The organism is Aeromicrobium sp. EU05-FHT14F07, assembly GCF_058790455.1.
The window spans coordinates 1-57,671 of the sequence record NZ_JBYTCR010000017.1; the positions used below are offsets into that span (position 1 = coordinate 1).

42 protein-coding genes (1 of these 42 running past the window's edge) are annotated in these 57,671 nt (G+C 70.1%); 17 read left to right on the top strand and 25 right to left on the bottom strand.

All coding sequences use genetic code 11. The features are described 5' to 3' along the window. Nucleotides 1-568 precede the first annotated feature (568 nt). The 4 genes from AC3WRM_RS14370 to AC3WRM_RS14385 are packed head-to-tail and all read right to left on the bottom strand — an operon-like array spanning nt 569 to nt 10,586. On the bottom strand, nt 569-1,033 hold the full coding sequence (locus AC3WRM_RS14370; protein ID WP_492249282.1) for a hypothetical protein: 465 nt from the start codon (nt 1,031-1,033) through the stop codon (nt 569-571). Between the two features lie 35 nt (nt 1,034-1,068). Then, the gene (locus tag AC3WRM_RS14375; protein ID WP_492249281.1) at nt 1,069-2,025 is read right to left on the bottom strand and encodes a polymorphic toxin-type HINT domain-containing protein; all 957 of its coding nucleotides are present in this window, start codon (nt 2,023-2,025) and stop codon (nt 1,069-1,071) included. Next, nucleotides 1,994-7,741, bottom strand: a complete 5,748-nt coding sequence (locus tag AC3WRM_RS14380) for an RHS repeat domain-containing protein (protein ID WP_492249280.1) — start codon at nt 7,739-7,741, stop codon at nt 1,994-1,996. Before AC3WRM_RS14380 ends, AC3WRM_RS14375 begins: the two co-directional genes overlap by 32 nt. Nucleotides 7,742-7,775: 34 nt before the next feature. Continuing rightward, complete coding sequence (locus AC3WRM_RS14385; RefSeq protein ID WP_492249279.1) at nt 7,776-10,586, bottom strand: DNRLRE domain-containing protein; 2,811 nt, start codon at nt 10,584-10,586, stop codon at nt 7,776-7,778. A 315-nt stretch (nt 10,587-10,901) separates the two neighbouring features. Between AC3WRM_RS14385 and AC3WRM_RS14390 the strand changes: the two genes are divergently transcribed. The 4 genes from AC3WRM_RS14390 to AC3WRM_RS14405 all read left to right on the top strand — a co-directional run bounded on the left by AC3WRM_RS14390 (nt 10,902) and on the right by AC3WRM_RS14405 (nt 15,242). Then, complete coding sequence (locus AC3WRM_RS14390; protein WP_492249278.1) at nt 10,902-11,699, top strand: hypothetical protein; 798 nt, start codon at nt 10,902-10,904, stop codon at nt 11,697-11,699. 35 nt (nt 11,700-11,734) lie between these two features. After that, nucleotides 11,735-13,702 carry an acetoacetate--CoA ligase gene (locus AC3WRM_RS14395; protein ID WP_492249277.1) on the top strand — a complete coding sequence of 656 codons (1,968 nt, stop codon included), beginning with the start codon at nt 11,735-11,737 and terminating at the stop codon, nt 13,700-13,702. A 4-nt stretch (nt 13,703-13,706) separates the two neighbouring features. Continuing rightward, nucleotides 13,707-14,345, top strand: coding sequence for a hypothetical protein (locus tag AC3WRM_RS14400; RefSeq protein WP_492249276.1), 639 nt, complete (start codon nt 13,707-13,709; stop codon nt 14,343-14,345). A 114-nt stretch (nt 14,346-14,459) separates the two neighbouring features. Then, nucleotides 14,460-15,242, top strand: a complete 783-nt coding sequence (locus AC3WRM_RS14405; RefSeq protein ID WP_492249275.1) for a hypothetical protein — start codon at nt 14,460-14,462, stop codon at nt 15,240-15,242. Between the two features lie 49 nt (nt 15,243-15,291). Here AC3WRM_RS14405 and AC3WRM_RS14410 read toward each other — a convergent pair whose 3' ends face one another. The 6 genes from AC3WRM_RS14410 to AC3WRM_RS14435 all read right to left on the bottom strand — a co-directional run bounded on the left by AC3WRM_RS14410 (nt 15,292) and on the right by AC3WRM_RS14435 (nt 22,723). Continuing rightward, the gene (locus tag AC3WRM_RS14410) at nt 15,292-15,759 is read right to left on the bottom strand and encodes a GNAT family N-acetyltransferase (protein WP_492249274.1); all 468 of its coding nucleotides are present in this window, start codon (nt 15,757-15,759) and stop codon (nt 15,292-15,294) included. Between the two features lie 7 nt (nt 15,760-15,766). Continuing rightward, a complete protein-coding gene (locus AC3WRM_RS14415) occupies nt 15,767-16,813 on the bottom strand; it encodes an aspartate-semialdehyde dehydrogenase (protein ID WP_492249273.1) in 1,047 nt (348 codons plus the stop codon). Next, nucleotides 16,810-18,087 (bottom strand): aspartate kinase, encoded by a 1,278-nt coding sequence (locus tag AC3WRM_RS14420; RefSeq protein ID WP_067853748.1) that lies wholly within the window; start codon nt 18,085-18,087, stop codon nt 16,810-16,812. Before AC3WRM_RS14420 ends, AC3WRM_RS14415 begins: the two co-directional genes overlap by 4 nt. A gap of 212 nt (nt 18,088-18,299) precedes the next feature. Next, nucleotides 18,300-19,409, bottom strand: a complete 1,110-nt coding sequence (locus AC3WRM_RS14425) for a S1 family peptidase (RefSeq protein ID WP_492249272.1) — start codon at nt 19,407-19,409, stop codon at nt 18,300-18,302. Nucleotides 19,410-19,589: 180 nt separating this feature from the next. Beyond that, complete coding sequence (locus AC3WRM_RS14430; protein WP_492249271.1) at nt 19,590-20,579, bottom strand: LysR family transcriptional regulator; 990 nt, start codon at nt 20,577-20,579, stop codon at nt 19,590-19,592. 56 nt (nt 20,580-20,635) lie between these two features. Then, entirely contained in the window at nt 20,636-22,723 is a 2,088-nt protein-coding gene (locus AC3WRM_RS14435) for a bifunctional lysylphosphatidylglycerol flippase/synthetase MprF (RefSeq protein WP_492249270.1), read from the bottom strand. A gap of 155 nt (nt 22,724-22,878) precedes the next feature. On the opposite strand from AC3WRM_RS14435, the gene AC3WRM_RS14440 reads away from it, so the two are divergent. Further along, a complete protein-coding gene (locus AC3WRM_RS14440; RefSeq protein ID WP_492249269.1) occupies nt 22,879-23,625 on the top strand; it encodes a DUF4328 domain-containing protein in 747 nt (248 codons plus the stop codon). Between the two features lie 7 nt (nt 23,626-23,632). On the opposite strand, the gene recR is transcribed toward AC3WRM_RS14440, so the two are convergent. Beyond that, nucleotides 23,633-24,232: a recombination mediator RecR gene (gene recR / locus AC3WRM_RS14445; RefSeq protein ID WP_492249268.1), complete on the bottom strand. Its 600-nt coding sequence runs from the start codon at nt 24,230-24,232 to the stop codon at nt 23,633-23,635. Between the two features lie 204 nt (nt 24,233-24,436). On the opposite strand from recR, the gene AC3WRM_RS14450 reads away from it, so the two are divergent. The 10 genes from AC3WRM_RS14450 (at nt 24,437) to AC3WRM_RS14495 (ending at nt 32,991) form a co-directional block, all read left to right on the top strand. After that, the gene (locus tag AC3WRM_RS14450) at nt 24,437-24,733 is read left to right on the top strand and encodes a WXG100 family type VII secretion target (RefSeq protein ID WP_492249267.1); all 297 of its coding nucleotides are present in this window, start codon (nt 24,437-24,439) and stop codon (nt 24,731-24,733) included. Nucleotides 24,734-24,809: 76 nt separating this feature from the next. Next, the gene (locus AC3WRM_RS14455) at nt 24,810-25,112 is read left to right on the top strand and encodes a hypothetical protein (RefSeq protein WP_492249266.1); all 303 of its coding nucleotides are present in this window, start codon (nt 24,810-24,812) and stop codon (nt 25,110-25,112) included. Continuing rightward, a complete protein-coding gene (locus tag AC3WRM_RS14460) occupies nt 25,109-26,479 on the top strand; it encodes a WXG100 family type VII secretion target (RefSeq protein WP_492249265.1) in 1,371 nt (456 codons plus the stop codon). Before AC3WRM_RS14455 ends, AC3WRM_RS14460 begins: the two co-directional genes overlap by 4 nt. Further along, nucleotides 26,476-27,090: a hypothetical protein gene (locus AC3WRM_RS14465; protein WP_492249264.1), complete on the top strand. Its 615-nt coding sequence runs from the start codon at nt 26,476-26,478 to the stop codon at nt 27,088-27,090. Before AC3WRM_RS14460 ends, AC3WRM_RS14465 begins: the two co-directional genes overlap by 4 nt. Nucleotides 27,091-27,188: 98 nt before the next feature. Beyond that, nucleotides 27,189-28,394: a hypothetical protein gene (locus tag AC3WRM_RS14470; RefSeq protein ID WP_492249263.1), complete on the top strand. Its 1,206-nt coding sequence runs from the start codon at nt 27,189-27,191 to the stop codon at nt 28,392-28,394. After that, entirely contained in the window at nt 28,391-29,128 is a 738-nt protein-coding gene (locus AC3WRM_RS14475) for a hypothetical protein (RefSeq protein WP_492249262.1), read from the top strand. The genes AC3WRM_RS14470 and AC3WRM_RS14475 overlap by 4 nt, the downstream gene beginning before the upstream one ends. Further along, the gene (locus AC3WRM_RS14480) at nt 29,125-30,513 is read left to right on the top strand and encodes a putative T7SS-secreted protein (RefSeq protein WP_492249261.1); all 1,389 of its coding nucleotides are present in this window, start codon (nt 29,125-29,127) and stop codon (nt 30,511-30,513) included. The genes AC3WRM_RS14475 and AC3WRM_RS14480 overlap by 4 nt, the downstream gene beginning before the upstream one ends. Further along, complete coding sequence (locus tag AC3WRM_RS14485; protein ID WP_492249260.1) at nt 30,510-31,127, top strand: hypothetical protein; 618 nt, start codon at nt 30,510-30,512, stop codon at nt 31,125-31,127. The genes AC3WRM_RS14480 and AC3WRM_RS14485 overlap by 4 nt, the downstream gene beginning before the upstream one ends. 254 nt (nt 31,128-31,381) lie before the next feature. Continuing rightward, nucleotides 31,382-32,326, top strand: coding sequence for a hypothetical protein (locus tag AC3WRM_RS14490; protein ID WP_492249259.1), 945 nt, complete (start codon nt 31,382-31,384; stop codon nt 32,324-32,326). Beyond that, nucleotides 32,326-32,991: a hypothetical protein gene (locus AC3WRM_RS14495; protein WP_492249258.1), complete on the top strand. Its 666-nt coding sequence runs from the start codon at nt 32,326-32,328 to the stop codon at nt 32,989-32,991. The genes AC3WRM_RS14490 and AC3WRM_RS14495 overlap by 1 nt, the downstream gene beginning before the upstream one ends. Before the next feature lie 317 nt (nt 32,992-33,308). On the opposite strand, the gene AC3WRM_RS14500 is transcribed toward AC3WRM_RS14495, so the two are convergent. From AC3WRM_RS14500 to AC3WRM_RS14565, 14 genes are all read right to left on the bottom strand, one after another. Then, nucleotides 33,309-37,613 carry a type VII secretion EssC family protein gene (locus tag AC3WRM_RS14500; RefSeq protein ID WP_492249257.1) on the bottom strand — a complete coding sequence of 1,435 codons (4,305 nt, stop codon included), beginning with the start codon at nt 37,611-37,613 and terminating at the stop codon, nt 33,309-33,311. A 26-nt stretch (nt 37,614-37,639) separates the two neighbouring features. Beyond that, complete coding sequence (locus AC3WRM_RS14505; protein ID WP_492249256.1) at nt 37,640-39,655, bottom strand: serine/threonine-protein kinase; 2,016 nt, start codon at nt 39,653-39,655, stop codon at nt 37,640-37,642. A 12-nt stretch (nt 39,656-39,667) separates the two neighbouring features. Next, a complete protein-coding gene (locus tag AC3WRM_RS14510; protein WP_492249255.1) occupies nt 39,668-40,924 on the bottom strand; it encodes an ABC transporter substrate-binding protein in 1,257 nt (418 codons plus the stop codon). A gap of 2 nt (nt 40,925-40,926) precedes the next feature. Continuing rightward, entirely contained in the window at nt 40,927-43,644 is a 2,718-nt protein-coding gene (locus tag AC3WRM_RS14515; RefSeq protein WP_492249254.1) for a hypothetical protein, read from the bottom strand. 173 nt (nt 43,645-43,817) lie between these two features. Next, a complete protein-coding gene (locus AC3WRM_RS14520) occupies nt 43,818-45,029 on the bottom strand; it encodes an acyl-CoA dehydrogenase family protein (RefSeq protein ID WP_492249253.1) in 1,212 nt (403 codons plus the stop codon). Next, nucleotides 45,013-45,222, bottom strand: coding sequence for a hypothetical protein (locus tag AC3WRM_RS14525; RefSeq protein ID WP_492249252.1), 210 nt, complete (start codon nt 45,220-45,222; stop codon nt 45,013-45,015). Before AC3WRM_RS14525 ends, AC3WRM_RS14520 begins: the two co-directional genes overlap by 17 nt. A 167-nt stretch (nt 45,223-45,389) precedes the next feature. Next, on the bottom strand, nt 45,390-46,349 hold the full coding sequence (locus tag AC3WRM_RS14530; protein WP_492249251.1) for a hypothetical protein: 960 nt from the start codon (nt 46,347-46,349) through the stop codon (nt 45,390-45,392). 54 nt (nt 46,350-46,403) lie between these two features. Further along, entirely contained in the window at nt 46,404-47,570 is a 1,167-nt protein-coding gene (locus AC3WRM_RS14535) for an HNH endonuclease family protein (protein ID WP_492249250.1), read from the bottom strand. Next, nucleotides 47,570-48,742 (bottom strand): adenine-specific methyltransferase EcoRI family protein, encoded by a 1,173-nt coding sequence (locus tag AC3WRM_RS14540; protein ID WP_492249249.1) that lies wholly within the window; start codon nt 48,740-48,742, stop codon nt 47,570-47,572. The genes AC3WRM_RS14535 and AC3WRM_RS14540 overlap by 1 nt, the downstream gene beginning before the upstream one ends. Nucleotides 48,743-49,090: 348 nt before the next feature. Beyond that, a complete protein-coding gene (locus tag AC3WRM_RS14545; RefSeq protein WP_492249248.1) occupies nt 49,091-49,588 on the bottom strand; it encodes an ATP-binding protein in 498 nt (165 codons plus the stop codon). A gap of 63 nt (nt 49,589-49,651) precedes the next feature. Beyond that, a complete protein-coding gene (locus AC3WRM_RS14550; protein ID WP_492249247.1) occupies nt 49,652-52,465 on the bottom strand; it encodes a chorismate-binding protein in 2,814 nt (937 codons plus the stop codon). Nucleotides 52,466-52,550: 85 nt separating this feature from the next. Further along, nucleotides 52,551-54,689: a DNA polymerase III subunit gamma and tau gene (locus tag AC3WRM_RS14555; protein ID WP_492249246.1), complete on the bottom strand. Its 2,139-nt coding sequence runs from the start codon at nt 54,687-54,689 to the stop codon at nt 52,551-52,553. A gap of 46 nt (nt 54,690-54,735) precedes the next feature. Continuing rightward, on the bottom strand, nt 54,736-55,323 hold the full coding sequence (locus tag AC3WRM_RS14560) for an LON peptidase substrate-binding domain-containing protein (RefSeq protein WP_492249284.1): 588 nt from the start codon (nt 55,321-55,323) through the stop codon (nt 54,736-54,738). A 45-nt stretch (nt 55,324-55,368) separates the two neighbouring features. Beyond that, a complete protein-coding gene (locus AC3WRM_RS14565) occupies nt 55,369-56,355 on the bottom strand; it encodes an alpha/beta hydrolase (RefSeq protein ID WP_492249245.1) in 987 nt (328 codons plus the stop codon). A gap of 276 nt (nt 56,356-56,631) precedes the next feature. Here AC3WRM_RS14565 and AC3WRM_RS14570 point away from each other — a divergent pair, with 276 nt between their 5' ends. Together AC3WRM_RS14570 and AC3WRM_RS14575 are read left to right on the top strand one after the other, a co-directional pair. Then, nucleotides 56,632-57,564: an iron-containing redox enzyme family protein gene (locus AC3WRM_RS14570; RefSeq protein WP_492249244.1), complete on the top strand. Its 933-nt coding sequence runs from the start codon at nt 56,632-56,634 to the stop codon at nt 57,562-57,564. Beyond that, a protein-coding gene (locus AC3WRM_RS14575) for a CDGSH iron-sulfur domain-containing protein (protein WP_492249243.1) crosses the window boundary here: on the top strand, nt 57,561-57,671 show its 5' portion. 96 nt of this gene lie beyond the right edge of the window; only the first 111 of its 207 coding nucleotides appear in the window; it begins with the start codon at nt 57,561-57,563; its stop codon lies off the right edge, out of view. The genes AC3WRM_RS14570 and AC3WRM_RS14575 overlap by 4 nt, the downstream gene beginning before the upstream one ends.

The following is a 57,671-nucleotide window of genomic DNA, read 5'->3' on the forward strand; positions in this document are numbered from 1 at the left end:
TGGAGGGCCTCGACCCCATTCACCCCGACCGCGTCATGCCAAGTCGCTCACTGCCCCCACCGCAGGTACGAAGGGCCGCTTTCTCGCAATAGCGGGTGAGGGGAACCCGAAGACCCACCCTTGGATACTCCGTAAGCATGGGCGACGTCCGGCTGCGAGCGTCCCTCGATGACGACGGCAGTGATGACCGGCTTCGCTTTGGACACCCCGAGCAGCGCGACCGCTGAAGTTTCCTATTTTTTGGGACATCGGTTTCGACTGTTCTGAGCCAGCACACTTTCAGCCTGACCATCATTTCGATGCGAGAACCTTGAACCTCATCACGAGATTCGAAGCTTTTCGTCTCTCAGGGCATGGGCCCGTCGGGACGGTCGCGGGGCGTCCGCCAAGCCGGTGTTCCGCTTTTGACGGCCGTGAGCGCCCGCGACGCCAGCCCTGGGCGCACACGCCGACGTGACTGGCGGGTCAACGTCGGGCGTCGACGCGAGGCCCCCGCGAGGTAGTCGCTCGACGTCTCCCGCTTACCTGCTGCGTCCGGATCGTGAAAGCGTCGCCGCAAGCATGCAGGTCATGTGTCATCGTCGTCCCACTGCCGGAGAGGAAAGTCCGGTGTGAGCCACAAGCCGTCCTCTTCGGCACCGGCAACTGCTGTCTCGCAAGGATCGTCGGCCGCGACGTACATGTACAGGTCATATCCGAATTCGATCTGCAGCCGGCCGTTGACAGCTTCGAGAACGCAGTCGAGTTCACCTCGGAGATTGCCCCGCACGATAGGTCCCACGTCCGACCGGACGACAATCTGACCAGGCGTCAGCGCAAAATTTGCACTCTGGTTCCCCAGATAAAGGATTCGAAACAACGAGGCCGAGGTCGCAACGGCGAAACGAACCGCCGCGGCGATATAGGTGTCCTCGACCCGGCGATATTCCTGATCAGACAGGACGACGCCGTTGAACCTTCCACCGACATCGGAAATGTCCGTCCAGGACTCCCAACCTGGATACCCTCGCAGCCATTCTTCGTACCTACACACACGCCAGGAATGCGACAGCGGACTCAGAGGTATCATCACAGCCCAACTTGGACGAGTTCGCCATTGGAGTCAAGGCCAAACGTCCCCTCGCGAGTAGTTTTCGAGTCCAGATCCTTGGCCCGCCTTGCCACCTTCCACACTCCTACCCGGGAATGCCCATCAAGGTCACGGGAGATCACGCGCCCGTCAGGCAACTTGTAGATCGGCTCGCCCTTCCTGTTGGTGCCGACCTTGCGTCGCGTGTCTACGCCCAGCCGCTTAAGAGCCTGCCGGGACTGGGCCGACGTGAGCCGGCTACAGGCGTTGTGGACCACGATGGCATCCGCACCCACGTGGTAGGTGTGGATGTCGGCGACCGCCAGGTTGTAGGCCGTGCCCACACGAGCTGTGGACGCCGCCAAACCGCTTACGGTGAGTGTTTGGCCTTCAGCGGTCAGTACCTTCTCGCCTCGGGCTAGTTCATCGGCGCGTTCGAACTTGCGATCGGTGACCGACCAGAATGGATGGTCCTCGGTCGTGGTCAACACTCGGCCACCCACTACAAGATCCGTCAGCGTGTCCTGATGTTTCCACACCGCCTCAACGGTCTTGGCCGCTTGTTCACCGGTCTCCGGATCGCTCGCGATGACCTTGTCGCCGACCTTGACCTTCTTGATAGGTTTCTTGGAGCCGTCACCCATCAACACGGTCGTCGTACCGGAGAACGAGCACATCTTCGCCCCGGTTTCACCGAGGTCCACCAGGTGCTTGAGCTTCTTGTTGGCGGCGATCATGTCACCGATCGCGTCAACGCCCTCGTCGCCGAGCTTGACCAAGGTCTTGCCGAGGGCATAGCCCTTCTTCCATTTCCACGGCGCGCCATACTTCGCGATCAGCTTGCCCGCCATGCCGGTAGCGGCCGACATCAAGGCATTGACCGCAGCTTCACCGCACGCCCCGAGGTCGCCCTTCGTGAGGCAGTCAAGTCCCGCCTTGATGCCGAGCTCTTCCATCACGATCTTGCCGAACTTCTTGACGATCTTGATGACCTTCGCCTTGGCCTTTTGATACTGCTGCGTGGCGGTCTGGACCTGGTTCGCATACGACGTAGCGGTCGCGCCAGACTGCTGTCCCCCCCCTTCCGGCCTTGCCTGAACCGCCAGACTTCGAGCCTCCGCCCGACGCGAGGTCGCCGAGCTCTTTGCCGAAAGAAGCCAAACCCTCCAGGAACTCACCCGACGGGTCAGAGAACGTCACCGGCGAGTGGTTGCTGTACGCGTACCCGTTCAACTGCGCCGGGTCCGTGAGATCCATGATCGGGTCGACGCTGATGAATCGACCGTTCTGTGGGTCGTACTCACGAGCACCCATGTGTTGCAGCTTCGTCGCCGAGTCACTCACCGACCCAACGAACCCGCGCTCACCCAGATACCCGGCGTCCGAACCACGCCCCGCGCCGAACGGCGTCTGGCGACGTTTGACGAGCGACAGATCCGTGCCGTCGATCTGGACCGTGGTCGTGCCCTGCAGATCCGACGCCAGGAACATGACCTTGCCCGTGACCCGCATCGCCACGACTTGGCCGGCATGCTCGTAGTACCGAGTCGAGGTGGCGGTCGTCGAACCCTTCGGCAGCCGCACCTCCGCACCATCCACGTACAGGGTGGTCGCGTCCGGCTCACGCTTGATCAGCCGTTCGCCGTCCGCGTCATACACGTACGTCGACTTCGCTCCACCGATGCTGGTGAACGACTTCAGCTTGCCCTCGACGTCCCACTCGAACTTCTCTGCCGCCGCCGAACCGTCCTTGCGAGTCAGAAGGTTGCCTGAATCGTCGTAGGTGAAGGTCTGCGACTGATCCGCTCCCGCAGTGCTTGTCACCGACTCCAGGGCGTGCGGCTTGTTCGTCGCGTACGCGTAGGTACGGGTGGTGTCGGTGCCCGATGCAGCATGCTGGACATCGGTCTTGCGGTTGCCGTCAGCGTCGTAGGCGTAGCTACTCCAGTAGGCCGAGGGGTCAGCGCCCATCAAGCTTGCGGAGGGAGTCGTGCACGAGGAGCCCGTCGTCGTCCATGCCTCGGTCAACCGACGCTGCCAGTCGTAGTCGAAGCACTGACGATCGGCCGCGCCGCCGCCCGCTACATCGGCTATCGATGTGACATTTCCGGCGTCGTCGTAGGAGTAGTTGGCATCGACATCGTCGGTCGTCTGCGACTGACGTCGCACTGTCTGGCGAGTTACCCGTCGCGTGCCGGTCTCGTACTCAGTCGTGCGCCAGACCGTGCTGTTGAGGACGATCGCGCTCGACATCCGCGACACCTCGCCGTACGGCGTGTAGTCGGTCCCGTTGACGTACGAGCCCTGCCCCGCGAGGGTCTTCTCGTTGCCGAAAGCGTCGTACCCGTATCGGAGCGTCTCGGTCGGCAGCCCCGGCACGTCCGGAAGTGCCAGAGTCTTCGGACTTCCATCGATGTTGAACGTCGCGGCGGTCGAGTACGACCCGGCCAAGGCACCTTCCGACGCCGGGATCGTCGTCTTGGTCCCGGTGGGCCGGCCTGCCACGTCGTAACCCGTGATCTCCTGGACGTAGGCGTTGCCGTTGTCGTAACGGGTGGCGGACGTCAGCTGGCCCTTCTGGACCGTGTCGTAGACCCACTTGGCTCGCAGCGCGCCACTCGCGTTGGTGTCACGCAGTTCTGTCTGGCGGCCGAGCACGTCGTAGGCCGAGAAGGTCACCTTGCCGTTGGCGTCGGTCTCGGTCACGGGGTGGCCGAGCTTGTCGTAGGTCGTCTGGCTCGTCCCGGCATCTGGGTCGATGCTCTTCACCTTGTTCCCCGCCAGGTCGTACTGATAGCTCCAGGTACGGTTGGCCGGGTCGGTTGCGGAGCTCATGTTGCCGCGGCTGTCGTAGCCGTACTTCATCGACTCGAACGCACCCGTCGGTGTCGCGCCCTTGTAGCGGCGCAACTCGACAACCCGGCCCTTGGCGTCACTGATCTGCGTGGTCGGGATGGCACCCTCGACTGGCGTCACGCTGACCTGTCCAGCTCCGTCGTAGCTCGTCAGCACGGACCATCTCGTGACGTCCTCGACCACGAAGTCAGACCTGGTCTCTCGACCGGCACCGTCGAAAGTCGACTTCGTGAGGCCCGGAAGCTCTGTCTCGAGCGGCGTGAACAAGGTTCCGGATACCGCACTGCTGTTGAAGTACGGATCGATCGATATGGTCGCCAAGCCACGGGAGTCGTACTTGGTCTCGGTGATGACACGTCCACCGTCGGCTCCCGCGGCGGGGACCTGCGTCTGACGAGGCCGGAGCAGGCCGTCGTAGATCTGGTAGCTGGACAGATAGCTTCCCGTTGCCATCAGCCGCTGTGTTCTTGCGTACGAGGGCTCCGTCTGGGAGATGCTGTAGCTGAACTTCGCGTTGGCACTCCTGCCATCGGCCTTGCTCCGGCCAGGGAACCACGCCTCGCTCAGTCGACCCAACGCGTCGTACGTCAGGTCTGTGCGTCCGCCGGCCGGGTCGACCTCGGCTGTGGCTGTTCCCCAGTACCGATTCAGCGTCGACGTGCTGGCCTGGTTCAGCTGGTTGGTGACAGTGACACTGGTCGGTAGGCCTGTCGTGGGGCTGTAGGCCGTGGTCGAGCTGTGCCCTTCAGCGTCGGTGACCTTCGTGACTCGACCGTAGCCGTCGTACGCGTTCTGCTGGGACGCGACATAGCTGATCCCCGTGCCGTCAGCGGATTCGACGGCCCGATCGACCTTCGTCAGCGTGCCCTTCGTCGGTGCCGTCGTCGTCGATGTCGCGCCGTCGTAGTACATCCGAGCTCCGCTGACGAGATCGGTCGGCAACGTCGCGGACGCGCCACACGGCACCGAAACGGTTTGTTCGTCCTTGACGGAATCCAGGATCCACGAACCTGTGTTCCTGATGTAGCTGGTCGTGGTGCACTCGTCGTCGGCGGTGGTGGACAGATCGGCCCGGTCCCACTCCTGCTCTGGCATCCCGTAGCCGTCGAAGCTCGTACGCACCTCGGTGACGCGATTCCCGCCGCCCGCCTTGGGCTCCGTGGTGGTCGCGACGGCCGTGTTGTGGATCCGCGCTTCGTCGGGTCCCTCGGTGGCCGTCACCGGGCTGAGCCAAGGCGTGTTGAGGGTCTTGCTGATCAGAGCGCCGTCGACGCCGTTGCGCGTGATCACTTCTCGGGCGTAGCCGTTGAAGGGGTCTCGATCGACAATCGTCCCGCCGCTGGAGTCGGCTACCTCGACGCTTCGCGTCCCGCCATTGGCGAGCTTGTCTCCGTCCATGCCGCGGAGGAACAACGTCTCCTGGTAGGTGCGCGTCGCGCCTGACTTGCCGCGGATCACAGCCACTCGACCAAAGCCTCGGAAGTCACTCCACGTCTTTTCCTTCGGCGGCGTGATCTCGTCGTCGTCGTAGTGCCAGGCCGGCGCGTCCAGGTACTGGTAGCTCGTCTCGACCGCGTCGGAGTTCCCGATGTTGTCGCTCTCGACGATGCCGGTCACTCGATACTTGTGGAACCAATTGATCGTCGGTGAGTCTGCGCCGTCCTTCGTGTAGTAGACCGGATAACACATGCGGGTGTTGTTGTCCTTGGACGCAGGCAGGCTGCTCGGCGAGCAGTCTTTTCCTGAGTAGTTGACCGCGAGCGTTCCACCGGACTCCGACTTGATCGAGCTGACGCGATACTTCACCATCGCTGGCGCGCCGTCACCGAGCGCGTCGACGCGGTTCGGCATGTCGATTCCGTTGAACTCGACCTTCGGCATCGAGATCGAACCGCCCACCTTGCCCGTGTGCTGGATCGATTTGAGCCAGAGGTCGCGGTTGTTCGTGTCGGATTCGGGGAACGTCTGCTCGAACGCCCAGCCGTCGACCGCGGTGTAGGCATCGGCTTCGAGCACCTGCGTCGTCACGCCGACAAGTCGCTTGCGAGTGAAGAACGCCGGGCTTTGGTTGTCCGGGCAGCTCGTTGTGCTCGAGCACAAGAGGTCGGACGGTGTATCCGGCCAATAGGTTGCATTTGCACTCGTGAGCTTGCTCGCTGCGCAGTCGAAGCTGGACGTCGGGATGCATCGTTCTGCGACCTGGAACGTCACCTGGGCTGGAGCCTTGGTGGTGGCCTCGCTCCCGGCACGCTGTCCGTAGTCGATGCGACTCAGATATCCTGCGCGGTCGTAGGACGAGACGGCAGTGTTCAAGTTGCGGCCGTAGTTGTTGCTCTCCTTGGTGTAGTAGTACGTCATCGTGTTGCCACGCGGGTCGACGACGTAGTCGAGGTTCCAGCGCCACGCCTGTTTGCACGATGCGTTCGCGAAGGTGCTGTTGTAGCACGGTTCGCCGCTCTGGTTACCGAACACCGGCACCGTCAACGTCGAGCTCGGCGCGGCAGTGTCGTCGGCGTAGCGCTTTCCGCGGCCGAAGAAGTACTGCGTTCCGTCGGGGGTGGTCAGCTTCCAGTACTCACCGTCGTTGTCACCGTTCGTGGCTCCCGTGAGGCGTTCGAGACGTGAGCCGTCGTCGGTCTTCAGACGCCAGATCCCCTTGGCCGTGTCATGAACGACCTCACCGGAGTGTCCACCGAAGGACATGGATGCGTTGTCCGACCGCCAACACAGGTCACCCGTCTTGCGGGCGCTGTTGGTGCCGTTCGTCCGGTCATCGCTACACGCCACGTAGCGTCGCTCGATGAAGCCAGTCGTCAGGTCTTGACCCTCACCGAGCCAGGACGTCTGGTTGTTGCTGCCTGCCGTACGTCCATCGACCGAACCCGATGAGTAGTTGACGCCGAGTTCGGGCTTCGGACCGGCAACCGACGGCGGGACGCGCAGTGGGTAGGCCCAGCTGAACGCGCCCGTCTGCTCGCCGACGTCCCACGAGGACGACGGCGCGAGGGGGCTGGCGGCATAGTTCCCTGTCGAGCCCGAGGCGCCAGCGCTGACGGCGTAGACGGTCGTGCCACTCGCGCTTGCTGCTGACTTCGACCGCGGGGAAGCGGCCGACGAGGGTGCGGACTTTCGTGACGAGCCGACGAGCTCACTTCGGTCGTCGCGAGCGGCGATCTTCTTGGAGTCGAGTGAGGCCGTCACCGTTCCTCGCTCGAGGTTCACGACCGAACCGAGCGGCGCTCCTTCGGAGCACGTGGGCTTCTTCGGTGTCGTCAATGCACAGTCCGGCAGCTGGACGATGCGCAGTCGATCGGCCCAGTGACCGCCGTGCGCCTCGGCAAAAGCCTTCACGTCCACGACGACCTCAGCGTTGCCCGACCATCCCGTGACAGAGCCGTCGGGAGTCGCGGGGGAGGTGAGCGTGAACATGAAGCCGTCGATAGCCGCGTCGGTAGCCGCCGAGTGATCGAGCACCTTGACGTCCACCATGCCCTTGGCGCGACCCTTGCCGATGACTTTCACAGCCTGGGCGATCTTGTCGGACGAGACACCCGGGCGCAGTGTCACACGCCCTGAGGCCGCACGCGGCCAGCTCGGACGTACAGGCCCCGACGACGCACCCGCAGTTGCATCGTCGAGCTTCGCCTTCCTGATTTTCGCCTTCTGCTCGCCCACCGAGTGCTCGGCTTCAACCCTCGGCGCAGAAAACTTCGCGCCCAGCGCCGGCAAGTCCATCGCCGGGAGAAGCGAAACGACAAGAGCAAGCGACACTGCGCGACTGACGAAGGCCGCGCTGCGGCCGAAAGGTCTAGACATGGCTTTTCGTTTCTCGAGAAGGTGGTGGGCGGCGTCAGTCGACGTTGCCGAGATAGTTCGTGTCGCCGGCGTCGTCGACCAGCGTGTGTACCGCCGTGGAAGCGTCGTCTAGCGAGTAGTCGCCGACCGAGGTGATGACGTCGTCAACCGTGCCGATGAAGTTCGATCCCGATTGCGGGCCGCCGAGCCGGAGGTTGCCGTTGTTCGCGGCGGGGTCGTCGTTCGTTCCTGGCGCGAATCCCCCGGCCCTGACCGCCACCTCGCCGTTGATCCACAGGATGAGCTCCTGGGAGTCGTACGAGTAGCTCAGCGAAACTGGGGCCTCTCCGATCTCAGAGGCCGCCGAGTTCGATGTCAGGACGACGTACCCCCTGTCGCACCGAACGGCGAAGGTGGGCTCGGCGCAGAAGCCTGGCGCCGCACCGACGTAGCGCATACGGCCGACGTAGAATGGCGCCGTATTTTCTTCCTCGTCCGTATCGCGAAGGACTTGGAGCTTGGCAATCGAGTCCGAAGCATCGGGATCGTCGACACTGACTGCCGTCATGTCCGTCGTCACAGCGCCTACCTCAAGCCAAGCGCTCATCAAGAAGGATTTCTGGGTATCCAGGAGACCAACCGCGTTGGACTTCGCGGCGGCCGTGCCATTGAACTTCAGCTTCCAGTCGCCCATGACCTTCGACCACGTGATGCCCGAACCGGTCCATGCGATGTCGGACTGAGAACCGGTCACGCTGCTGGTCTTTTGATCTTCGCCCTCCCGAATGCGGAAACGGCTCGCGATGTAGAGATCTTGACAAGTGATCGTGAAGGGCACCCGCACCACTGTCGCGGAGACATTCCCGGCTGCGTCGATGGACTGGACCACGAGCATGCGCGGACCACACCCACCGAGCGTGAGCGTGATGGGCGTCGAGAGTGATCGGGCGGTTCCGTAGCCGCCCCCGTCGATCGCCATCCGATACGACGCGATGTCGCTGTCCGGGGGTTTGCTCACGGTGAACGTCCGTGTCTCACCAGCGGGCCACGGGTCTGTGCTGCTCGTCGCGGTCACGATGGGCGGCAGCGGCTTGGTCGTATCGACGACGAACCGGCAGAAGCCACTCCATGCTCCGGCTGCACCCGACGACCCGTTGATGTTGTCCTCGGCCCGAATCCGCCACGCGATGTCGCGGCCGTTGCCGACGTCTCCGGACGGGAAGTCCACATCGAACACGCTGCCGGAGGCTCTGTACGACGTGGTGATCGTCCGGAACGGAGCCTCGCCGGAACCGATCGGGTAGTTGTAGAGCTCGACCCGCGCTCGGATGTTCTGGCCGTCTCTGTCGCTGAGCTTCGCGCGGGCCTTGACGCCACTCGTGCCAGGAGAGATCCGGTCCGGGGCATTCGTCGGACTGCACCCCTGGTTCGCGCCGTTGGCCATGGTGGCGACGGCGCTCGGCGAGTAAGGCTTGTAGTTGTACCGCCCCGTGAAGACGGCGTTGTTCTTGAACCGCTTCCACGTCAGCGAGTCGGACTCGTTCGTCACCTGCAACGCGAGGCCCATCGCGTTCAAGTTGTGATCTGCAGCCGTTTGCGCAGCCGTCGTAGCGTCCCACTCGACCCAGGCACCACCCGGAGAGCAACCGTCGCGACCGTATGCCACGTTCCGCTCGGAGATGTACTGCTTGCCCGTCGGCTGATTGTTCCAGTTCACGTTGGAACCCACAGTTCCGCTTCGATAGAGACGGATGGCTCGAGGCGTACAAGAAGCCGCATAGACCTCGTAGGCCTTGAACTGCGCGTCGATGATGTCGGCGCCCTTGATGCCGCTGGTGGGAAAATTCCAGAACAGGCGCTTCGTGCTCGTCGGTTCGTACTGCTGATACCCAACGCCCTGGCCGTTGCTGTCGGTCCACTTCCAGAACGATGTGTTCGGGTTCTGCTTGAACACCATCGCCCAACCCGTTTCGTTCGGGCCGAAGGTCGGATCGACGTAGAGCGGATACTCCGTCTTCGAGCCCGTCAGCAGACCCGCGTCGGGTGTCAACGTCACTCCGCTGGCGTCGACTTCCGAGTCCACATGCGCAACCGTGTCACCCTCTTGAGGACCGAGAACTCGATCGTCAGCCTCCACCTGAGTACCCGTTCCCGACGAATCCCACATCAACGGCGCAGCAGACTCGAACATCACCCCGCCATCAGCATTCGAGACGACCACGCCATTGCCGGATGACTCCACGGACGCATTCGGGGCTGACACCGGGAAGGTCAGTTCCTTCAACGCCGGATTGTGCGCAGCTTCCGCGGTCTTGACGACGAAGACTTGTCGAACCTGAGTGTTCTCGACTGTCATCACGAGGTCTACATCTGGCAGGACGTCCGAGTACGTGGCCTGGTTTCCCTCGACCGTGGGGCTTGGAAGCTTCATCGGGGCCTTGACCCCGAAGGACCCGTCAAGAGCGTCCAGATTGAGCAGCGGTTGTCCGGTGCCGCCGCCGGACAGTTCGACGTCCATCGTGCTGGCTTCCGGGACGAGCGTGCCGTCCGCCTGCTGACGCAGCGTGGTGTCGATGGCGGCCCATTCGTCGTCTTTGCGAACCCGAATGGGGTCGGGGTGGATCTCGAAAGTCTGCGTGCCGTCAGGGTTTGCGTAGAACGTTGCCCTCTCCTGGCGCTCCGACTCGATCTCTACCCGCTCACCGGACTCCTCCGCCTCGACCTGCGCCTGGATCGCATTGGTGGGGACATCACTTGGTTCCTGCACGGCTCCGTTGGCGGGCAGTTCGGCAGGTGCCAGGACAGCGACCAGCAGAGCGCAGGCGATCAAGAAGGCGCGCGACGAGAGGGAAAGAGCAGCAGACATGAACTCATCCGGATACGGATCGCCACCGACGATCGAACAGTAAGGACCGGCGAGATCGGTTCACATTCACTTTCGCCATGCGCAACCTAAGACCAACCTGAGAAACCGTCAACCTCGATCCACTCAAACTGTTCAGGACTCACACGACGTCACCAGAACGCTTCGAGAGTGGGGCCGAACCAACCCACTCGGCGAGGAGCACCGGCATCACCTGAGGAGCGAGCATCGTGAGGGAGGATCGGCGACCGCGGCTCCCCGATCTCGTGCGCGCGGACGTCGGACCGACGTGGAGGTGTCCTGTGACACACTGGCGCCATGGTCGAGGAGGGCACGACCCCGGCGGACGAGGCGCGCAGCAGCAGCCAGCCGCGCGTGGTCAAGAAGGTCGTCAAGAAGACGGTCGTACGGCCCGTGGCGCCGTCCACGCCGACGCCGCGCGAGACCCGGCCGGCCCCGCCCCGCGCGACCGCCGTCTCGCGCCTGAAGGGCAAGGACGCGAAGGCGGCCGCCCCGGCCGACGCCCCCGCTCCCTCGACCCCCGCGGCACCGCGCGGCCCTCGCACCACGGTCGACGTCGGCGCGGGGCTCGCCCGCGCCCGCGACCGGGTGGGCGACGCCGTGCATAGCACCAGCGAGCGCGCCCGTCGGCTCGGCTTCGCCGTCCGCGACCGCGGTGAGGACGCCGTCTGGGCCGTCCGCGACTACCGCGTCCCCACCGTCCCGCCGCTCGGGGCGTCCGTCGTCACCGGGCTGGTGGCCGGTCTGCTGGTGACCGCCGGCGGCTGGCTGTGCCTCGAGCTGTTCAGCGCCGTCCGCGGCACGTCGGCGGGCGGCGCGTTCTGGGGCCTGCTCGCCGTCCTCGTCGTCGTCGGCGTCGCCGGCGAGCTCGGCGCCCGTCTGCTGCAGGCGTTCGGCGTGCAGCAGGCACGTCCTGTCCTGGCACTGTCGGTGCTGCTCGTGGCGATCGTGGTCATGCTCGCGTTCCTCGAGCCCGTCGACGGGCCCTGGGCGTGGCTGATCGTCCCAGGCCTGATGGTCGTCACCGTGCCTCTCGTGCAGCGGCTGCTCGTGTGGGCCGCCACCGACGTGCCGCCCGACGACGCCCACCGCTGACCCGCCCCGTCCGCCGTCCAGGAGGCCGCGCCGCCATGCCCGAGACCCCCGAGGTGCTCTGGAGCCCCGACCCCACCGCCACGCCGCGCATCGCGTCGTTCGCCACGTCGGTGGGGGTCGACCCGCACGACTACGACGCCCTCTGGCGCTGGTCCGTCGACGAGCCCGACGCGTTCTGGCAGGCCGTCTGGCGGTTCTTCGACGTCCCCGGCGACGGGTCCCCGTCGCCCGCGCTCGCCGACGCGTCGATGCCCGGGGCCGTGTGGTTCCCCGACGTCCGGCTCAACTACGCCGAGGCCGCCCTGCGACTGCCCGGTCGCGCCGACGACGACGTGGTCGTCGTGGGGCGGTCGCAGTCGCGCGACGACGTGCGGCTGACCGCCGCCCAGCTGCGCGACCAGGTGGCGCGGGCGCGGGCCGGGCTCGTGCGGGCGGGGGTCGGACGAGGCGACCGGGTCGCGGCGTACGCGCCCAACGTGCCCGAGACGTTGGTGCTGCTGCTCGCCACGGCCAGCCTCGGCGCCGTCTTCAGCTCGTGCGCGCCGGAGTTCGGCGTGCAGAGCGTCGTCGACCGCTGGCAGCAGACGGAGCCCGTGCTCGTGCTCGCCGTCGACGGCTACCGCTACGGCGCCAAGACCGTGGAGCGACGGGCCGAGGTCGATCGGATCGTCGAGGCGCTGCCCAGCGTGCACACCCTCGTCTGGCTCCCCTACCTCGACCCCGACGCCCCCGCGCCCGCCGGCGCGACCACGTGGGACGCGCTGCTCTCCGAGCCGGGCGAGCTCGCGTTCGAGCGCCTGCCGTTCGACGCCCCGCTCTACGTGCTCTACTCCTCGGGCACCACCGGACTGCCGAAGCCGATCGTCCACGGCCACGGCGGCATCACCGTGGAGCACCTCAAGGCCCTCGGGCTGCAGCACGACCTCGGCCCCGACGACGTCTTCCTCTGGTTCTCCACCACCGGCTGGATGATGTGGAACCTCCTGGTCTCGGGGCTGCTCACGGGGTCGACGGTCCTGCTGTGGGACGGCAACCCCGCGTACCCGGGCCTCGACCGGCTCTGGCGCGACGCCGCGGAGCTGGGCGTCACCTACTTCGGCACCTCCGCTCCGTACCTCCTGCAGTGCCGCAAGAACGGCATCCGGCCCCGCGACATTGTCGACACGTCGACACTGCGCGCCGTCGGCTCGACCGGTGCCCCGTTGCCGGCGGAGGGGTTCCGCTGGGTGTACGACGCCGTGGGAGACCACGTCCACCTGCAGTCGGTCTCCGGCGGGACCGACGTCTGCTCGGCGTTCGTCGGCGCCGCCCCCACCGTCCCCGTGTACGCCGGCGAGATCTCGTGCCGCAGCCTCGGCGCCGCGGTCGAGGCCTACGACGAGCAGGGACGGCCGGTCGTCGGCTCCCTGGGCGAGCTGGTCATCACCGCCCCGCTGCCGTCGATGCCCGTCGGCTTCTGGGGCGACGACGACGGCACGCGGTACCGGGCCGCCTACTTCGAGGACATCCCCGGCGTGTGGCGGCACGGCGACTGGATCACCATCACCGAGCGCGGCACGTGCACCATCACGGGGCGCAGCGACGCGACCCTCAACCGCGGTGGCGTGCGGCTCGGCACCAGCGAGTTCTACACCGTCGTCGAGAGCCTGCCCGAGGTCGCGGACAGCCTCGTGGTGCACCTCGAGGACACCGCGGACGACGACCGTGGCGACGGTGCCGGCACGTTGCTCCTCTTCGTCACCCTGACCGACCCCGACGGGACCGACGTCGAGGACCTGCGGCGCACGGTGGCACGCGAGCTGCGCGAGCGGCTGTCGCCGCGTCACGTGCCCGACGAGCTGCACGTCGTGCGGGCCCTCCCGCGCACGCTGTCGGGCAAGAAGCTGGAGGTGCCGGTCAAGAAGATCCTGCGCGGCGCGCCCGCCGACGAGGCCGCCACCCGCGGTGCCCTCGAGGACCCCACGGCGCTGGACGAGGTGGCGGCGATCGCCCGGGAGCGGTGAGACCGTGGTCCGCGGTCTCGTCTCCTGCGTGCTGCTCGCCGGCTTCCTCCTGCCCGTCGGCACCGCGATGGCGCTCACCGACGCCGACCCCGGTGTCCGGCTGCTCGGCGTCACCCTCCTCCTCGGCGGTCTGCTCGCCCTGCTGCCCCTCCCGCTCCTCCGCCCGGCGACGCGACCGCCGACGATCTCCCGCGACGGCGACACGACGACGGTCCACGGCAGCCCGCTGATCCAGTGGCTCGCCGTCGGGGCGGCGGTGCTGCTCACCCTCGCCGCGACGACCATGACGGGGGCGTTGTCGAGCCCCGCCGTGCTCGACGGCGGCACGAGCCGCCGTCCGACACCTCTGCTCTTCCTCGTGCTCTGGGCCGGTGCGGCATGGGCCTGGTTCGTCGTCGTCCGCGGCCGGAACCGGCAGAGCCTGCGGGTCGGCGACGACGTCGTCACGTGGCGGCGCGGGCGGGAGGAGCTCGTGTGCAGCACGACGCGTGAGCAGGTGCGGGTGGGACAGGGGACCCCGGCCGCCCGGAACACGGTTCTCATCGGGTCCGGTGAGGAGCCGGGGCTCACCGTCGGCTCACGTCACTTCGGCACGTCCGCGCCGCAGCTCGCGGACGCGGTCCGCGACGCGCTGCGCCGCTGAGCCCGTCCCGGACCATTGGCAAACCTTTCCGAAACGTGCTCAGGGGCACAGCACCGCCCCTAGGCTGTGCACGCCTGCGGTCACTCCCGACCGCACTCGTGAACGGACATCCCCTTGCGCAAGCTCACCCCGCTCCTGCTGGCCGCCGCCGTCGGCGTCGGCTCGACCCTCAGCCTGGTCGCCCCGGCCCAGGCCGCGACCGTCGTCTCGGTCAAGAAGATCGCCAACCCCGCCCCCGGCGAGATCGGCACCACCGTCACCATCAAGCCGTCGGTGTCCGTGTCGAAGAACGTCCGCGTCTCGTCGTCGCTGCTGAACGTCAGCCTCGACGGCAAGGCCGTCGTCCGCAACCAGAAGTCCGCCACGCTCAAGCGCACCGCACTCAGCGTGACCTACAACGTGTCCACCGTGGTCAAGTACCGCGTGCGCGACAGCAAGGGCAAGCTCGGCCCCACGCGCCAGAAGAGCCTGCGCCAGACGCTGACCGTCAAGCCCGTCTACAGCACCAAGTGCGCCACCCCGGCCGGCTTCGAGTCGGTCGTCCTCGGCGACGCGCCCGCCACGGGCGACACCATCGGCACCGTCGCGAAGAAGCTCGGCGAGCCCCAGGGCCTCTTCGGCGGCACGCTCAAGCAGCTGCGCGCCGACGCGGTGCGCGAGAACGACCAGGAGACGATCACCTCCGTCGACAGCCTCTACGAGCGCGGCTACGTCCCGGCGACCGAGTACTCGGTCTACGCCTTCCAGGGCTGCGAGGAGAACCAGGTCTACGGCGTGTTCTTCCTGACCACGAAGGGCACGGCCCGCGCGTTCGACAAGGCCGACCTCAGCAACACCGAGCAGCCGCCGACCGACAACCCGGAGCGCTCGCGCTTCAGCGTCCGGTCGTTCCGCTGACCGACCGGTCTCGAGACCCCCGCGCCCTCGGGTGCGGGGGTCTCGTGCGTCAGCGAGCGGGCCGGCGGTAGTCGTGGGCGAGCGGCCACGGACCGGCGCCACCGAGCCACGCGGCCGGCACGCTCCCGACGTGCTGCCAGCCACGCCGCGCGTAGAGCCGCCGGGCGGCGACGTTGTGGTCGAGCACGTCGAGGCGCAGGTCGCGGCCGTGCCGGTCTGCCCAGCCCTCGACGGTGTCGAGCAGCGCTGCGCCGGCTCCGCTGCGGCGTGCCGCGACAGCCACGAAGAACCGGGCGAGGAAGAGCCCGTCGCGCTCAGGCACGAGGCACACGTGGCCGACGACCTGTCCGTCGAGCACGGCCACCCACGCGTCCTGGACGCCGTCGGCGAGCCAGGACCAGGCGACCCGCGACGCCCGCACCGGATAGCCGTCGCGCTCGTGGGTCTCCGCGAGCAGCGCCACGAGGGCCGTGGCGTCGTCGTCCCGGCGCTCCCGGACCGTGACGCCGGCCTCCACGCCCACCTCAGCCGAGGAGGAGCTCGGCGATCTGGACCGTGTTGAGCGCCGCACCCTTGCGCAGGTTGTCGCCGCTGACGAAGAGCACGAGGCCCTTGCCCTCGGGGGCGGACTGGTCGGCGCGGATGCGTCCGACGAGGCTCGGGTCGGTGCCGGCGGCCTGGAGGGGCGTGGGCACGTCGACGAGCTGCACGCCGGGGGCAGCCGCGAGGATCTCGGTGGCGCGCTCGGGGGTGAGGTCGCGGTCGAACTCGGCGTGGATGCTGAGCGAGTGACCCGTGAAGACGGGCACGCGCACGCAGGTGCCGGCGACGCGCAGGTCGGGGACCTCGAGGATCTTGCGCGACTCGTTGCGCAGCTTCTGCTCCTCGTCGGTCTCGTTGCTGCCGTCGTCGACGACGCTGCCCGCCATGGGCAGCACGTTGAACGCGATGGGCGCGACGTAGACGTCGGGATCGGGGAAGGCCACGGCGCGGCCGTCGTACGCGAGCGCGTCGGCCTTGTCGACGACGGCCTGCGCCTGGCCGTGCAGCTCGCGGACGCCGGCGACGCCGGAGCCCGAGACGGCCTGGTAGGACGCGACGACGAGTCGGACGAGGCCGGCCTCGTCGTGCAGGGGCTTCAGCACCGGCATGGCGGCCATGGTCGTGCAGTTGGGGTTGGCGATGATGCCGCGTCCCCCCGGCCCGTCGCCGGCGGGGATGGCGTGCGGGTTCACCTCGCTCACGACGAGCGGGATGGCCGGGTCCTTGCGGAACGCGGAGCTGTTGTCGACGACGGTCACGCCGGCGTCGGCGAAGCGCTGCGCGTGCGCCCGCGAGGTGGTGGCACCGGCGGAGAACAACGCGATGTCGAGCCCGGTGGGGTCGGCGGTCGCCGCGTCCTCGACGGTGATCTCACGTCCCGCGAACGGCAGGACCGTGCCGGCGGAGCGCGCGGAGGCGAAGAAGCGGACCTCGTCGGCCGGGAAGCTGCGCTCCTCGAGAATCTGGCGCATCGCGACGCCCACCTGGCCGGTGGCCCCGACGATGCCGATACTGGCGGTGCGGCTCATCGTCCGGTCCCTCCGTACACGACCGCCTCGACCTCGTCGGTGCCGAGGTCGAAGGCCGAGTGGGCGGCGCGGACCGCGTTCTCGACCTGGCTCTCGGCCACCACGACGGAGATGCGGATCTCGGAGGTGGAGATCATCGCGATGTTGACGTTCGCGTCGGCCAGCGCCTGGAAGAACCGGGCGGTGATGCCGGGAGCGGAGCGCATGCCGGCACCGATGATGGACACCTTGCCGACGCTGTCGTCGTACTGGAGCCGCTCGAACCCGACCTGGTCCTTGAGCCGCGCCAGCGCGGTCATCGCCGTCTGGCCGTCGGCGCGCGGCAGGGTGAAGGAGATGTCGGTGAGCGCCGTGGCGGCGGCCGACACGTTCTGCACGATCATGTCGATGTTGATCTGCGCGTCGCCGAGCGCCTTGAGGATGGCGGCGGCGTAGCCGACCTGGTCGGGGACGCCGACGACGGTGATCTTCGCCTCGGAGCGGTCGTGGGCGACGCCGGAGATGATGGCTTGTTCCATGGTGGGATCCTTCGTGACGTCCTCGGCCTTGAGGACCCACGTGCCGGGCTTGTCGGAGAACGACGAGCGGACGTGGATGGGCATGTCGTTGCGGCGCGCGTACTCGACGCAGCGCAGGTGCAGGATCTTGGCTCCGTTCGCCGCCATCTCGAGCGTCTCCTCGTAGGAGATCTGCGGGATCTGGCGCGCGTCGGGGACGATCCGCGGGTCGGCGGTGAAGATGCCGTCGACGTCGGAGTAGATCTCGCAGACGTCGGCGTGCAGGGCGGCGGCGAGCGCGACGGCCGTCGTGTCGGAGCCACCGCGGCCGAGCGTCGTGATGTCCTTCGTCGTCTGGGAGACGCCCTGGAAGCCGGCGACGATCGCGATCGCACCCTCGGCGATCGCCTTCTCGATCCGCCCGGGCGTGACGTCGATGATCTTGGCCTTGCCGTGCTCGGCGTCGGTGATGACCCCGGCCTGGGAGCCGGTGAACGAGCGGGCCTCCTGGCCGAGGTTGCCGATGGCCATGGCGAGGACCGCCATGGAGATGCGCTCGCCGGCGGTCAGCAGCATGTCGAGCTCGCGGGCGGGAGGCAGCGGGGAGACCTCGTTGGCGAGGTCGATCAGCTCGTCGGTCGTGTCACCCATGGCCGAGACGACCACGACGACGTCGTGGCCCGCCTTCTTCGTGGCGACGATGCGCTGGGCGACCCTCTTGACGCTCGTGGCGTCGGCGACGGAGGAGCCACCGTACTTCTGGACGACAATGCCCACGACGGATGTCCTTGCGGTGCGGGGGTGTGCTGGGACCGTGCCAGGGCGACGCTGACCGGGCAACGTCCCCATCCTATAGGTCGGCCCGCGCGGCCCTCCACCGTCGTTCCTGTCCCGGGACGAGGAGATCGGCCGGACACACCGACGCGGCACGGACCCGGCACCGTCCCGAGAGACCGGTACCGGGCCCGCGCCGCGCGCGGTGTCCTCGATCAGGAGGTCGTGAGCGTCAGGCCGTAGGCGCTGAGGATCTCGTTGACCGGCTGGAAGTAGGTCGTGCCGCCCGAGGAGCAGTTGCCGGAGCCACCGGAGGTGACGCCCTGCGCCTGGTCGCCGGTGATGGCCGATCCGCCCGAGTCGCCCGGCTCCGCGCACACGCTGGTGCGGATGAGGCCGTAGACCGAGCCCTGCGCGTAGTTCACCGTGGAGTTGCGGGCCTGGATGGTGCCGCAGTGCCAACCGGTGGTCGAGCCGGAACGGCAGATCGACGAGCCGACCGCCGCGTCCTGCGAGCCGCGGACGGGGACGCTGCCGCCGCTGTAGTTGTTCACGGTGCCGTAGATCGTGGTCGACGTGCGGACGAAGGCGTAGTCGTTGCCCGGGAAGCTGGACCCGGCGAACGTGCCGCTCGGGTTCTGGGTCGCGGCGCCCTGCGAGCCGCAGTGGCCCGCCGTCACGAAGCCGCCGCTGACGGCGAAGCCGATCGAGCAGCGCGAGTTGGTGATGTAGTACGCGTCGCCACCCTGGTAGAGCGGCTTCGGCTGCTCGGCCGAGCGCTCGACCTCGATCGCGGACGTCGGGACGCCGGCCTTCTTGGCGAACGACGTGGCGGCGGCGGTGTCACCCGCGGGGATGACCACCTTGTTGGCGGCGGGGTCCACGTACCAGCCGGCGACGGTGCTCGGCGCGGAGGCCTGCTTCGCGTTGAGGTCCTTCATGTAGCCGTCGAGCTCGGAGGCCGAGCGCTCGACGGTGCGCACCTGGGCGCCCTGCGCCTTCACGGCACCGGCCTGGGAGGCGTCGGTGACGGCGACGACGAGCGTGCCGGCCTTCGCGTCGTACCAGGAACCGGCGTAGTCGGCGCCGAGGCTCTTCTCGAGCGCCTTGTCGGCCTTGGCGGCCTTCGCCTCGGAGGCGAGACGGTCGGTGGCCTGGGTCTTGGTCAGGCCGAGGTCGCGCTGCATGGCGCCGAGCATGCTGTCCTTCGGGGCAGCGGTGCCGTCGTCCTGCGACGGAGCGGCCATGGCCTGCGAGCCGAAGGCTGTGGCGAGCACGGCGGCAGCGGCCAGCGAGCCGAAGAGAGTTCGCTTGGGAGTGTTCACGGTTGGATCTCCTTTGTCGTGGCGGACCGGGGATCACCCGGGCCGCCGTTCCTGCGGAACGGACGGCTCACCGCCACGCCCCACGCTGTCGTCCGGAGGCGGTCCTGCCTCCGCAGCCCCCCCGAGGGGTTGTGCAGAAACCTACTGGCGGATCAGGCCTGGAGGGTCATACCGGAAGAGTCATACCGCGGGCGTGATGCCTGGGTCGTGCTGCTCGCCGAAGCCCGGATTCTGCTCCAACCACGCGGCGTAGACGGGGCTGCGCGACACCAGGTCGTTGTGCGCCATACGCACCGTCAGGAGCAGCTCGTCGGCGAACTCGGCGGCCACGGAGTCGGTCCGCCAGCCCACGAGGTGGCGCCAGCGCAGCGGGGCGTCGGCGACCGGCTTGGTGACGAGACCGGGCAGCACCCGCGTGGGCTGGCAGAGCGCCACGGCCGTGCCCGAGGAGACCAGCTCGATGCAGCTGGTCGCGTCGGCCACGTACAGGCTGCGCGGCGCGAAGCCCTCACGCGCGCAGGCCGCCGCGAAGCACTCCTGGAAGCAGCCGTCGCCCGGCGTGGCCGCCCACGCCTCGCCGGCCAGGGCACCGAGGGGCACCTCGGCGGCGGCGGCCGCACCGTGGTCCTCGGGCAGCATGACGAAGACCGGGTCGACGGAGAAGGTGCGCCAGGTGATCGCGCGGTCGTCGGGTGCGGCGTCCCCGCCGCAGATGCCGATCACGGCGTAGTCGAGGCGACCGTCGGCGAGCGCCCGACCGAGCTCGTCGGCCGACCAGGACGCCGTCGTCGAGACGCTCAGGTCGGGGTGGCGCTGCTCGAGGCGCTGGATCAGCGGCGCCAGGACCGCCGGTGACGACGAGCCGATGGAGAGGTGGTCCGGGGTGCTGGCGCCGCGGTCGGGGTCGGCCAGGCGGGTCGCGTCGTCGAGCAGACCGGTCATGGCCGGCAGCAGCATCCGGGCGCGGGCGATGACCAGCTCGCCGAGCGACGTGGGCCGCACGCCCCGGTGGTCACGGTCGAACAGCGGCCCGCCGAGGGCCCGCTCGATGCGGCTCAGCTGGGCGGTCAGCGCCGGTTGGGCGACGCCCAGCTCAGCAGCGGCCTTCGTGACGCTCCCGGCGTCAGCGATGGCACACACGACTCGAAGGTGCCGCAGCTCCAGCTCCACTCGTTGAGTCTACCGGCGTTTCGGCCACTGCACGTGTCGTCCGGTGCCCGTGCCGATCAGTGGCCGCGGGTGAGCGCCAGCAGCTGTCCGAGCGTCGCGTCCGCGAGGTAGGCCCGTCCGACCGCGATCCCCACCCGGGGCAGCGCGGCCTCGTCGGCGACGACGAGGAACAGCGGCTCGTACCGTGGCTGGAACTTGGCCTTGAAGGCCTGCAACGACTGGAACCCGTAGTACGGCTCGAGCACGTCGCCGGCGCGCGTGAGCACGTCATCGATGACGGAGCGGTCGACGACGCTGTCGCCCGCCCCCGCGTGCGCGAGCGGCGCGCCGGACAGGGAGACCACCTCGTAGCCCTGTTCCTTGAACTCCCGGCAGGCCGAGGCGATGAGCAGCTCCATCGTGTAGCGGAACCCGCCGGGGAGGCGACGCATCAGGTCGAGCGTCCAGCCGCGGACCTGCCCGTCCGGGCCCGGGATCGGCATCCAGCTCGTGACGCCGTGCACGGTCATGTCGGCGTCGACGGCGACGTTGATCCACACGTCCGGGTCCTCGGCCTCCTCCAGGCCGCCGAGGGTGAAGCCCATCTCCGGGAGCCCCTTGTCGCGCACCCACTCGTCGGAGATCGCCCGGAGCTGGGTGCGGATGCCGCGCGGCGCCTCGGCGAGCCGCATCATCCGGGTCTCGACGTCGTGCTTCCCGGCCTGGTTGAAGGCCGAGCGGACGTCCTGCCACTTCTTGCCGACGAACTCGAGCTCCGGCAGGTCGACGATCGCCTCCTCGGCGACCTGCACCGCGATCCAGCCCTCGTCCTGCGCCCAGCGCGCCACGGTGCTGCTGCAGCTGAACAGGCACGGGAGCGTGCCGGCGTCGCGCGCGGCACCGATGAACCGCTCGGCCACGTGCAACGGATCGGGTCCCACCGGGTCGCACAGGCCGATCGTGACCCCCATCGACTGCTGGTAGGCGACCACGGCGTCGTCGCTGAACCACCAGCGGTTCTCCGGCCAGGTCGTCATCCAGGCCAGCCGGTTCGACGACCCGTGCCGCCGCAGCAGCTCACGGGCCCGCTCGCGGTCGGCGTCGGTGGGCAGCGCACCGACCCGGTCGGCTCCGACCCGGCGCAGCCCGCGGCGGCCGGGGTTGCGGAAGGCGCTGCGGCCGAGCACGAGGGCCGCCAGCTGGGCGGTGTCGAAGAGGACGGAGATCCAGACGAGGCCGGAGTTCGAGGTGCCGCCGGAGACGATCACGGCAGCCGTGGCCGCACCGAGCAGCCAGCTGACGGAGGTCAGGACGAGGGCGAGCATCCACCACGTGCGGCGGCCGCGGACGAGGCCCCACGCGATGAGCAGGTCGACCGCGACCACCGCGAGGACCCACCACCACGACTCGGGGTCGCCGCCGATCGGGCCGAACGGTCCGTCGCGGTCGGCGACCTGGCCGATCACGGCGATGATCGCGCCCCAGAGGAACGAGCCGCCGGTGAGCATCCGCAGGTCGCGCCGCGTGAAGCCCGGCCGCAGCCACTCCGCCACCGTCCGCGACGGACGACGGCCGACGATCCACGGCCCCACCCAGAGGCCGAGCAGCACGGCCACGAGGTGCTCCACGTCGTACAGGTAGCCGAGGAAGGTCAGCGAGGTGAGCACGTAGCCGAGGACGGCGAGCCGGATCCGTCCGCGCCAGGGTCGGCGCAGGTCGGCCGAGACGACCATCGCGGCCGCGAGCGCTCCGGCGCTGAAGCCGACGTCGAGGTCCTGTGCGGTGCGCTGCGCCCAGCCCCAGTCGGTCCAGCTCGACAGCGCCACCATGAGGTACCCGCCGCCGATCACGCCGATGGCCTGGAAGACGACGACCACGACGGCCGTGCGCCGCGTGCCGAGCCGCCACTCGCACAGGCTGACCGGCAGCACGAAGAACGTGAGGATGGCGACGTACTGCAGCGGCTTGAGCGCGTAGAGCGAGCCGGTGACGACCGTCCACCACCGCCCGTCGAGCAGCGACGGGGGCCCGAACGCGACGTCGGGGTACCAGCTCTTGTCCTCCAGCGGCGACCACAACGTCCCCGTGGCGAGGCCGAGCAGCAGGATCAGCACGACGACGGAGGCCGTGAAGGGCACCCGCCGCACCACCGTCAGCACGTTCACGACCGACACGCTAGGGCACGGCGACGACGGCAGAAAGAACCGGGAGCGGTTCTCAGCAACACGTCAGTCGTCCGTCAGTGGTTCGTCAGGTTCTGGTTCCGCGGACCCCGCCGTGCACTAGCGTCGGGGGCTCCGCACCGACTGCCAGGAGACCGATGTCCGACCCGACGCCGTACCCGCGCTTCCCGTCCGAGGACGACGTCCCCCAGGGCTGGGGGCGCGCACCCGAGCCGGCGTCCGGCGCGCCGGCGGCCCCGGTGCCCGCGGCCGCGAGCGGCTCCCGCGGCACCCCCGAGCCGCTCGGCGTGCTCACCGGCCTCACCCTGGCCGCCGTCGCGCTCTACACGCTGCTCCAGCTGCCGCGGTTCTGGCTGGCGCGCGACGCCGTCGACCGGTGGCTCGACGCACGCGCAGCCGACCGGTCGCCCGAGGAGTTCTTCACGCCGTACGAGGTCGTCGACCTGGTCGGGCTCCTCGTGCTGCTCGGCGGCTTCGTCGTCACCTGCCTGTGGCTGTGGCGGGCGCGCGTGAACGTCGAGGTGCTCTCGCCGACGTCGCCGCACGCGCGCAGCCGGGGCTGGGTCTGGGGCGGGTGGCTCGTACCCGTCGTGAGCCTCTGGTTCCCCTTCCAGGTGGTGCGCGACGTGCTGCGCGTCCGGTCGCACCACCCGTCCTTCGCGTCCCGGGTCGGCTGGTGGTGGGGCGCGTTCATCGTCGCGAGCGTCGCGACCGGCGTGGAGTCCGCCCTCGTGCCGACCGACCTGGACTCCACCGGCGTCGGCGAGCTGCCGGCGTTCGCGGCCCTCTCCAGCGTGGCGTGGGTGGTCGCCGGGGTGCTCTGGATCCGCGTCGTGCGCGCCGTCGCGGCGGACCAGGCCGAGCTGCTCGCCGGTCGGGGCTGAGCCGGGGTCAGCCCGCGATGGCGGTGCGGCCCTCGAACGCGCGGCCGAGCGTCAGCTCGTCGGCGTACTCGAGGTCGCCGCCGACGGGCAGCCCGCTCGCCAGCTTGCTGACCCGCAGACCCAGCGTGCTGAGCATCCGGATGAGGTAGGTGGCCGTGGCCTCGCCCTCGAGGTTCGGGTCGGTGGCGATGATCACCTCGGTGACCGTGCCGTCCTGCAGACGTCCGAGCAGCTCGCGGATGCGCAGCTGGTCGGGGCCGACACCGGCGATCGGGCTGATCGCCCCGCCGAGCACGTGGTAGCGGCCGCGGAACTCACGGGTCCGCTCGATCGCGACGACGTCCTTGCTCTCCTCCACGACGCACAGCACGGTGGCGTCGCGGCGCGGGTCGGAGCAGATGCGGCACTCGACGTCGACCGTGACGTTGCCGCACACGGCGCAGAAGTGCACCTTGTCCTTGACCTCCACGAGGACCTGCGCCAGTCGACGCACGTCGACGGGGTCGGCGTCGAGCAGGTGGAAGGCGATCCGCTGGGCGCTCTTCGGACCGACCCCGGGCAGCTGCCCGAGCTCGTCGATGAGGTCCTGGATCACTCCGTCGTACACGAGAGACCACTCTACGGGTGTGGTTGCCACGAGGCCGCCCGCCGCGCTCGGACGGGCGACCCAGCGCCGGAAACGTACGCAGAACCTGCTGGACGACGAACTTCCGGCTCTGGGCTCACCAAACTGGCACATTCTCGTTACTCTCATTGCACCCACGAACCGACGTCCGCCTGCGGCGTCGCCGCAACCAGAGAGGTACCCGTCATGGCCAACGTGTCAGTCACTTTCCAGGAGATGCAGGACCAGGCGACCAAGCTGAACAACGCCCGGGTCGACATCGAGTCCCAGCTCACCAGCCTCAAGTCGCAGATCGACGGCCTCGTCTCCGGCGGCTTCGTCACCGACGCCGCGTCGGGCCAGTTCCAGCAGTCGTACACCGAGTTCGACACCGGCGCCAAGAAGGCGATCGAGGGCCTCGACGGCATGGCGACCTACCTCACGAAGGCTGCCGAGACGTTCGCGGACGTCGACACGCAGCTCGCCAGCGCCCTCAAGGGCTGACGACCGACTCCTCAGTCGCCCGGGTCTCGATGGGGGCCCGGGCGACTGAGCCCTGGACCCTCAGCAGGAGACACCCATGGGATCACCCGACCTGTCCTACGACAGCGTCGCGCTCGACACGCTCGGACAGCAGCTGAAGACGATCACCTCGAACCTCAAGAACGACGAGGACCTGAAGCGTGCCGGCGTCGACGAGGTCGCGCACTCCGACGTCGCCCACGCGATCGACGACTTCGTCGGCGACTGGGACGACAAGCGCAAGAACCTCGTCAACAAGGTCGAGGCGCTCTCGGAGATGGCGACCGAGTCGTTCGCCAAGTACAACGAGGCCGATCGCGGCCTCGCGGACAGTCTGACCAGCGAGGAGACTCCGGCATGACGCGTCGCAACCACCTCGAGTGGCACCTCGTGGGCGAGGGCAGCGATCCCGTCCCCGCCTCGGGGTGGGACGTCCGGCAGGTGGCCAAGCAGTTCGCCGACCGCGGCTCGGTCATGAAGGATGCCGCCTCGACGCTGCAGAAGTTCGCCGACACCGACGAGTGGACGGGCGAGGCCGCGAAGCAGTTCGCGGAGAAGGCCGCCGAGGCCCACAGCGACCTCGGTAAGGCCGCCGACAAGTACGTCGACGCCGGCACGGCTCTCTACACCTTCGCCGACGCGGTCGACGATGCCCGGACCGAGACCGCGGCCGCCGTGGCCGACGCCGTCGACGCCGACAACCGCCGCCGGTCGAACTCCTCCAGTCTGCTCGACGGCGTCGACGACCCCAGCGAGGACCTCCAGGACGCCGACGACCGCCGCCAGGACCGCCTCGACGGCGCCAACAGCGACCTCACCGCGGCCCGCACCCGCCTGCGCAACGCGATGGACGCCCTCGACACCGCCGCCGACACCTGCAAGCGCGCCATCAACGCCGCGTCCGGGCACTTCAAGGACAGCACGATGGACGACGTCAAGGGCGCCGTGTCCGCCGTCCTCAAGGTCCTGGTCGACGCGCTGAACATCATCGCTTTCGTCATCGCCGTCGTGGTCATCGTCCTACTGGTCATCGGTACCGGCGGAGCGATTCTCGCCGTTCTCATCCCGGCTCTGTTCTGGATCGGGGTCGCCGTCTTCGCTCTCACCGCCGTGCAGCTCGCCATGGGCGACGCCGACTGGCTGGACCTCGGCCTCGCCTTCTTCGGCATGATCGGCGGCAAGATCGCCACAGGGATGGCCAAGGCCGCGACGCGCGCAGTCTCCGCCGCTCGCATGAGCGTGGTCGTCCGCGCTGCGGACGACGCAATCCGCAACCTCCCCGTCGTCGTCCGGCTCGCCCAGCGGGTCCCGTTCGCACCCATCGCAAATTGGGGGGCACGTCGCGAGGGCGTGGCCGTGTACAACGCCGTGATGGACACGCTATCGGCGATGCGACCGGGGCAGCTGAACGCGGCCCTGAGCCGAACTCTCCAGGGGATCGAGCTCGACGGCGCCGTCGAGACGCTGAGGACGATCCACGCCATGCGCCAGCTCCCGCTGGCGGGCGACGAGATCCTGCACCTGACGCAGGCGACGCGGGCGACGATCGGGTCGCTGACGGGAAGCGGCATGCAGTTGACTGCCCAGGTCTCCGACTATCTCAAGCTGCCGGAGACCATCCGGGACTTCCCCGACACCGTCTCCGACGGACTCGGGGCGGTCGTCGACGCGATCGACGGGGCTCCCGGACGCAGCCTGCCAACGTCGGTCGTCGAGGTGGGCCGGTGATCGCCGACGGGACCGACGCCGCGATCAGCTTCCAAGGCTTCGCCCCGTGGCTGCCCCTTCCTCTCGACGGCGATGCCGACGGCTTCCTGGCACTCGTCGACGAGCTGTTCGCCGACGATCCGGTGCCGTCCGAGGTCAAGCGCGCGTCCGCCGAGGCACTCGCCGGCGTCGGAGCCCGGGTCGCCGCACAATCCGGGGACGACTACCTCGCCATCGCCGCGTGGGTACTGCTTTCCGATGAAGGGCGACGCCTCGACCCCCTGACCCTGCTGACGTTCGGTGCGACCCGGGTCGAGCCCGGTTCGACCGCCAACGACTTCCTCGAACGGATGTGCAGCGAGGTGGACCTCTACCAGCCTCCGGCGGTGGAGGACCTGCGCACGGCCTCCGGCGACGCAACGCTCGTGCGGCTCCGCCGGCACACCGCAGACGGTCCTCACCTTCTCCTGAGCGAGGTCGTGGCCGTTTTCTGGATGTCGGACACGATGGACGTCGCCTACGTGATGAGCACGACACCTATCGACGACCTGGTGCTCGCGGCGGAGGTCGCCGACGCGGTCGTCCCGCTCGCGCGCTCCGCCACGGGCCTGCGCTCCCCGGCGACACACTGACCCGCAGGCCGGGCCGGGACCGGTGGGTCCCGCCGTGCGAAGGACCAACCCCGTGCGAGGGTCGACCTGGACCGACGACGACGCAGGAAGGTGACGACGTGACCGGAGCATGGCTGTACCCCGGCCCCCGGGACGGGCTCCTCATCGAAGAGGCACGGGAGTGGCGCTACGAGTGCCGTGACGGAGCTCTCCTCGAGCACCGCCCCGGGAGGGGGTCGCAGGTCCTGGCGGCGGCCGGCGACGTCAGCCGCATCACCATCGTCCAGGGGGACCGGCTTCCCGCGTCCGCGCTCCTGTCCAAGCGCTTCGGCGTGACCGAGCACGACCAGGCCATCGTGGTGCACACCGACGCCGGCCCCGTCGCGGCCATCCTGGTGCGGCTCCTCGGACACCAGGGATTCAGGACCGGCGTCGAGGCGCGCGCCGCGGCGGGCGTCGCCCGCTTCGCACAGGGATTCGGACTCCCCCTCGAGCGCGACGAGGCCGCGGAGCCGTTCACCGCGCCCCTGGAGCAGCGGGGCCCGACGGCCGCCCGCGTGAGGCGCGACGGCCGCCTGCATCTGGCGGCGATCGTCCTGTGCTCCGCGCTGTGGGTGTCCTACGGTCTTCTCCTCGCCGGCGACGGGGCAATAGCGGAGCGGCACCCGGTCCCGCTCGTCCTGCAGGCGGCCCTGCTCCTCGTGATGACCGTCGACCTGGTGCGCCGCCGGCGCCGCTTCGCCTCCCTGGTGGAGGACCCACCCGACCCGGACGGCCGCACCGTCGTCGCCGGACCCGGGCCGTGGCAGGTGCAAGTAGGTATCGACGACGTGGTGGTGCACGGGGCCATGCACGAGCACTGGGTCCCCGGACCGGCGCGAGGGGGTGTGGACCATTGCCTCGCCCACGACGACGTGTTCGCGTTCGCGCGCGGCGACGACCCCGCGCTGGTCGTCCCCCGCGCAATGGTCGACGAGGAGGGAGTACGTCGAGCTTGCCGGTCCGCCGGCATCGACGTCGAGCGCCGGCGGGGCCCGGGCATCGATCCCGAGACGCAGCGTCGACTAGCGGCGGAGCTGTCCGGGGACGTGACCGGGCAGACGCTCGACGGGGGCGCCGTCGGCAACGGCTTCCTCTTCAGCCCCTTCTTCGTTTCCGCGAGTGCGCTGCTGCTCTTCGCAACCCTGCTCGACCCCGAGCGGCGCGGCGGGACGATCGCCCTGGCCCTCGGCGTCGTCGCCCTGGGGGTCTACGCCACGAACGTGTGGTTGTGGTGGACTCGACGCCGGTGGCTCCGATCGATCCGACCGCGAGGTCACCGATGACCGCCTACCAGCGCACCGTCTCCGGTCCCGACGCCTGGCGCCTCATCCTGCCGGCCGGGTGGATCACTCTCTCCACGGACCACGCCCGCCGCGAGGCGGACATCAAGCGGCTCCTCGACCGCCAGTTCCGCCGGACCGCCCGTGACGAGCTGATCCAGGTGCGCATCGAGGCCGACCGCAGACTGCGCACCCAGATATCCAGCGCCGCCGAGCATGGCGTCACCCAGATCCACGGACTCGCCGATCCGGTCCGGGGGTTGCCGGTCTCCGCCACCCTGCTCGTCGCCCAGTTGTTCACCGGGGACGGCAGCACGCTCGGACCCCAGCTCGCGACGCTCCTCGGCGCGTCAGAGGGCGTCACGGAGAACAGCGCCACCGAGCTCGCCGGCCGCACCGCCCTGCGCCGCGTCCGAAAGGTCGAGGAACCGGCCGATCCCGACACCCCTGGGTCGCCGCTGATCTGGCACACCCATGTCGACTACCTCGTCCAGGCCGACCTCGACCGCGTCCTCGTGCTCAGCTTCGTCACCTCCACCGACCCGCTCGCCGACCCCCTCGTCGCCCTGTTCGACACCATCGCCGGCACCCTCCACGTCGCCGACGAGGACGGCGCGGGGGCACTCGCCTGGGAACCCTCCACCCGCGTTCCGGATGCCGCCACCTCCGCCCCAGAGGACACCGTGGCCGACGGTGAACTCGCCGACAGCCTCACGAGCGAGGAGACCTCGGCATGACGCGTCGGAACCACCTCGAGTGGCACCTCCTCGGCGAGGGCAGCGACCCCGTGCCCGCGGACGGCTGGGACGTCCGCCAGGTCGCCAAGCAGTTCGCCGACCGCGGCAGCGTCATGAGCTCAGCCGCCACCACCCTCGAGAAGTTCGCCACCACCGACGACTGGACCGGCGACGCGGCCAAGAAATTCGCCGAGAAGGCCGCCGAGGCCCACAGCGACCTCGGTAAGGCCGCCGACAAGTACGTCGACGCCGGCACGGCTCTCTACACCTTCGCCGACGCGGTCGACGATGCCCGGACCGAGACCGCGGCCGCCGTGGCCGACGCCGTCGACGCCGACAACCGCCGCCGGTCGAACTCCTCCAGTCTGCTCGACGGCGTCGACGACCCCAGCGAGGACCTCCAGGACGCCGACGACCGCCGCCAGGACCGCCTCGACGGCGCCAACAGCGACCTCACCGCGGCCCGCACCCGCCTGCGCAACGCGATGGACGCCCTCGACGCCGCCGCCGACACCTGCAAGCGCGCCATCAACGCCGCGTCCGGGCACTTCAAGGACAGCACGATGGACGACGTCAAGGGCGCCGTGTCCGCCGTCCTCAAGGTCCTCGTCGATGCCTTGACCATCATCGCGATCATCATCGCGGTCGTGCTCATCGTGCTGGTCATCATCGGTTCTGGCGGCACCGCGCTCGCGGCGTTCCTGACTGCCGCCGCCTTCTGGGTGGGTCTGTCCATCCTCGCCCTGACGTCGGTTCAGTACTTCATGGGTGACGCGTCACTGGAAGATGTCGGCTGGGCAGCCCTCGGGGCCATCGGCGGTGGACTCACGAAGTTCGTCGGGGCCGGCGCGAAAGCGATCGTCGGAACGACCCGCCTTCAAGTCCTCACCCGCGTCGCGGACCAGGCCCGGCGGTCACTTCCGTTCTACGTCAAGTTCGCACAGAGGATCCCGATCGGCTTCGTCTCGCGCTGGGCGCAGGGGCGCGAGCTGGCCGCCGTGACCGCCGCTGTCACGCGTGCCGCCTCCGTGATCGACGACGCCGCTGTCAGGAGTCCCCTGATCACTCGGGCGCTGGGTGTCGTCGGTCTCGACGACGTCGTGAACAACTTCCTCCGTATCCGCGCGATGTCGACGCTGGGTCTCGAGGCGGCCGAGACGACCGCCTTGACCACCGCCACGCTGCGAAACGTGGCCGGACTGGGCGCTGCGGGCATGAGCGGCGTCGCGCAGGCACACGACTTCAGTGAGATCCTCGACGCCGTGACATCGTTCCCAGACACCTTGCACGACAGCGACATCGCGATCCTGGACGCCGCCGACGGAGTCCCCGAACGCGACATGCCTCTGCCAGATCCGACGCGCGTGACACCCGTGGGCCGATGACGGGCACGGAGACGGATTCCTTCGAGCCCGCGCTGGAGGTCGACGGGTTCCGGGCATGGTTGCCCTTGCCCACAGAACCCTCGCTGACCGAGTTCCTGGGCACCGTCCTTGAGCTCGTCGATCTCGATCCGCGGCCACGGGACGTGATCGAGGCGATCGGGACCGAGCTCCACGACCTGGGCGTGGACCTCGTCTCGCGCAGCGACGACGAGACGTTGTACCTGGCGTCGTGGGTGCTGCTGCCGACGAATGGTCGTGTGCTTGACGTGCGCGGACTTGTCACGCTGTGCTGTGTGCGCATCACCCCCGACACGACTCCGACCGACTTCGTCGAACACCTGGCGAGCGAGGTCAACCTGTATCAACCTCCGGTGATGGAGACCATCGACACGCGCTCAGGCCCGGCCACCTTGGTGCGGCTGCGCCAGTTCGTCGAGCACGAGAACCAGCCCGGGGGCGACCTCGCGCTGAGCGAGGTCGTGCTGATCTTCTGGTTGGATGCCGAGCTGGGCGTCGCGTACGAGCTGACCTCTCTGCCCATGCCCGACCTCGTCAGCGCGGCCGATCTCGCGGACCACCTGGTGCCGCTTGCCGCATCGGTGCGTGGCCTGTGAGCGGGCGCTGGCTCTATGCAGGGCCCCGCGCCGGCTTGCTGATCCCCGAGGCACGCCAGTGGCGGTACCACGCCGAGGCGGGTGTGATCACCGAGCACCGACCGAACCGCGAGCCCCGACGCGTGGCTGCGGCAGGGGAGATCGTGCGAGCTTGCATCGCGCCAGGTCAGATGATGCCTCGGAACACACTGCTTGCTCCGAGCATCGGTCCGACCGAGCTCGACCAGCTACTCGTCATACGGTCCGAGAGCTCCGTGCTTCTGGCCGTGCCCCTGGTGCTGCTGGCTCCTGGGTCTGAGACCACCGGCGAACAGCAGCGCGCGGCGTCCGGCGTCAAGGCGTTCGTCGCCGAGCTCGGGCTGCCGCTCGAGCGAGCCGACCAGAACGACGCCGCTGCCCTCGTCGGGGCGGCATTCGAGACCGGTCCCCTGAAGACGGGGCTCACACGCAGGGGCTGGTTGCACGCCCTCGGGGCGCTGGGGATCGCGCTGAGCATCATCGTGGCGGTGGTGCTCGGCTCCCGCGACGGGGCGTTCTCGTACGAGCACCCTGTTCCTTTGGGCATCGGCACCGCTCTGGTCGTTGCCCTCACGTTCGATCTGTTGCGCCAGCGTCGGCGCTTCTCCTCGACGTTGCGACCTCCGGAACCGGAAGATCGCGTCGCTCTCACCGGGGGCACTCCCGGCGCTGGCGGCGGGCGTCCTTCTCACCTCCAGATCGGCGCCGACGACATCCTGCTCAGCGCGGGCGTCGCGGAGCAATGGGTCGCCGGGCCTCGCCGGGGTGGGGCAACCCGCTGCATCGTCTCGCCCGACGGTCTGTCCTTCGAGCGCGACGGCAACGTCGTCCTTCAGGCGGGCGGCTCGCAGTGGGACGTCGACGCCGCGCAACGGGCATGTCGGGCCGCGGGGCTCGAGGTGAGGATGGACCGTGAGCCTCGAGCATTGAAGCAGGCGCCGCCGGCAATCCTGACATTTTTCGGACAAGGGCCCGTTCTAGGCAACGGAGGGCAGCTGACGCCCCTCGTGTGTGGCATCGGCGGGGCGACGATCGGCGTCTTCAGCGGCCTCGACCCAGACCGGTCCTACGGCTGGTACGGGGCTCTCCTCGCCACGCTTTGCTTCGCGAGCAGCGCGGCAGTTGTCCTCGCCGCGTGGCAGCGTCGACGTAGCCTCGGATCCACGGGGGTGATCGGCTGATGGAACGCGTCGTCAGTGCACCCGGAGCGTGGCGAATCGTGCTGCCGGCCGGGTGGATCACCCTCTCCACGGACCATGCCCGCCGCGAGGCGGACATCAAGCGGCTCCTCGACCGCCAGTTCCGGCGCACCGCGCGGGACGAGCTGATCCAGGTGCGCATCGAGGCCGATCGTCGGCTGCGCGCCGACGTCTCCCGCGCCGCCGAGAACGGTGTCACGCAGATTCACGGTCTCGCCGATCCGGTCCGGGGGTTGCCGGTCTCCGCCACCCTGCTCGTGGCCCAGCTGTTCACCGGGGACGGCAGCACGCTCGGGCCTCAGCTCGCCACCCTGCTCGGTGCGGCCGAGGGCGTCACGGAGAACAGCGCCACCGAGCTTGCCGGGCGCACCGCACTGCGCCGCGTCCGAAAGGTCGAGGAACCGGCCGATCCCGACACCCCTGGGTCGCCGCTGATCTGGCACACCCATGTCGACTACCTCGTCCAGGCCGACCTCGACCGCGTCCTCGTGCTCAGCTTCGTCACCTCCACCGACCCGCTCGCCGACCCCCTCGTCGCCCTGTTCGACAGCATCGCCGAGACCCTCCACGTCGCCGACGAGGACGGCGCGGGCGCGCTGGCCTGGGAGGCCGAGCCGTTGCACCCCCGCCCGGACCCCGCTTCCTGACTGCGCTCATGACCAGCTGCTGGCTCCACCCCGGCGCCCGGAGCGGGGTCCTTGCCGAGGAGGCGAGTGGCTGGTGGCCATCGAGCCGGGTCCCTCACTCAGGAGATGGGCCCGCGGAGGCCACGACGCCAGCGTCCTGGCGTGGGGTCGACGACCCGACGCGTCCGGCAGCCCGGCCAGCGCGAAGGCCTCGTCCGCGACGATCCCGGTCCTGCCGGGAGCCGCGGCGTTGCTCCTGCGCCGGTGGACCGCACGGCAGATGACGAGCCTCGAGAGCCCCGTCGCGCGATCGCGGCCGAGGTCCCGCTGAGCTGTCGTCAGGACGTCAGCGTGGCCACCTGGCGCAGCGAGCCGTCACCGACGTGCAGCAGGCCGCGACCGACGACGACCGGCTGGCCGAGCAGGTTGCGCGGCACCCGCGCGCCCACGAGGTCGCCGTCGCCGAGGCCCTGCGGCGACAGCAGCAGGCCCTGGCGCGCCTTCTTGATCTCCGGCTGCCAGCCGCTGAGACCGGCACCCACGCCCTCGGCGTGACCGCCCAGCACCACGAGGGTGCCCGGGACCTGGCCGCGGATGGAGCGCAGGAAGAAGTCCCCGGCCGCACAGTCGCGCAGACCCTCGCCGTCGTCGATCACGACCAGCACCGGACGACCCGCCTGCTCCACCCACGCGTCGAACTCCGACGCCGGGGTCGTCGCGTCGGTCACGACCGCGAGCACGCCGTCGCCCGCGAGGTCGCGCAGCGGGCTGGGCCGCGGCGCGACCGCGATCACCGCACCACCACTGGCCACGAACGTGCGCGCCATGCCCTCGAGCACCGAGCTGCGGCCCGACCGGCCGGGGCCGGCCACGACGAAGCCCGTGGATTCGCCCACGTGCAGCGCGAAGGCCGTCAGCTCGTCGCCGCCGACGCCGACCACCGCGTGCGGTCCGGCCACGCCCTCGGGCACGAGCTCCAGCGCCTGCTCCGCAGTGATGCGGGCCGGCAGCGGGTCGACCCGGAACGGCCGCACCGTCGAGGCGTCGACCAGCTCCTTGGCACGGTCGCCGAGCACCTGCAGCTCACGCGCCTGCGCCTGCGCCGACGGGTCGGCCGCCAGCTGGAAGATCTGCGTCTCGTAGCCCTGCGGCGTGAAGCCCCGGCCAGGAGCCACGGAGTCGGGCATGTCGCGCGGCTTGAGACCGAGGAGACCGTAGTCGTCACGGTCGGCCAGGCGCAGCGCCAGCTTGTTCTCGACCATCGACGACACTCGCGAGTTGTACGCCAGCGTCCGGTCGCCCGTGGCCACCAGGTGCACGCCGGCACCCGCACCCTCGCGCAGGATCCGGGTGACCACGTTGTGGTTCGCCTCCACCTCGCCGATGGTGGCCGTGTAGCCCTCCCACCGGTCCAGCAGGACCAGCACGTGCGGCAGCGGGTCGACCCCCGAGGCCCGCTGCTCGGAGATGTCGCCGAACCCGCCGGCCGCCATGATCTGCTGACGACGGTCGAGCTCCTCGCCGATGCGCGCCAGCAGACGAGCTGCCCGCGCCCCCTCGGTGCGGCTCACCACGGCACCGGTGTGCGGCAGCGCGGTGAGCGCGTTGAGCGCGCCGTTGCCGCAGTCGAGCCCGTACAGGTGCAGATCGGTCGGGTGCGTCAGGCGGGCCGCCGACGCCGCGATGGTGCGCAGCAGCTGCGAGCGACCGCTGCCCGAGGAACCCACCACGAGCAGGTGGTCGTCGCGCACCAGGTCGAGCGTGGCCACGACCTGCTCCTGCCGGTGCGGCAGGTCCTGGCGGCCGTACGGCAGCGCCGGGACGCTACCGCGCCGCGCCTCGTCGGTGACGTCCTCGGACCACAGCAGGGACTCCGGAAGCGACGGCAACCAGGGGCTGCGCTGCGCAGGCACCTCCTCCAGGCGCGCCGCCTCCACGACGGCGGTCACCAGCTCGGACAGGTCCGTCCCCTCGACCTCGACCTCCTTGCGCCGCGGCGGGCGCGGCGGCGGGTAGCCGAGGTTGCGCCACCCCACCGGCGCGAGGAACGGCGGGGGCACGTCGGTCGCGACGGCACCGGGGCGACGTCCACCGACGCGGCCGGACTGGAACAGCTTCATCGTGCCCGCGCCGAGGCGGGCGTAGGCGCGACCGGGCGTCGACTTCGCGATCCGCGACGCGTCGGGCACGTCGAGGACGTCCGAGCTGTCAGCGGCGTCGGCCACGCGCAGCGCGATGCGCATGTTGGTGTTGGCGCGGATCTCGGGCGACACGACACCGGACGGTCGCTGCGTCGCCAGCAGCAGATGGATGCCGAGGCTACGTCCGAGCTGGGCGATCGCGACCAGGCCGGTGACGAAGTCGGGCAGGTCCTTGCTCAGCTGGGCGAACTCGTCGATGACGATCAGCAGGCGCGGCAGCGGGGGACGGTGCGGCTCCTTGGCCTGCAGGTCCTGGTAGTCCTCGATGTCCTTCGTGCCGGCCTCGGCGAGGAAGTGCTCGCGGTACTTCAGCTCCGCCTTGAGCGACTGCAGGGCACGGACCACGAGGTGCGGGTCGAGGTCGTTGACCTTGCCGACGGTGTGCGGCAGCTTCACGCAGTCCTTGAACGCGCTGTCGCCCTTGTAGTCGACGAGCACGAAGTTGATCTGGTCGGGCCGGTTCGCGACCGCGAGCGAGGCGATCATGGTCTGGAGGAGCTCCGTCTTGCCCGACCCGGTCATGCCGGCGACGAGTCCGTGCGGGCCGTCGGACCTCAGATCGAGCGCGAACGGCCCGTCAGCGCCGAGACCGAGGGTCATCGACGTGCTGCGCGGGGAGATGATCCAGCCCGAGCGGACGGCGTCCGGGGTGGGCGGGTCGATACCGAGGACGTCGAGCAGACGCGCGGAGTCGGGCACCTGGCCGCCCTCCTCGCCCTCGCCGACGTCGCGCAGGCTGGCCAACGCCCGTGCCGCGCGGTCGACGACCGCCAGGCTCACGCCCTCGGCCTGCAGGTCGGGCACCGACGGTCGTCCGCTGCTGCGCAGCGCCGCGCGCGTCCGGTCGACGGGGTCGACCTGGAGCGTGGCGCTCGCGCGCTCCGGCAGCGACCGCTGGTGGTCGTCGACGCACAGCGCGTACACGCCCACCGCGGGTCCGTCCTCCAGCACCGCTGCGAGCCCCGGCAGGGCCCGCAGCGCGCGGTAGCCGTGCAGCACGACCACGTGCGCCGGGAAGCTGGCAGCACCGGCCCGGTGGTCCTTCGCGAGTGCCTTGCGCTCCTTGATCGTGGCCGTCAGCCACGCCACCTGCGCCTTGTGCGTCTCGGCGTCGTTGCCGACCATCGCGATGCACGCGTCGAGGTCGCCCGCCGACAGGTGCGGCAGCCACGCGAGCCACGACCACTCCTCGCCGCCGCGTGACGTCAGGAACGAGATCGTCAGGTCGCGGGGGGCGTGGTAGGCCGCCAGCTGCAGCATCGACCAGCGCAGCACGTCGTCCACGACCTCGTCCGGGCCGGCCAGGCCCACGACGCCGGACTCCGCGAGCGAGAAGCCGACCGGCACGGCGTGCAGCTTCAGCTCCTCCTCGGGCGCCTCGCCGGTCACCTGGATGGTGGTCGGCTGGTCGGCGGTGCCCAGACGCAGCGCCAGGAAGTCGTCGTCCTGACGCCGGCGCTCCCACAGGCGCGCGCCGGGCAGGGTGGCCGTCACGAAGGTCTCCGCGGCGTCGGGCAGCGCCGAGCGCAGCCGCTGCTGCTCCGCCTCGGTGTGCTCGAGCAGCTTCGCCTGCGCCGCTGCGAGCTTCTCGTGGTACTCGGCGAGCTCCTCGGCCCACGTCTTGCCCTGGCCGCGACGCTCCGAGAAGTAGTTCGCCGCCATCATCATCGGGGACATCAGCAGGAACATCAGGTACATCGGGTTCCGCAGCACCGCGAACATCATCAGGCCGAGGACCACGGGCGCGATCATGGCGATCACCGGGAAGCTGCGCTTGTGCTGCTTGCCCGGCGGGCGCGGCACCTCCACCGACGGCGTCAGGTGGTACGGCTGGATGCGCGGCGGACGCAGGAAGGTCCGCCAGCCCGGGTCCGCGTTCTCCACGACCGTCTCGTCACGGCGCGCCTCGCGCACCACCACGGCCGAGTCGCCGAGCTCCAGCAGCGCACCCAGCGGCCAGGCGGCCTCCTGCTCGGCCTCGAGCCGCTCCCCCTCGAGGAACGTGCCGTTCGTGGAGCCGAGGTCGGTGACCGTCAGGGACTCGCTGGTCACGGTCACGCGGCAGTGCCGCCGCGACATCGACTGGTCGCCCCACGAGAGCGCGCCCACGCGACCGACCTCGTGCGTGCCCACCGGGAGCACGAACACGGTGCCGGCGCGCAGGCCCGACACGACGTGCAGCTGAAGACCCTCGGTCTGCGTCGCGTCGTCGACAGGGACCCCGAAGCCGATGCGCGCCCCGTGGTGGAGCCCCTCGAGCCCGGCCGTCGCCACCGCGACGTCGCCCTCGTGCGCGTCGCCGGCCTCCAGGCTCCAGGCGGCCGTGGTGCCGATCTCCCGCCCGAGCGCCTGCTCCAGGTCACGCGCCGACGTCGCGTCGTCGCAGTCGACGAGCACGTCCCGGTCGCCGCTCGACGACGAGGTGGTGACGATGATCCGCATCCGGGGGCCTCCTGGTGTCCGAGCCGCTAGCTCCGAGGGCCGACCACGGTGAGCGCATTGCTCTCGAGGTCGGTGAAACGTCCGATCGAGGTGGTGAGGGTGCAGCCGTCCACGGCTCGGCCCTCGAGGACCATCGCCCCACCGGGCCCGGCGTAGACGGCGCCGTCGCAGCTCGGACCGGGGTTGAAGCGCAGCTCCTCGTCACCGGCGACGGCGGCGAGCATCTGCGTCCGCGGCCCGGGGTTGTCGGAGTCGTACAGGACGTTCTGGTCGTCGGGCTCCCCGTTGGACCAGCGCGGGAACAGCTTCACCGGCACGACCTTGTCCGCGAAGGTGAGGGTGCTGGGCACCACGACCTCGATGCCGGCCAGCCGCTGCAGCACGTACGCCGTCGACTTCACGACGTCCGGGTCGTCCACGGCGGCCGCGGTGGCGTCGGCCTGCGAGCCGAGCCACGTCTCCAGGGCCTGCTCAGGATCGGACCCGAGGTCGGCGCCGACGGTGGCCTCCACGCGCTGGCTGCCGCCCGACTCGACCGCCACGGGGACGACCTGGCCGGGACAGGTGGAGCGGATGCCGGTCGCCCGGGTCACGTTGAGGGTGGTCTCGACGTCCCAGGTCACCTCGGGGCAGCCCTGTCCCTCGACCTCGGGCATCACCTGCAGCACGTCGCCACGCAGCGGGCCACCCGTGGAGTCGAAGGTCATCACCAGGTCGATGCTTCCCGTCTCGGGGTCGAAGGTGGCCTCTCGGGCGACCTCCAGACCCGACGGATAGCTCACCGGATCGGCCTGGAACGTCACGGGCGCCCCCGAGCCGCCTCCGTTGCCACCGGTCAGGCTCGTGACGACGAGGTAGCCGCCGCCGGCCAGGACGACGACCGCTGCGGCCACTGCCACCCACACCCACATCCGCCGTCGCCGCTCGACCTCGACGGTGGGCGCGCCGGGCGCGAGCACCGGTGCCTCGAACGCGCGGTCGCGGCGCGCCAGGTTGGTCTCCCCGTCGACGAGCGCGGCATCGGCACCGCCGGCCAGCGCCTTGACCTCGCCCTGCGCCGCGACGGGAGCCGCGACCGGCGCGAGGCCCTTGAGGTGGGTGGCGCCGACGTCGATGCTGTCGTCGGCCCGCGGCTGGATGACCGAGGCGGGGGCCGCTGCGGCCACGCTGACCCACTCGGTCGGCTCGGGCTGCGGGGAGAGCGGGGAGGCGTCGAGGACCGCGTCGGGCAGGCCCCGCAGCATGCGCGCCGCCGTGGCGGGGGTGGGCCGGACGGTCGGATCCTTCGCGAGGAGCGCGTCGAGGACGTGCCAGAGCTCGGGAGCGACCGGGAGCACGGGCGGCGCCGCCGTCACGTGCCGGAAGCCGACCGTGTGGGCGGTGCCCGCGCCGGCGAAGGGCGTGCGGCCGGCGACCAGCTCGTAGAGCATGACACCGGCGGCGTACACGTCGGACGCCCCGCTGAACCGTCCTTCGGAGAACAGCTCCGGTGGCATGTACCCGGGGGTGCCGAGCAGGCCGGTGGCCTGCACCGTCGAGTCCTGCGCGAGCCGCGCGATGCCGAAGTCGGACAGCCGGACACGCGTGCCGATCGGCGCGGGCCCCTCGGCCAGCAGGACGTTGTCGGGCTTGACGTCACGGTGCAGGCATCCAGCGGCGTGCGCGGCAGCCAGCGCGTCGAGCACCGCTGCGACCACCTCGACGGCCTCGCGCGGCGTGCAGGTGCCGGACCGGTCGAGCAGCGTACGCACGTCGGAGCCCGTGACGAGGTCCATGACGATGGCGAGGTCGTCACCCTCGACCACCAGGTCGCGCACGCGCACCACGTTGTCGTGACGCAGCCCCAGCAGGATCGACCGCTCCTGGATGAACCGGCCGACGATCTCCGGATCCTCGGTCAACTCACGTCGCAGCAGCTTGGCGGCCACGTGGTCGCCCGACGTGCGGTCGAGGGTCAGCCAGACCTCGCCCATCGCACCCGAGCCGAGCCTCTCCTGGAGCTCGTAGCGGCTGCCGAGCGCCCGACGGCTCCCCACGTCCACGTCCGGCCCCCGTCAGTCCTGCGCGTCGTCGCCGACGCCGAACCAGAAGAGTCGCGGGGCGTCGTCGCCGTCGGCCGGCTCGGGCCGCACCCCCGGGTCCTGCGTCGTCGCCCGCAGCACGGCGACCCCGCGGCCGGGCACGACGTACGTGGAGGAGAAGTCGAGCGCCGGGCCCGCCAGCGCCTGCTTCGCGCCGAGCTTCAGGCCATCGAGAGCCTGGGCGACGTCGCCCGGCTTCGACGACCCTGCCTTCGACGCCGCGCGCACGAGGGCGACGACGGCGTCGTGGCTCGGCAGGTCGGCGTCGGCGGCCGCCTCCTGCAACGGCGTGCCGTCGACCACCGAGGTCGCATCAGGGTCGGACGCGAGCAGCCGCAGGGCGGAGAAGTAGGCGGCGGCGGAGTCGGCAGCGGCGTCGGAGCCGAGCGTCGACGCGTCGGACGCGTCGACGCCCACGGCCTCGAGCCGGCCTGCGACGGTGCCGTCGCCACGCACGACGGCGTCGGCGAACCGGGGACTGAGTGCCTCGGGGGTCAGGTAGACCGGCAGGTCCGGAGCCGCGCCCTGGAGCGCTGCGACGGCCCGGGCCTGGGTGGTCGTGGACGCGCTGACGACGACGGAGTCGACCGTGCGGTCCTCGACGCCCTTCGCGATGCCCCGCACGGCCTGCTTGAGGTTGTCACCGTCGAGCTGCACCGTGCGCGCACCCTCGAGGTCGGGGGCGGGGGAGCCGTCGCCGACGAGCACGACGCTCGCGGAGACGCCGTCGGACTCCCGGGCCTGCGTGAGGCGCTCGTCGACCTGCCCCTCGCTGGGACCGAGGACGTGCACACCCTCCGGCACGCCGCCGGTACGCAGGTACGGGGCGACCACCGGGACGTCCGCGTCCGAGGCGAGGTCGAGCGCGGCCTCGACGTGCGAGCCCGACGTCGCGAGGACGATCCCGGAGACGCCTTCGTCGACCAGCTTCTGCACCCCCTGTGTGGCCCGCTCGGCCGAGCCCCGGTCGTCGACCACGGAGAACGTGATCTTCCGACCGGCCAGACCGAACCGGTAGGCCGCCACCTCGGCCCCCGCGGACGCTTCCAGCCACTCCGAGCCCTGGCCTGCGTCCGATGTCGAGGAGACGACGAGGCCGATCGTCAGGGCGTCGACCTTGTCGGCCGCCAGCGCGACCGCCGCTGGCTCGCGAGGATCGGCCTGCGCCCCACCCGTGCAGCCCGTGAGGGCGAGCAGACCGGCGGAGGCGGTGACGAGGGCACGCTTCATGGTCAGTCCTTGCCGACGTGGAACGAGAACACGGTGGTGTGCGACGAGCCGCTCGGCAGCTTCAGGTCGAAAGCGGGGAACGCCGACTCGGCCTGCAGCGAGGCCGCCACCTGCTCCTGCTGGAGCAGCAGGGCGTCGAGGCTCGTAGCCCGGACACCGCTGAACGCGTCGACAGCACCGCCCGCGGAGGCGACCTTCTGGTTCGACGCCCCGGTGTTGCGGGCACCGATGTTGATCGAGCCGAGCAGACCGCTACCTGCGCGGTCGGGGGAGCCGATCGAGGCGATGATGGCCGCAAAGTCCGCCGCCAGCTCCTTCTCCGAGGCGGCCAGGTCACGATTCGACGCCGAGACGCGGTCCTCGATGGCCTGCGTCGACTTCGCGATGGTGCTGTCGAGCGCCGTCTCGAAGCCGGCGGCCTGGGCGTCGAGCCGCTGGCGCTGGCGCTCGATCTGCTTCCTGCCCTGGTCGGCGAGGGCCCGGCCGATCCCGTCGAGCGAGGAGCCGAAGCCGCCGAAGAGCGAGCTGGTCCCGTTCGCGGCGGCGTCGCCACCGGCCTGGACCTTGGTCGAGCCGTCGGCGACCTGTCGGTTGGCGTCGGCGAGGGCGTCGTCGACGCCGTCGAAGGCGGTGGCGACGTCCTGGGAGATCTGGCCCTGGCTGGTGGTCAGGGTCTCGACCGTGCAGCGCAGCGCGTTGGCCGGCGGCAGGTCGTCGTCGTCGCACGTCACGGGGGCGCTGGCGAACAGGTCGTCCAGGGAGGCGAGGGTGCCGTCGACCTTCTCGTCGACGCTGCCCGTACCGCCCTGGGTGGCGTCCAGCACCTGGCCGATGCTGTCGCGCAGCGACTCGACGATGGACGGGACGCCCGTCGAGGAGGACAGGTCGGCGATCTGCTGCCAGGCGGCGAGCTGGTCGTCGACACGCTCGGCCAGCGGCTCGGGGAAGTCGCCGGTGGGTGCCGGGAGGCCTGCGCAGTCCTTGCCGCTCAGCAGACCGGCCGCCTGCGTGCGCTCCGGGGAGTCCGGCAGGGTGCACAGGGTGGTCTGCAGCGCCTCGACCTGCTCCTGCACGCTCTCGTCGCCGTCCGACAACGCGGCCACCTGCGCGGCGGCAGTGCTGTGGATCGTGGCGAGGCTCTGCGAGAGCTGGCTGCTGGTGCTGATGGAGGTCAGGATGCCCCTCAGACGAGTGACGAGATCGCCGATCGACGAGCCCTGCGCGCCGCTGCGGATGTCGGAGACGAGACCACGGACGCCCTGCAGGTCGGTGAGGACCGTGCCGAGCTGGTCCGAGAGCGTGCCGACGGCTAGCGCGTCGATCGAGCCCGTGACGGACGCCTTGGCGCTGGCCACCGCGGTGACGCTCTGGCCGAGTCGCCCGGAGGCGCAGTTCAGCGCGCCGAGCGCGGTCGTCGGGGCGTTCGGCGTCGCCGGGCAGACGTCCGTGGTGCTGCCGAGCGTGGCCTTGAGGCTGGCCACGACCGCGTCGCGGCAGGCGCCCGACTCGGCCTTCAGCTGGCCGAGCTGCGCGCGCACGGCTCGCAGCTGACCGACCACCGTGGCGCTCGGACGCACCTGCGCCGCGTCGAGGGTGCAGGTGGCTCCCTGGCCGGTGCCCGGTCGGACCGTGACCGGCTCCTCGAGCTTCTCGGGGTCGCCGAGCACGCGCGTCTTCACCTGGCCGAGGGAGTCGCTCATCTGCTGCACGGCCTTGTCGCTGGAGGAGTCCAGCGCGGCGCTCATCTGCGACTCGAGACCGTCGATGTCCGAGGCGAGACCGCTGAGCGCGGAGTCGACGTCGCCCGCGCTGCGGTCGAGGTCGGAGAGGGTCTTCGAGCCGAGCTGGCGCGCGGACCCGCTGAGCAGCTGCTCGACCTTGACGAGCACGTCGCCGGCCTGGGCGAGCGACTGCCCGACCCCGGTGAGCACGCTGATCGTCCGGGTCTCGAGGTCGCGCTGGCTGCCGGCCGACTCCGAGAACGCCGAGTCGACCAGGCGTGCGACGGAGGTGTCGGTGACCAGGCCGGGCTGCGCGCTGATGTCGAAGGAGGGCGGGGTGATGTCCGCGGAGTCGATGACGAGACGGAACGTGGCGCTCGTGGCGAGCCGCGGCGGGGCGAGCATCGTGGCCCACTGGACCTGCGTCGCGCCGTCCGCGACACGGCTGACGACACCGTTGGTGCCAGCGCCCCCGTCCTCGCTGGCGGAGACCACGGAGGCGGTGTCGACGTCGTCGAGCCTCGCCGCGGCCATCACCGTCAGCGGGGTGCCGACCAGGGCGGGCGCCTCCTTGCCGACGCCGTTCGCGTCGTAGGAGAGCACCTTCGGCCGCACCGTCGTGTTCTGGACGGTCACGAGGATCTCGGCGCGACCGGTCTTGCCGTCGAGGTCCTGGAGGTCCGTGCCCACCGTTTTGCCGAGCCGGTAGGACGTGAGCACGCGCAGCGGCAGCTCCGAGCCGGTCTTCGCGGGGTCGTGCTCCCGCTCGGTCTTCTCCGGGTCGGCGTCGCCCTCCTGCGACACGGTGTCACTCGTGATCCTGGTGATCGCACCGCTGTCGTCGACCGACACCGCGACCGACTGGAGCACCTTCTGGGGCGCCGCCTGGGCCGGCATCAGGCCGAACGTGACGAGACCGGCGGACGCGGTGACGACGACGCCCAGGGTCAGGCGGCGGCGCGTCCGACGTCCGGTCGGTGCGGTGAAGGTGTCTCCCACGGCTGCATGTCCTTCTCGCGTCGGCGACCGTCCTCGGGACGGCGGTGTTCCCCTGGAGGAACGATGTCGATTCGATCGAGTTACTGAACCGGATTCCCAAGTCCGGCACGCTGAGGATAGGCGAGCCGGACCCCGGCTGCCCAATCAACCGAGACCTTCGTCCCGCATCTCGGTCAGACGAACGCGTTGATCCCCGTCTCGGCCCGCCCGATCAGCAGCTTCTGCACCTGGCTCGTGCCCTCGTAGAGCGTCATCACGCGAGCGTCGCGCAGGTACTTCTGCACCGGGTACTCGTCGATGAACCCGTAGCCGCCGAACGCCTGCACGGCGAGGTTCGCGGCGCGCACGGCCGCCTCCGAGGCGAACAGCTTGGCCTTCGACGCCGCCGTCCCGAACGGCTCGCCGCGCTGCATGAGGTCGGCGGCGCGCCAGGTGAGCAGCCGCGCGGCGTCGGCGTCGACGCTCATGTCGGCGATCATCTCCTGCACCAGCTGGTACGACGCGATCGGCCGGCCGAACTGCTCGCGCTGGCCCGTGTACGCGACGGTCTCCTCCAGGCAGCCCTGGACGATGCCGACGCAGCTGGCCGCGATGGTCACCCGGCCCTTGTCGAGCGTCTGCATCGCGATCTTGAAGCCCCGGCCCTCCTCGCCCAGCAGCGCGTCGCCCGGCACGCGGACGCCGTCGAAGGACAGCGCTGCGGTGGCCTGGCCGCGCAGGCCGAGCTTGCCCGTGATCTCGGTGGCCTCGAAGCCGGGCGTGTCCGTCGGCACCAGGAACGCGGACACGCCGCGCGGGCCGTCGTCGCTGGTGCGGGCGAACACGAGGGCCACGTCGGCCCAGGTGCCGTTGGTGATGAACACCTTCGAGCCGTCGATCACCCAGTCGTCACCGTCGCGGCGGGCCCGGGTGCGCAGGTTGCCGGCGTCGGAGCCGTTGCCGGGCTCGGTGAGCCCGAAGCAGCCGAGGATGCGGCCGGCGGCGATGTCGGGCAGCCAGCGCTGCTTCTGCGCCTCGGTGCCGTGCCGCAGGACCGACGTGCCGAACAGCCCGGACGAGACCGAGACGATGCCGCGGATCGCGGAGTCGGCGCGGCCGAGCTCCTCCGCCGCGAGGACGTAGGTGAGGTAGTCGCCGCCGACCCCGCCGTACTCCTCCGGGATCGTCAGGCCGAAGAAGCCGATCTCGCCCAGCCTCGGGATGATCGACAGGTCGACGGACTCCGCGCGGTCCCACGCGGCACGGTGCGGCACGACCTCCCGGTCGAGGAAGTCGCGGGCCAGGGCGCGGAATCCGGCCTGCTCGTCGGTGAGGGTCAGGTCCATGAGGTCGATGCTGCCACGGGAGCGGTGGGGCAGCCGGTCGACCTCAGCCGAGCTCCGCATCGAGCTCCTCACGGACCGCGTCGGCCTCCGCGGTCCGCCCCGCGGCCCCCAGCCGGTCGGCCACGGCGTACCCGAGCACGCCCCAGGCCCTCGTGCCGGGCTCCAGCTCGCGGAACAAGGCGACCGCCTCGTCCAGGACGTCGACGTCGAGGCCCCGCAGCAGGTGGAGCGCTCGCGCGGCGAGGTCGTCCACCCCGAGCCGGCTGTTTTCTCTCAGCCGCGCAGACCTACCCGCCCATGAGCAGGCCTCGTAGTCGGCCGCTATCTGCTCAGGATGATCCGGCGAGCCAAAGCGCGACGATGGCTGCTTCTGGCGCATCCACCTAGAGCGGACGTGGAAGGACGTCGCCTAGCGCTGACCTACCTGGACGCTCGCTGCTGCCGTTCGATGACAAAGTCCAGGTCAGGGCTACCGATTTCTTGAGCCCACGCGTTTCGCGCCTTCGCTGCCCATCGGATCAGGTAGGCGATCAACATGATGAGTCCTGCGGTGAACAGCGCAACTACAACGGCGCTCTCGCCCCGCGTGAGGTGGGCAGGCTGCGGAGCAAGTAGGGCGAGAGACGGAGCGATCGTGAGGACCGCGACGAGGGAAAGAACGACCACTTCCCAAACAAGCCCTACCGGCTCCGCGATCGAAGTTCGATTCGCCTGGGCGACCCGCATCTCGGCCTGAATCGATCCGAACGTCACCTCAGCCTCATGAAGACGTCCCGTGTAGGTGTTTCTGCCGGCAGCGTCCACGTCGATGAGGTCATAGTCGTCCCTGCCCGTCGGTGGACCGAGTTTGCCGCCCATCTCGTCACGCTTGGCGTCCTTCTCGGACTCGTAGAGCGCGTGCCATATCGGCTCGATCTCCATCGATAGCCTCATTGACTGCATGAACGTGCGCAGGCTCTTGTGATGCACTTGAGGGTGAACGAAACTCCAGACCTCGGAACCGCGGGCCTTCGCGGTCTCCGCACGCCAAACACGGAGTCGACGGTCGACGTCTTCGTCGGAGAACTTCTCCAATGCCACCGACGTCCGTGCGGCTTCCACATCAACCTCTATGCCTTCGTCGAACGAGGTGACGAGCAGGAGGATGAAGTTCCGCGAATCGAAGGCCTCGTCGATGTCGTAGTCGATCAACGCTTGCTCTGCCGTGTCGAGCCTCTCGGCTGCCGCTTCGAGCCGGAGCTTCACCTGGGCCACCGAACGGTCGGCTCCCCTGACCTCCCCCTCCACCGCCATGTACCGCGTCAGGAGAAAGCCACCGATGATCGCGACCAATGTCGCACCAGAACCTGCGCACGTCGTCAGCAAGTCACCCGAGTCCATAGTGGGGATGTTAGAAGAACTCGCTGACCACTCTGGACGATTGCCCACCAGGCGCTAGAAGTTGCCCTTAGATCGGTTGTGCGGGATGCAGAGCATCTCGCAGTTTGCGAGGTCTGTCGCCCCGCCCTTCGACCAAGCCTTCACGTGATCGGCATCCATCTCGGTCCGCTTGTAGATACGCGTCCTGTTGGTGTTGTCGCCGGCTGCGCACACCGGACAGTTAGACACGCCGTCGGCCTCAGCCTTCGTCGTCTGCTGTGCGTACCGAGTCGCGATCGTCTTCTCGTCGAAGACCCTCACCGCCAAGAGACGCGGATCGGACCCTCCACCAAGGACGTACTCATACACGCCGCGACGCTTCCCTACTGCCGGATCACCAAGCAGGCTAGATACCTCCGAATCCACCTTCGCGGCGTTGTACGACTTGGAGTGGTAGGTCTCGTAGAGGCGCCCCCACTCAAGACCCCGCATCTCCTTATCCGGCGAGCGGGTGAACACGCTCCCGATCCATTCGATGACCGTTGTGAAGTACGTCTTCAGCTCGGCGATCGAATCGTCGCCCCGATGCTGGGCGAGGTAGGCATCCACGCTAAAACCTTTACTTGAAGCAACCAATTCGAGCGCTTGCGCCAAGACCTCTTGCCGCTTGGGGTCACCTTTGACGTACCAACCCCATTTCTGGAGGTTGGCGTTCGCCGAGTTCGAGAACTCCGCCTTCGCCAGCGTCACGAATGGACCCGAGTAGATCGCATTCAAGAGTTCCTGAGGGCTAAGCGGAACTCCCGAGATATTGATGGTCTGAAACCAGTCTTTGATCTCGCGCTCCGTGCCCGAGCATTCGTAGACCAACAGATCGGACTCGACGATTTTGGCCTGCTCCTCAGGCGGCAGTGAGGAGAATGTCTGCTCTTTGCCGTTGACCTTGATGGCGAACTTGCCGGTCACGAACCGGCCGAAGGAAGTGATGCGCTGCTGTCCGTCCAGCACCTCGAGGCCCTCGGCGGTGACGTTAAAATAGATCAGCCCGAGCGGATAGCCCTTCAGGAGCGAGTCGATGACGGCAACGTCCTTCTTGCCGTCATTATAAATGTAGTTCCTCTGGAACTCTGGCTGAATCGTGAGTTGGCCGGCCAGACCGAACAGGCCTTTCGCCTCCAGCTCGTTGTAAACGAAACCCTCGACGACCTGGGCGACCGTGTAGTGCTTCAAATCGGTCTTCATCAACTCGCGCCCTTATGCCGGACTAGCACCCTCATGTAGGGAACTACTGGTCGGCCGCTGCTGTCGTAGTAGCAGAGGTCGGGATGGCCCTCAGTGATCTGGCCTGTCTGGCCCGAGGCGTAGTAGGCGTCAACGAACTCCTTCGACATGCCCTGTGTCTTCGTGTACCTGCTCAGTTCGACTATCTCGAATTGGTCGGGGTTGTACTTGTCGAGAAAGGTGATCGGGACGCCCATGACGCCACCGAAGTCGCTCGGGATCGCATCTGTGTACGGAACTTCGATCGCATCGAAGTTGTCGTACTCGAGATATCCCGCTTCCCGGACCTCCTTGTGGCGACTGAATTTGATGTTTTCCCTCATCGTCATCAACTGGAGAGGCTCGTGACGACGGCCGTGCTCGATGTTTGTAAACCAGCACGAGTTTCCCAGGCGGGTATAGTCATATTCCTCATCGGAGGGGTATCCGAGCCGCGCAGCCTTAAGCCGGTCGGTCTCTTTGACCGGCGCGCCCTTCGGAACCCCGAACACCATATCGGTGTTGTTGCCCGTCGCCCCCTTCCACAGACGGTTTGCCTTGATGAGGGCGAAGATATCCTTGTAGGTGATCGCGTTGCTATTGCCGATCATTGAGAACGTTTTGTCAGCACCCACCAGCCAAGCGACGAACTCGCGGAACAAGCTGAACGGCGGGTTCGTGAGGATGACGTCAGCTTCGTCGCGAAGCGCGGTGACCTCTGCACTTCGGAAGTCGCCGTCCCCTTCGAGGTAGTCCCAATGAAGATCGTCGATGTTAATGACGCCATCGCCATTGACGTCCTTCGCCTCAAGAACGAACTTCTTGCCTCTCACGCGATCCTTCGAAACGTCGTAGGCAGGGCTCTCTATTTCGAACAGACTCGGTTGATAGGACGCTCCTGCGGGATTGGAGTCCGGCGCATAGGACGTTGAGATGAGGCGCTTGATGCCGTAGTCAGCAAAGTGGAGAGCGAAAAACTTCGTGAAGTTGGACCACTCAGGATCGTCACAGGGCAGCAGAACGACCTTGTCGCGGAAGACGTCCGGGTCGAACTCGAGATAGGCGTTCATCTCCCGCTCGATGTCGGCCCACTGTGTATAGAACTCATCGTTCTTGGCAGCCTTCGCCCTGCTGAGTCCCGCGTTGCCAGCCACGCCTGTCCATGCCTCTCGCCGCGCCCCCATGACGCTCAGAGCCACACTAGCGGCGAGGGTCGACAATCAGTGCGAGCATCGTGCGAGTCTGTCGCTCAGGCCCCATCCAGCCTCCACCCGTGAGCCATAGCGTCACGCTCGTCCGGCGCCAGGTGTACCCACAGTTCGGCATTGGGCCCCGCCGCAGGGCGGTTGCCCTGTAGCGCGAGGGCCACCGTCTCGGACTGCTCGGTCACCTCGGGCCTAGTCGCGTTCTGGCTGTTGGTCTGGTTCACGGCGCTGTTTCTCCAGTGGCACCGAGCATGCCAGTCTCGGTCACGGAGATAGCTTCCTGGCCTGCTCGGCGGCTCAGGGTGGTGGTGGCGGATCGGTAGAGCTGAGCCCATTCACGAAGAGGGACACCCCGCTGCAGCGGGCTCGATCGGCCCTTCTGGAAGCGAGCCTTCCGGCGATTCTTGGCGGGCCCTCGGCCGGGCGCGTGACCACCTGGATCTCCTCGGCGACCATGAAGGCCGACAGGAGCCCGACGCCGAACTGCCCGAGGAACTCCTCCCGGGCGAGGCCGATGCCGTCGCGCTTGGTGCTTCGGCCGATCGTGGCGAGCACCGCCGACACCTGGTCGGCCGATAGCCCGACACCGGTGTCCGAGACGCGGAGGGTCCGTCCGTCGCTCCGGACGTCGATCGTGGCTGGTGCGGACGGGTCGAGGGCGCGGCGCGCGGTGATCGCGTCGACCCCGTTCTGCAGCAGCTCGCGCAGGAAGACGCGCGGACTGCTGTAGATGTGCTGCGCGAGGAGGTCGACCACGCCGTGCAGGTCGACCTGGAAGCGGTCCGCGGCCGTCATGGCCGTGACCTTCGCCGTGCCCACGACCTTCCGCCCGGCTTCGGGCCGAACGTCCTGCACTGTTCACCGACGGGTGTCGTCGATGGGCCAGAGCGCGCCCCGGGACCGTGCGGCGCGGAGCTGCGAGGAGCTCGTGGCGTCTTTCGACACCACGGTCAGGAAGGCGGCCAGCAGGTCGTGCCCGTGGCTGGTCAGAATCGACTCGGGGTGCCACTGCACGCCCTCGACCGGATGGGACGCGTGCCGCAGGCCCATCACGACGCCCGACGCGGTGCGACTCGTGACGACGAGCTCCGCCGGCAGGCTGGCCTCCTCGGCCACCAGCGAGTGGTAGCGGGCGACGACGAGGGGCGCGGGCAGCCCGGCGTGCAGGCCGAGCCCGTCGTGGTGGACGAGCGACGGCTTGCCGTGCACCACCTGCGCCGCACGCACCACTCGCGCGCCATAGGCCTCGGCGATCGCCTGGTGGCCGAGGCAGACCCCGAGCAGCGGCGTGGTGGGACCGAGGCGACGGACGACGTCGACGCTGATGCCCGCGTCGGCGGGCGCGCCCGGCCCCGGCGACAGGACCACGTGCGTCAGCTCGCCCGCCGACCGCGCGGCGACGAGCTGCTCGACGTCGACCTCGTCGTTGCGGACGACGTCGGCCCGGGCGCCGAGCTCGCGCACGTACTGCACGAGGTTGAAGACGAACGAGTCGTAGTTGTCGACGAACAGCACCCTCGCCGCGCCCGCCCCCTCCCGCTGAGCGTGACGTTTCCGGGCTGGAACCTGCGTTCTCACCCCGGAAACGTCACGGTCAGGGGGGTGGGGGGTGGCCAGTTCCGAGGTGAGGAGGGTGGTGAGGGGGCCGGGGGCGGGCCACGCGCCGACGTCCGCGACCTCGTGCACCGGCACCACTCCGCGCAGGGCGTTGGTGACGAAGACCTCCGACGCCGCCGCGAGGTCGGAGCGCGTGAGCCGACGCTGACGCAGCGGCAGGCCGGCGCGCAGGAGGGCGTCGACCACCCGGGCGCGCTGGGTGCCCGGCAGCACCCTGCCGTCGAGCGCGGGCGTGTGCACGCCGTCGTCGAGCACGCAGAACACCGAGGTGCGACCGCCCTCCAGCACCGAGCCGTCGACGTCGACGAGCAGCAGCTCGTCCGCCCCCGCCGGGGGTTCCAGCGGACCGCGGTCGACCCACTTGTGGCTGCCCCAGCCGCCCGGGACCTCGCGCGGCACGAGCCGCCACGAGGCGGGGGCGGGCGCGAGCGGGGCGTCGACGAGGCGAACCCGCACCGGCACGGGGTGGTCGTCCCTGTCGCGCAGCGGCTCGAGGGGCACCGCCTCGACCCGCACCCGATGCCGGCCCGGCGGCAGGCTCGCCGCGCGCCGGGCCACCGCGTCGTCGAGCCCCTCCCGGACGCTGCTGCCGTAGACGGCGCGGACGCTGGCGTCGAGCCGGGCCAGGTGCGACGCGACGTCGACGGCCCTCCCGTCCTCCACGAGCAGGGTGGTGAACACCCCGCGCGTGACGTCCGCGGACCAGTCCCGCGCGGACCTCGGCGCGGACGGGGCCGCAGGCGGCGGGAGCGGCACGTCGTCGACGAGGCTGCACCCGACCGCCTCGACCACCGGGCGCGCCTTCACGAACACCTCGGCCAGCTCCGCGTGCGGATCGGAGTCGGCGACGATCCCACCGCCCACGCCGAGCCACGCCCGCCCCTGGGCCATCTCCAGCGTGCGGATGACGACGTTCGCCTCGAGACCGGCGAGCGGGCTGACGTGGCCGATCGCCCCGGTGTACGCCTCCCGCCCGGTGGCCTCGAGCGCCGCGGCGACCTCCATCGCCCGCACCTTCGGCGCACCCGTGACCGACCCCGGCGGGAACGTCGCCCGCCACAGGTCGGCGTCGTCGACGTCCGGCGCGAGGCGGCCCACGACGTCGGACACCAGCTGCCACACGGCGTGCCGCTCGGGCCGGACGAGGGCGGGGACGCGCACGCTGCCCGGCGCGCACACGCGACCGAGGTCGTTGCGCATCAGGTCGACGATCATGACGTTCTCGGCGCGGTCCTTCGCCGAGGCCACCAGCGTCGCGGCCGCGGCGGCGTCGTCCCGCGGTCCGGCTCCGAGCGGCGCCGTGCCCTTGATCGGCGACGTCAGCACCTCGTGCCCCGTGCGGCGCAGGAACAGCTCCGGGGAGAACGACGCGACGCCCTCGCCGCTGCCCGCCGGGCCGCCCACGAACGCGCCGTAGGCCGGCCGCAGGTGCTGCGCGCCCGCGCAGAAGACGTCGACCGGGTGCCCCCGCACCTCGCCCTCCAGACGCGCACAGAGATTGACCTGGAAGAGGTCACCGGCGTGCACGTGCGCCACCGCCCGCGCGACCGCTGCCGCGTGCTCGTCGGGTGACGGCAGCAGCCGCAGCGGCCCGACGTGGTGCGCGACCGGCTCCGGCGCGGGACCCTCGAGCATCGCCAGCACGGGCGCGACGTCGACGTCGCCCAGCCACTCCAGCCACCACGTGCCCCGGCTGCGTCGCAGCACCCACGCGTAGAACGCCAGCCGGGCGTCGGGCTGCTCGACGGGACGGGTGCGCGCGGGCGGCACCCGCTCCAGCCGGCCGCCCAGCCGGTACCCCCACAGACCGATCCAGCCCCCGCCGAAGCCGGCACCGGGTCCGTCGGCGTCCGGTGCCACCACCGGAAGCGGCAGGTCGAACGGGTCGTCCACCTCGGGATCGAGCACCCGCACGGGGTCGCAGGCCACCAGCGCGTCGCCCTGGTGCCACGCGCCGACCAGCGCCACCGGACGGTCGCGGTCACGGAAGCGTCGCAGCACCTCCAGCGGACCCTCGGCGAGCTCAAGACGCCGTCGGTGCGCCACCACGGCCACGGCCCCGGCTCCGCCATCCGCCGCCCGGGGCCCGGCACCCCCGGCTCCGCCGTCCGCCGCCCGGGGCCCGGCACCCCCGCCGGGATCAGCCGTGGTCGATCTCATCGATCACCCGCGCACCCAGCTCGCGCGAGAGGAGCTGCTCGGGGTCGGCGCCCTGGTCGACGACCGGGTCGTCGGGGTGCGCCGCGAGGTCGGGGTCCTCCGGCGGTGCTACCGAGCCCGGCTCGCGCATGGCCTGGCGGACCGCCTCGGGCGCACCGACACCACGACCCTGGCCGGACGGCGCCGGAGCAGCCGGCTGGGCGGCCGGCGCCGACGGCTGCGGCGCGCTGGCCGCACGCGGGTCGACCGACGGGTCGACGATCGCCTCGATCCGCCACTGCACGCCGATGACCTGCTGCAACGCCTGCTGCACGTACTCGGCCGAGCCGCTCGCGACGAACGAGTCGCGGGCGCCGGCGTTGACCAGCGCGATGGTCAACGTCTGGCCGTCGAGCGCCTGCACCTGCGCGTTCTGGCTGAGCATGATCCAGGTGAACCGGCGCAGCCCCTTGATGACCTCGAGCACCTCCGGCCAGAGCCGACGCACGTCGGCCACGCCCATGCCCCCGGCCGCAGGCGTCGGCGGCGCAACCTGCTGCGCCGGCTCCTGACGGGCCGGCTGCTCGGGCGGCTGCGGTGCCGACTCCTGCGCCGCCCGGCGGGCCGGCTCCTGCGCCCGGGCGGCCTGGCGCTGCTCGGGCGCCGGTTGCTGGGCAGCCGGCTGGGCAGCCGGCTGGGCAGGCGTCGCCGGCTGGGGGGACGCGGACCGCTCGACCGGCTCCTCCACCTCCCACGGCGGCAGGTCCGGCGGCTCGGGGACGTCGTCGGGCTCCGGGGCGGACGCCGACGGGGCCGCCCCCGCCTGCCGCAGGGCCGCCTCCCGCGGGCTCGACGACTGCGAGGCAGGCGGCTGGGGCGCGGACGACTGCGCTGCGGGGGCCGCCGGGGCCGCCGCCTCGACGCTGGGCGCCGGTGCGGGCCGGGTGCCGACCGGCACCTGGTCGGCCGGCACCCCGCCCATGGAGAGCCGCTTCTCGAGCCGGTCGACGCGGGCGACCACACCGGACGCGTCGGAGGCCGGCACCAGGATGCGCGCGCACATCAGCTCCAGCAGCAGACGCGGGGCCGTGGCGCCACGGAACTCCGTGAGCGCCGCGTTGACGATGTCGGCCATGCGCGTCAGGTCGGCCGGACCGAACGACGTGGCCTGGCCCTGCAGCCGCTCGGCCCGGTCGCCCGGCACGTCGAGCAGACCGGTCGCGAGCGCGTCGGGCACGGCCCGCAGCACGACCAGGTCGCGCAGCCGCTGCAGCAGGTCCTCGGCGAAGCGGCGCGGGTCCTGACCCGACTCGATGATCTTGTCGACGACGCCGAACACCGTGGCACCGTCGGACGCGCCGAACGCCGCGACCGCCTCGTCGAGCAGCGAGTCAGGCGTGTAGCCCAGCAGCTGGACGGCGAGGTCGTAGGTGACGCCCTCGGGCCCCGCGCCGCCGAGCAGCTGGTCGAGGACGCTGAGGGTGTCGCGCACCGACCCGGCGCCCGCACGGACCACGAGCGGGAGCGCGGCGGGCTCGAGGCGCACGCCCTCGGCCTCGCACAGCTGGTTCAGGTAGTCGCCGAGCGCCTTCGGCGGCACGAGCCGGAACGGGTAGTGGTGCGTGCGGGACCGGATGGTGCCGATCACCTTGTCGGGCTCGGTGGTCGCGAAGATGAACTTCAGGTGCGGTGGCGGCTCCTCGACGAGCTTGAGCAGCGCGTTGAAGCCCTGCGGGCTCACCATGTGCGCCTCGTCGATGATGTAGACCTTGTAGCGGCTGCTGATGGGCGCGAAGAACGCGCGCTCGCGCAGGTCGCGGGCGTCGTCGACACCACCGTGGCTCGCGGCGTCGATCTCGATGACGTCGACGCTGCCCGGTCCGCCGCGGGCGAGGTCGCGGCAGCTCTGGCACTCCCCGCACGGGTCGGCCACCGGCGCCTGCTCGCAGTTCAGCGCGCGGGCCAGGATGCGTGCGCTGGTCGTCTTGCCGCAGCCGCGCGGGCCGGAGAACAGGTAGGCGTGGTTGACCCGGTTCGCGGCCAGCGCGTGCCGGAGCGGGTCGGTGACGTGCTCCTGCCCGATCACCTCGGCGAACGTCTCGGGACGGTACCGGCGGTAGAGGGCGAGAGGGGCATCCACGGCCCCGAGCCTAGCCGCGCCGCCCGACACGGGTCACGGCGTGCGGTCAGCCGCCGGAGCCGAACGCCTCGTGCAGCGCGACGGCCTGCTCGTACGCGTCGTCGACCTTCGCCAGCAGGGCGCTCGCCGACGTCGTCCGCAGCAGGCCGAGACGGTCGTACGGCCCCATCGGGCAGCCGTCGGCGAGGTGCCAGCAGGCGGCCTCGAGGTCGTGCGGCGGCGGCTCGGGCGGCATCGCCCCGAGTCGCACCGCGGCGGCCGTCGCGCGCTCGTGCACCTCGGCGACCGCGACCAGGTCGACGTCGAGCTCCAGCGGCGGAAGCTCACGCACCTTGGCCCGCGGGTACGGGTCCTCAGGCAGCCAGCCCTCGACCTCGATGCGTCGCTCGCCCACGGCCACCAGGCCCATCTCCTGCTGCCGCGGCTCGACCTGGACGACGCGTCCGACCGTCGCCGTCGAGAACCGCGAGTCGCCACCGCCCGTCTCCACGCCCCGCTCGATCAGCACGAACCCGATCTCGGGCTCGTCGTCGGCGAGGACGTCGGCGAGCAGGGCCAGGTAGCGCGGCTCGAACAGCCGCAGGGGCAGCAGGCCTCCCGGCAGCAGGACGGTCCCGAGCGGGAACATCGGCATGGCGGTCACGGTCCAGGTGTACCCCACCGCGCCGACCTGTGCCGGTCAGACCAGCGAGGTCGTGCGCAACCAGGTGTCGACGGCCCGGTAGGCGGCCTCGCGCGGCTCCTCGAGCGACAGGAACACGTCGTGCCGGGCGTCCGGGATCGGCAGCGACGTGACCGCGTCGCCGAGGCAGCCGGCCCAGCGGGCGATCTGCTTGACGTCGAGCACCGCGTCGGCGCGGTCGACCTCCTCGGACCAGGACCGCGCGAAGCGGCTCTTGTCCGAGCGCAGGACCAGCGAGGGGACGCCGACGTCGAGCCCGCGGTGCAGACGCGCCTGACCGGCCCGCACGGCCCCGAGCCAGCCGAAGGTGACCTCGAACCCGTTGAGCGGCTTCAGCGCGACGTCGTAGTCCCACTCGCCGTGGGCGCCGACGTGCAGGCTGCTGCCGTAGGCGTCGGTGAACGGCAGCTTCATGACGTCGAACGGCTTCACGCGGCCGATCCCGCGGATCACCAGCGTGCCGACCTCGCGCATCCAGGGCTTGCCCTGCAGGTCGAACCAGGGGCTGTTCAGCACGAGGCCGCTGATACCGGCCCCCTTCGTGCCGCCCGGGCGCCGGTTCAGGCGGTCCAGCCACAGCGGGAGCACCAGGCCGCCGGTCGAGTGCGCCGACAGCAGCACGGGCCCGTCGGGCACCTCCTCGCGCACCGTGGCCAGCGCCCGGTCGAGCTCGGCGTCGTAGTGCGCCAGGTCGGTCACGTGGTGGGCCGTCTGCCCCTCGCGCCGCGACCGGCCGCACTTGCGCAGGTCGAGCGCGTAGAAGGCGAACCCGCGCTCGGCGAAGAAGTCGGCCATCGCGGTCTGGAAGAAGTAGTCGCTGAAGCCGTGCACGTACAGGACGGCGCGCCGCGCCGGCTCCGTCCCGGTCCAGGTGCGTCGCACGAGCGTGGCGAAGACCTCGCCCTGCCCGTCCGGGTCGTCACCCAGCGCGTACGTGAGCTGCTCGTAGCCGTCGCCCAGGACGTCGGGCCGCCAGTCGGTCATCGTGCCTCCTCGTGCTCCCCCGGCATCTCGCCGAGGAGAGCCTAGGACACGCGCGCACGTCGCGCGGGCCGACGAGCACCGACCCGTACGGCGGACCGGGCGGCGAGGGACCCGTGGGAGGGCCGACGTCCCGGGGCGGCGCGGCCCGGCACCCGCGCTGCGCAAGCCGGACGCCGGGACCGCGTCACCCACCTGGCTCGTACCCGCTCGTCGGGGTCCGAACCGTCCCCGACCTGCGGACGTGTCGCCGGCCCGTACCCGGGGTACGTGCGGGGCATGAGGATCCCCACGCCGTGCGGCCCGGTGAGCCAGGCCGTGCACGACCACCTGGACTCCGGCGCTCCGCTCCCCGACCTGCCCGCTGCGCCGGAGCCGACGTCGCGTGACCACGCGCTCGCGCTGTGGATGCTGCACGAGCTGGCGTACCGCGGTTTCGACGGCGTCGACCCCGACCTGGAGTGGTCGCCGGACGTCCTGCGGCTGCGCAACCGGCTCAACCGCGACCTGGAGGCGTGGCTGCGCCAGGCGTTCGCGACCTCGACCCTGCCGCGCACCGTCACGGGCCTGGTCGACGCCGACGGCGACCTCCCTGGCGTGGCGCGGTTCGTCCGCGAGCGGGCGACGGCCGACGACGTGCGCCGCATCCTCGTGCAGCGCAGCGTCTACCACCTGAAGGAGGCCGACCCGCAGTGCTTCGTCCTGCCGCGGCTCGAGCCGGCCGCCAAGGCGGCGCTCACCGAGCTGCAGTACGACGAGCTGGGCGACGGCGACCCTGCCCGCGTGCACCAGCACCTCTTCGCGGAGGCGATGGCGGCCGCCGGGCTCGACCCGACGTACGGCGCCTACGTGGACGAGGCCGACGAGGAGACGCTGACGCTGAACAACGCGATCTCCCTGCTGTGCCTGCACCGGCGGCTGCGGCACGCCGCCGCGGGGCACCTCGCGGCCTTCGAGGCCACGAGCGCCCTGCCCAGCGCCGACATGGTGCGCGGCCTGCAGCGCCTCGGGTTCTCCGAGCCGGTGTGGCGCTACTACGACGAGCACGTGGAGGCCGACGCGGTCCACGAGCACCTGGCCCGGGACATCTGCGACCTCGTGACGGGCGGCGACCCGGAGCTGGAGCGCGAGGTCGTGTTCGGTGCGTTCGTGTGCATCGCCCTGGAGGAGCGCTGCGCCCGACGCCTGGTGCCCGAGCCGGTGCCCGCGTGAGCAGCGGTGGCGGCGGACCGTCCGCCCGCGAGGCGCTGCGCGAGCGCGCCGCGCAGGGTCCGGCGCTCGTGCGCGGCGTCGGCTTCGTCGTCGACGCCGACGGCGAG

What these genes read in the sequence shown, in the direction of transcription:
- AC3WRM_RS14450 (WP_492249267.1), top strand. Translation starts at nt 24,437, where the DNA reads ATGGCCAACGTGTCAGTCACTTTCCAGGAGATGCAGGACCAGGCGACC.
- AC3WRM_RS14520 (WP_492249253.1), bottom strand. Translation starts at nt 45,029, where the DNA reads ATGCGGAGCTCGGCTGAGGTCGACCGGCTGCCCCACCGCTCCCGTGGC.
- AC3WRM_RS14375 (WP_492249281.1), bottom strand. Translation starts at nt 2,025, where the DNA reads ATGGAAGAGCTCGGCATCAAGGCGGGACTTGACTGCCTCACGAAGGGC.
- AC3WRM_RS14565 (WP_492249245.1), bottom strand. Translation starts at nt 56,355, where the DNA reads ATGACCGACTGGCGGCCCGACGTCCTGGGCGACGGCTACGAGCAGCTC.
- AC3WRM_RS14495 (WP_492249258.1), top strand. Translation starts at nt 32,326, where the DNA reads ATGGAACGCGTCGTCAGTGCACCCGGAGCGTGGCGAATCGTGCTGCCG.
- AC3WRM_RS14395 (WP_492249277.1), top strand. Translation starts at nt 11,735, where the DNA reads ATGCCCGAGACCCCCGAGGTGCTCTGGAGCCCCGACCCCACCGCCACG.
- AC3WRM_RS14415 (WP_492249273.1), bottom strand. Translation starts at nt 16,813, where the DNA reads ATGAGCCGCACCGCCAGTATCGGCATCGTCGGGGCCACCGGCCAGGTG.
- AC3WRM_RS14460 (WP_492249265.1), top strand. Translation starts at nt 25,109, where the DNA reads ATGACGCGTCGCAACCACCTCGAGTGGCACCTCGTGGGCGAGGGCAGC.
- AC3WRM_RS14535 (WP_492249250.1), bottom strand. Translation starts at nt 47,570, where the DNA reads ATGAAGACCGATTTGAAGCACTACACGGTCGCCCAGGTCGTCGAGGGT.
- AC3WRM_RS14455 (WP_492249266.1), top strand. Translation starts at nt 24,810, where the DNA reads ATGGGATCACCCGACCTGTCCTACGACAGCGTCGCGCTCGACACGCTC.
- AC3WRM_RS14390 (WP_492249278.1), top strand. Translation starts at nt 10,902, where the DNA reads ATGGTCGAGGAGGGCACGACCCCGGCGGACGAGGCGCGCAGCAGCAGC.
- AC3WRM_RS14530 (WP_492249251.1), bottom strand. Translation starts at nt 46,349, where the DNA reads ATGGACTCGGGTGACTTGCTGACGACGTGCGCAGGTTCTGGTGCGACA.
- AC3WRM_RS14440 (WP_492249269.1), top strand. Translation starts at nt 22,879, where the DNA reads ATGTCCGACCCGACGCCGTACCCGCGCTTCCCGTCCGAGGACGACGTC.
- AC3WRM_RS14485 (WP_492249260.1), top strand. Translation starts at nt 30,510, where the DNA reads ATGACGGGCACGGAGACGGATTCCTTCGAGCCCGCGCTGGAGGTCGAC.
- AC3WRM_RS14385 (WP_492249279.1), bottom strand. Translation starts at nt 10,586, where the DNA reads ATGTCTGCTGCTCTTTCCCTCTCGTCGCGCGCCTTCTTGATCGCCTGC.
- AC3WRM_RS14510 (WP_492249255.1), bottom strand. Translation starts at nt 40,924, where the DNA reads ATGAAGCGTGCCCTCGTCACCGCCTCCGCCGGTCTGCTCGCCCTCACG.
- AC3WRM_RS14475 (WP_492249262.1), top strand. Translation starts at nt 28,391, where the DNA reads ATGACCGCCTACCAGCGCACCGTCTCCGGTCCCGACGCCTGGCGCCTC.
- AC3WRM_RS14480 (WP_492249261.1), top strand. Translation starts at nt 29,125, where the DNA reads ATGACGCGTCGGAACCACCTCGAGTGGCACCTCCTCGGCGAGGGCAGC.
- AC3WRM_RS14500 (WP_492249257.1), bottom strand. Translation starts at nt 37,613, where the DNA reads ATGCGGATCATCGTCACCACCTCGTCGTCGAGCGGCGACCGGGACGTG.
- AC3WRM_RS14545 (WP_492249248.1), bottom strand. Translation starts at nt 49,588, where the DNA reads ATGACGGCCGCGGACCGCTTCCAGGTCGACCTGCACGGCGTGGTCGAC.
- AC3WRM_RS14570 (WP_492249244.1), top strand. Translation starts at nt 56,632, where the DNA reads ATGAGGATCCCCACGCCGTGCGGCCCGGTGAGCCAGGCCGTGCACGAC.
- AC3WRM_RS14380 (WP_492249280.1), bottom strand. Translation starts at nt 7,741, where the DNA reads ATGTCTAGACCTTTCGGCCGCAGCGCGGCCTTCGTCAGTCGCGCAGTG.
- AC3WRM_RS14560 (WP_492249284.1), bottom strand. Translation starts at nt 55,323, where the DNA reads ATGCCGATGTTCCCGCTCGGGACCGTCCTGCTGCCGGGAGGCCTGCTG.